Annotated in this window: 57 protein-coding genes (2 of these 57 only partly in view); 21 read left to right on the top strand and 36 right to left on the bottom strand. The window is 61.1% G+C overall.

Going from position 1 to position 56,458, the window contains the following annotated elements:
* Window positions 1-133, top strand: partial view of an HlyC/CorC family transporter gene (locus tag IEW63_RS01120; protein ID WP_188634763.1) — the 3' portion only. Its footprint begins 1,151 nt before the window's first position; 133 of the gene's 1,284 nt are visible here — the last part of the coding sequence; its start codon lies beyond the left edge, outside the window; the stop codon is at window positions 131-133.
* Between the two features lie 4 nt (window positions 134-137).
* Here the strand turns inward: IEW63_RS01120 and purT are convergent, their stop codons facing one another.
* From purT to IEW63_RS01100, 4 genes are read right to left on the bottom strand one after another with little or no spacing between them, the layout of a single operon-like run.
* Window positions 138-1,319, bottom strand: a complete 1,182-nt coding sequence (gene purT, locus IEW63_RS01115) for a formate-dependent phosphoribosylglycinamide formyltransferase (RefSeq protein ID WP_188634762.1) — start codon at window positions 1,317-1,319, stop codon at window positions 138-140.
* 2 nt (window positions 1,320-1,321) lie between these two features.
* The gene (locus IEW63_RS01110; RefSeq protein WP_188634761.1) at window positions 1,322-1,531 is read right to left on the bottom strand and encodes a DUF1289 domain-containing protein; all 210 of its coding nucleotides are present in this window, start codon (window positions 1,529-1,531) and stop codon (window positions 1,322-1,324) included.
* A complete protein-coding gene (locus IEW63_RS01105) occupies window positions 1,531-2,055 on the bottom strand; it encodes a gamma carbonic anhydrase family protein (protein ID WP_188634760.1) in 525 nt (174 codons plus the stop codon). Before IEW63_RS01105 ends, IEW63_RS01110 begins: the two co-directional genes overlap by 1 nt.
* A 20-nt stretch (window positions 2,056-2,075) precedes the next feature.
* Window positions 2,076-2,675: a CoA pyrophosphatase gene (locus tag IEW63_RS01100; protein WP_188635515.1), complete on the bottom strand. Its 600-nt coding sequence runs from the start codon at window positions 2,673-2,675 to the stop codon at window positions 2,076-2,078.
* A 173-nt stretch (window positions 2,676-2,848) separates the two neighbouring features.
* Here IEW63_RS01100 and IEW63_RS01095 point away from each other — a divergent pair, with 173 nt between their 5' ends.
* The 3 genes from IEW63_RS01095 to IEW63_RS01085 all read left to right on the top strand — a co-directional run bounded on the left by IEW63_RS01095 (window position 2,849) and on the right by IEW63_RS01085 (window position 4,993).
* Window positions 2,849-3,400 carry an NUDIX hydrolase gene (locus tag IEW63_RS01095; RefSeq protein ID WP_188634759.1) on the top strand — a complete coding sequence of 184 codons (552 nt, stop codon included), beginning with the start codon at window positions 2,849-2,851 and terminating at the stop codon, window positions 3,398-3,400.
* Window positions 3,400-3,885, top strand: a complete 486-nt coding sequence (locus IEW63_RS01090) for a L,D-transpeptidase family protein (protein ID WP_188634758.1) — start codon at window positions 3,400-3,402, stop codon at window positions 3,883-3,885. The genes IEW63_RS01095 and IEW63_RS01090 overlap by 1 nt, the downstream gene beginning before the upstream one ends.
* A gap of 103 nt (window positions 3,886-3,988) precedes the next feature.
* A complete protein-coding gene (locus IEW63_RS01085; RefSeq protein WP_188634757.1) occupies window positions 3,989-4,993 on the top strand; it encodes a cytochrome-c peroxidase in 1,005 nt (334 codons plus the stop codon).
* A 60-nt stretch (window positions 4,994-5,053) separates the two neighbouring features.
* Here IEW63_RS01085 and IEW63_RS01080 read toward each other — a convergent pair whose 3' ends face one another.
* From IEW63_RS01080 to IEW63_RS01060, 5 genes are all read right to left on the bottom strand, one after another.
* The gene (locus IEW63_RS01080; protein ID WP_188634756.1) at window positions 5,054-5,365 is read right to left on the bottom strand and encodes a YqfO family protein; all 312 of its coding nucleotides are present in this window, start codon (window positions 5,363-5,365) and stop codon (window positions 5,054-5,056) included.
* Window positions 5,366-5,429: 64 nt separating this feature from the next.
* On the bottom strand, window positions 5,430-7,457 hold the full coding sequence (locus IEW63_RS01075; protein WP_373288197.1) for a TonB-dependent receptor: 2,028 nt from the start codon (window positions 7,455-7,457) through the stop codon (window positions 5,430-5,432).
* 92 nt (window positions 7,458-7,549) lie between these two features.
* A complete protein-coding gene (locus IEW63_RS01070) occupies window positions 7,550-8,260 on the bottom strand; it encodes an ABC transporter ATP-binding protein (RefSeq protein WP_188634755.1) in 711 nt (236 codons plus the stop codon).
* Entirely contained in the window at window positions 8,253-9,479 is a 1,227-nt protein-coding gene (locus tag IEW63_RS01065) for an ABC transporter permease (protein ID WP_229710250.1), read from the bottom strand. The genes IEW63_RS01070 and IEW63_RS01065 overlap by 8 nt, the downstream gene beginning before the upstream one ends.
* A gap of 2 nt (window positions 9,480-9,481) precedes the next feature.
* Window positions 9,482-10,666: an efflux RND transporter periplasmic adaptor subunit gene (locus IEW63_RS01060; protein ID WP_229710249.1), complete on the bottom strand. Its 1,185-nt coding sequence runs from the start codon at window positions 10,664-10,666 to the stop codon at window positions 9,482-9,484.
* Window positions 10,667-10,895: 229 nt separating this feature from the next.
* Here IEW63_RS01060 and IEW63_RS01055 point away from each other — a divergent pair, with 229 nt between their 5' ends.
* Window positions 10,896-12,335: a trimethylamine monooxygenase gene (locus IEW63_RS01055; RefSeq protein WP_188635511.1), complete on the top strand. Its 1,440-nt coding sequence runs from the start codon at window positions 10,896-10,898 to the stop codon at window positions 12,333-12,335.
* An 80-nt stretch (window positions 12,336-12,415) separates the two neighbouring features.
* Here IEW63_RS01055 and IEW63_RS01050 read toward each other — a convergent pair whose 3' ends face one another.
* Entirely contained in the window at window positions 12,416-12,853 is a 438-nt protein-coding gene (locus IEW63_RS01050) for a VOC family protein (protein ID WP_188634754.1), read from the bottom strand.
* 137 nt (window positions 12,854-12,990) lie between these two features.
* Here IEW63_RS01050 and IEW63_RS01045 point away from each other — a divergent pair, with 137 nt between their 5' ends.
* A complete protein-coding gene (locus IEW63_RS01045) occupies window positions 12,991-13,575 on the top strand; it encodes a DUF488 domain-containing protein (RefSeq protein WP_188634753.1) in 585 nt (194 codons plus the stop codon).
* Here IEW63_RS01045 and IEW63_RS01040 read toward each other — a convergent pair.
* A complete protein-coding gene (locus IEW63_RS01040; protein ID WP_188634752.1) occupies window positions 13,526-14,215 on the bottom strand; it encodes a TetR/AcrR family transcriptional regulator in 690 nt (229 codons plus the stop codon). The genes IEW63_RS01045 and IEW63_RS01040 overlap by 50 nt on opposite strands.
* A 73-nt stretch (window positions 14,216-14,288) precedes the next feature.
* Here IEW63_RS01040 and IEW63_RS01035 point away from each other — a divergent pair, with 73 nt between their 5' ends.
* Window positions 14,289-15,392, top strand: coding sequence for a DUF2855 family protein (locus IEW63_RS01035; RefSeq protein ID WP_188634751.1), 1,104 nt, complete (start codon window positions 14,289-14,291; stop codon window positions 15,390-15,392).
* On the opposite strand, the gene IEW63_RS01030 is transcribed toward IEW63_RS01035, so the two are convergent.
* Complete coding sequence (locus tag IEW63_RS01030; protein WP_188634750.1) at window positions 15,355-16,134, bottom strand: pseudouridine synthase; 780 nt, start codon at window positions 16,132-16,134, stop codon at window positions 15,355-15,357. The genes IEW63_RS01035 and IEW63_RS01030 overlap by 38 nt on opposite strands.
* 51 nt (window positions 16,135-16,185) lie before the next feature.
* Window positions 16,186-16,584: a GFA family protein gene (locus IEW63_RS01025; protein WP_188634749.1), complete on the bottom strand. Its 399-nt coding sequence runs from the start codon at window positions 16,582-16,584 to the stop codon at window positions 16,186-16,188.
* Window positions 16,585-16,714: 130 nt separating this feature from the next.
* Between IEW63_RS01025 and IEW63_RS01020 the strand changes: the two genes are divergently transcribed.
* A complete protein-coding gene (locus IEW63_RS01020; RefSeq protein WP_188634748.1) occupies window positions 16,715-17,263 on the top strand; it encodes a glutathione peroxidase in 549 nt (182 codons plus the stop codon).
* 224 nt (window positions 17,264-17,487) lie between these two features.
* Window positions 17,488-19,023 carry a catalase gene (locus tag IEW63_RS01015; protein ID WP_188634747.1) on the top strand — a complete coding sequence of 512 codons (1,536 nt, stop codon included), beginning with the start codon at window positions 17,488-17,490 and terminating at the stop codon, window positions 19,021-19,023.
* Between the two features lie 18 nt (window positions 19,024-19,041).
* Here the strand turns inward: IEW63_RS01015 and IEW63_RS01010 are convergent, their stop codons facing one another.
* Entirely contained in the window at window positions 19,042-20,367 is a 1,326-nt protein-coding gene (locus IEW63_RS01010) for an MATE family efflux transporter (protein WP_188634746.1), read from the bottom strand.
* Window positions 20,368-20,573: 206 nt separating this feature from the next.
* On the opposite strand from IEW63_RS01010, the gene IEW63_RS01005 reads away from it, so the two are divergent.
* Window positions 20,574-21,536, top strand: a complete 963-nt coding sequence (locus tag IEW63_RS01005; RefSeq protein WP_188634745.1) for a hypothetical protein — start codon at window positions 20,574-20,576, stop codon at window positions 21,534-21,536.
* A gap of 53 nt (window positions 21,537-21,589) precedes the next feature.
* Here the strand turns inward: IEW63_RS01005 and IEW63_RS01000 are convergent, their stop codons facing one another.
* Window positions 21,590-23,062 carry an alpha/beta hydrolase family protein gene (locus IEW63_RS01000; protein ID WP_188634744.1) on the bottom strand — a complete coding sequence of 491 codons (1,473 nt, stop codon included), beginning with the start codon at window positions 23,060-23,062 and terminating at the stop codon, window positions 21,590-21,592.
* Window positions 23,063-23,272: 210 nt separating this feature from the next.
* Here IEW63_RS01000 and IEW63_RS00995 point away from each other — a divergent pair, with 210 nt between their 5' ends.
* Complete coding sequence (locus IEW63_RS00995; RefSeq protein ID WP_188634743.1) at window positions 23,273-24,199, top strand: 5'-nucleotidase; 927 nt, start codon at window positions 23,273-23,275, stop codon at window positions 24,197-24,199.
* A 356-nt stretch (window positions 24,200-24,555) separates the two neighbouring features.
* Here the strand turns inward: IEW63_RS00995 and IEW63_RS00990 are convergent, their stop codons facing one another.
* Window positions 24,556-25,557, bottom strand: coding sequence for an AraC family transcriptional regulator (locus tag IEW63_RS00990; RefSeq protein WP_229710248.1), 1,002 nt, complete (start codon window positions 25,555-25,557; stop codon window positions 24,556-24,558).
* Window positions 25,558-25,638: 81 nt separating this feature from the next.
* Between IEW63_RS00990 and IEW63_RS00985 the strand changes: the two genes are divergently transcribed.
* The 8 genes from IEW63_RS00985 to IEW63_RS00950 all read left to right on the top strand — a co-directional run bounded on the left by IEW63_RS00985 (window position 25,639) and on the right by IEW63_RS00950 (window position 33,926).
* The gene (locus IEW63_RS00985; protein WP_188634742.1) at window positions 25,639-26,976 is read left to right on the top strand and encodes a flavin-containing monooxygenase; all 1,338 of its coding nucleotides are present in this window, start codon (window positions 25,639-25,641) and stop codon (window positions 26,974-26,976) included.
* The gene (locus tag IEW63_RS00980) at window positions 26,973-27,914 is read left to right on the top strand and encodes a bile acid:sodium symporter family protein (protein ID WP_188634741.1); all 942 of its coding nucleotides are present in this window, start codon (window positions 26,973-26,975) and stop codon (window positions 27,912-27,914) included. Before IEW63_RS00985 ends, IEW63_RS00980 begins: the two co-directional genes overlap by 4 nt.
* Window positions 27,911-28,849: an SDR family oxidoreductase gene (locus IEW63_RS00975; RefSeq protein ID WP_188634740.1), complete on the top strand. Its 939-nt coding sequence runs from the start codon at window positions 27,911-27,913 to the stop codon at window positions 28,847-28,849. The genes IEW63_RS00980 and IEW63_RS00975 overlap by 4 nt, the downstream gene beginning before the upstream one ends.
* On the top strand, window positions 28,842-29,588 hold the full coding sequence (locus IEW63_RS00970; protein WP_188635509.1) for a TSUP family transporter: 747 nt from the start codon (window positions 28,842-28,844) through the stop codon (window positions 29,586-29,588). Before IEW63_RS00975 ends, IEW63_RS00970 begins: the two co-directional genes overlap by 8 nt.
* Before the next feature lie 99 nt (window positions 29,589-29,687).
* Complete coding sequence (locus IEW63_RS00965) at window positions 29,688-31,808, top strand: TonB-dependent siderophore receptor (protein ID WP_188634739.1); 2,121 nt, start codon at window positions 29,688-29,690, stop codon at window positions 31,806-31,808.
* Window positions 31,808-32,119: a DUF3649 domain-containing protein gene (locus IEW63_RS00960; protein WP_229710247.1), complete on the top strand. Its 312-nt coding sequence runs from the start codon at window positions 31,808-31,810 to the stop codon at window positions 32,117-32,119. The genes IEW63_RS00965 and IEW63_RS00960 overlap by 1 nt, the downstream gene beginning before the upstream one ends.
* Window positions 32,116-33,630, top strand: a complete 1,515-nt coding sequence (locus IEW63_RS00955; protein WP_188634738.1) for a PepSY-associated TM helix domain-containing protein — start codon at window positions 32,116-32,118, stop codon at window positions 33,628-33,630. Before IEW63_RS00960 ends, IEW63_RS00955 begins: the two co-directional genes overlap by 4 nt.
* Window positions 33,627-33,926, top strand: coding sequence for a DUF3325 domain-containing protein (locus IEW63_RS00950; RefSeq protein WP_188634737.1), 300 nt, complete (start codon window positions 33,627-33,629; stop codon window positions 33,924-33,926). Before IEW63_RS00955 ends, IEW63_RS00950 begins: the two co-directional genes overlap by 4 nt.
* Here IEW63_RS00950 and IEW63_RS00945 read toward each other — a convergent pair.
* From IEW63_RS00945 to IEW63_RS00925, 5 genes are all read right to left on the bottom strand, one after another.
* On the bottom strand, window positions 33,910-34,539 hold the full coding sequence (locus IEW63_RS00945; RefSeq protein ID WP_229710245.1) for a LysE family translocator: 630 nt from the start codon (window positions 34,537-34,539) through the stop codon (window positions 33,910-33,912). The genes IEW63_RS00950 and IEW63_RS00945 overlap by 17 nt on opposite strands.
* Window positions 34,540-34,567: 28 nt before the next feature.
* On the bottom strand, window positions 34,568-35,578 hold the full coding sequence (locus IEW63_RS00940) for a zinc-dependent alcohol dehydrogenase family protein (protein ID WP_188634736.1): 1,011 nt from the start codon (window positions 35,576-35,578) through the stop codon (window positions 34,568-34,570).
* A gap of 49 nt (window positions 35,579-35,627) precedes the next feature.
* Window positions 35,628-37,721, bottom strand: a complete 2,094-nt coding sequence (locus IEW63_RS00935) for a TonB-dependent receptor domain-containing protein (protein ID WP_188634735.1) — start codon at window positions 37,719-37,721, stop codon at window positions 35,628-35,630.
* 137 nt (window positions 37,722-37,858) lie between these two features.
* Window positions 37,859-39,169 carry a sensor histidine kinase gene (locus IEW63_RS00930; protein ID WP_188635506.1) on the bottom strand — a complete coding sequence of 437 codons (1,311 nt, stop codon included), beginning with the start codon at window positions 39,167-39,169 and terminating at the stop codon, window positions 37,859-37,861.
* A complete protein-coding gene (locus IEW63_RS00925) occupies window positions 39,166-39,876 on the bottom strand; it encodes a response regulator transcription factor (RefSeq protein ID WP_188634734.1) in 711 nt (236 codons plus the stop codon). The genes IEW63_RS00930 and IEW63_RS00925 overlap by 4 nt, the downstream gene beginning before the upstream one ends.
* Window positions 39,877-40,014: 138 nt before the next feature.
* Between IEW63_RS00925 and IEW63_RS00920 the strand changes: the two genes are divergently transcribed.
* Complete coding sequence (locus IEW63_RS00920; protein ID WP_188634733.1) at window positions 40,015-41,763, top strand: S8/S53 family peptidase; 1,749 nt, start codon at window positions 40,015-40,017, stop codon at window positions 41,761-41,763.
* On the opposite strand, the gene IEW63_RS00915 is transcribed toward IEW63_RS00920, so the two are convergent.
* From IEW63_RS00915 to IEW63_RS00855, 13 genes are all read right to left on the bottom strand, one after another.
* Window positions 41,738-42,178, bottom strand: a complete 441-nt coding sequence (locus tag IEW63_RS00915) for a DUF1810 domain-containing protein (RefSeq protein WP_188634732.1) — start codon at window positions 42,176-42,178, stop codon at window positions 41,738-41,740. The genes IEW63_RS00920 and IEW63_RS00915 overlap by 26 nt on opposite strands.
* Window positions 42,179-42,218: 40 nt before the next feature.
* Window positions 42,219-42,557 carry a tRNA-binding protein gene (locus tag IEW63_RS00910; protein ID WP_188634731.1) on the bottom strand — a complete coding sequence of 113 codons (339 nt, stop codon included), beginning with the start codon at window positions 42,555-42,557 and terminating at the stop codon, window positions 42,219-42,221.
* 16 nt (window positions 42,558-42,573) lie between these two features.
* Entirely contained in the window at window positions 42,574-42,903 is a 330-nt protein-coding gene (locus tag IEW63_RS00905; protein ID WP_272872560.1) for an SMR family transporter, read from the bottom strand.
* 13 nt (window positions 42,904-42,916) lie between these two features.
* Window positions 42,917-43,606: an aspartate/glutamate racemase family protein gene (locus tag IEW63_RS00900; protein WP_188634729.1), complete on the bottom strand. Its 690-nt coding sequence runs from the start codon at window positions 43,604-43,606 to the stop codon at window positions 42,917-42,919.
* 59 nt (window positions 43,607-43,665) lie between these two features.
* Entirely contained in the window at window positions 43,666-44,499 is an 834-nt protein-coding gene (locus IEW63_RS00895; protein WP_188634728.1) for a PhzF family phenazine biosynthesis protein, read from the bottom strand.
* Between the two features lie 171 nt (window positions 44,500-44,670).
* A complete protein-coding gene (locus IEW63_RS00890) occupies window positions 44,671-45,222 on the bottom strand; it encodes a Spy/CpxP family protein refolding chaperone (protein ID WP_188634727.1) in 552 nt (183 codons plus the stop codon).
* 95 nt (window positions 45,223-45,317) lie between these two features.
* Entirely contained in the window at window positions 45,318-45,839 is a 522-nt protein-coding gene (locus IEW63_RS00885; RefSeq protein WP_188634726.1) for a hypothetical protein, read from the bottom strand.
* Between the two features lie 110 nt (window positions 45,840-45,949).
* Window positions 45,950-46,474: a hypothetical protein gene (locus IEW63_RS00880; RefSeq protein ID WP_229710243.1), complete on the bottom strand. Its 525-nt coding sequence runs from the start codon at window positions 46,472-46,474 to the stop codon at window positions 45,950-45,952.
* The gene (locus IEW63_RS00875) at window positions 46,467-47,054 is read right to left on the bottom strand and encodes a hypothetical protein (RefSeq protein WP_188634725.1); all 588 of its coding nucleotides are present in this window, start codon (window positions 47,052-47,054) and stop codon (window positions 46,467-46,469) included. The genes IEW63_RS00880 and IEW63_RS00875 overlap by 8 nt, the downstream gene beginning before the upstream one ends.
* A gap of 31 nt (window positions 47,055-47,085) precedes the next feature.
* Window positions 47,086-47,673: a GNAT family N-acetyltransferase gene (locus tag IEW63_RS00870; protein WP_188634724.1), complete on the bottom strand. Its 588-nt coding sequence runs from the start codon at window positions 47,671-47,673 to the stop codon at window positions 47,086-47,088.
* A gap of 64 nt (window positions 47,674-47,737) precedes the next feature.
* The gene (locus IEW63_RS00865; protein WP_188634723.1) at window positions 47,738-48,727 is read right to left on the bottom strand and encodes a hypothetical protein; all 990 of its coding nucleotides are present in this window, start codon (window positions 48,725-48,727) and stop codon (window positions 47,738-47,740) included.
* Between the two features lie 103 nt (window positions 48,728-48,830).
* Window positions 48,831-49,328, bottom strand: coding sequence for a DUF3291 domain-containing protein (locus IEW63_RS00860; RefSeq protein ID WP_188634722.1), 498 nt, complete (start codon window positions 49,326-49,328; stop codon window positions 48,831-48,833).
* A 106-nt stretch (window positions 49,329-49,434) separates the two neighbouring features.
* Window positions 49,435-51,540, bottom strand: coding sequence for an ATP-binding protein (locus IEW63_RS00855; protein WP_188634721.1), 2,106 nt, complete (start codon window positions 51,538-51,540; stop codon window positions 49,435-49,437).
* Between the two features lie 248 nt (window positions 51,541-51,788).
* Here IEW63_RS00855 and IEW63_RS00850 point away from each other — a divergent pair, with 248 nt between their 5' ends.
* A complete protein-coding gene (locus IEW63_RS00850) occupies window positions 51,789-52,754 on the top strand; it encodes an integron integrase (protein ID WP_188634720.1) in 966 nt (321 codons plus the stop codon).
* A gap of 164 nt (window positions 52,755-52,918) precedes the next feature.
* On the opposite strand, the gene IEW63_RS00845 is transcribed toward IEW63_RS00850, so the two are convergent.
* Both IEW63_RS00845 and purL read right to left on the bottom strand, forming a co-directional pair.
* On the bottom strand, window positions 52,919-53,281 hold the full coding sequence (locus tag IEW63_RS00845; protein ID WP_188634719.1) for a hypothetical protein: 363 nt from the start codon (window positions 53,279-53,281) through the stop codon (window positions 52,919-52,921).
* Between the two features lie 239 nt (window positions 53,282-53,520).
* Window positions 53,521-56,458, bottom strand: partial view of a phosphoribosylformylglycinamidine synthase gene (gene purL / locus IEW63_RS00840; protein ID WP_188634718.1) — the 3' portion only. Its footprint extends 959 nt past the window's final position; only the last 2,938 of its 3,897 coding nucleotides appear in the window; its start codon lies beyond the right edge, outside the window; it ends in the stop codon at window positions 53,521-53,523.

Below are 56,458 nucleotides of genomic sequence, written 5' to 3'. Positions count from 1 at the left end.
CATTCCCGACACCAGCGTCGGTCTGACCATCGGCAACTACCGGATGGAAATCCTTCAGACCAAGGACAACATGATCAAGAGCGTCCGGCTGTGGCCGCGGGACGCCGCGCTTGCCAACGCGGCGCAGGACTGACGCCCTACAGCTCCACCTTTACCGCATGAGCGGCGCGGGTGGCACGGGCTCTAGCCAGATCAGTGTCCTCCGCCCGCGCCAGCGCCACGCCCATGCGTCGCAGGCCGTCCACCCCCGGCTTGCCGAACAGCCGCAGCTGGGTATCAGGCTCGCTCAGGGCCTGCTGCAGATTGCCGAAGCTCACTGCATCGGACTTCCCTTCAGCCAGAACCACCGCCGAGGCGGCGGGACCGAACTGGCGGATCTGCGGAATCGGCAAGCCGAGGACCGCCCGAGCATGCAGGGCGAACTCGGACAATTCCTGGGAGATCAGCGTCACCAGGCCGGTATCGTGCGGCCGCGGTGACACTTCGTTGAACCACACCTGATCACCTTTGACGAACAGCTCCACCCCGAATACACCACGTCCGCCCAGGGCATCGGTGATGCGGCGGGCAACGTCCTCGGCTGCGGCCAGGGCCCGCTCGCTCATCGCCTGCGGCTGCCAGGACTCACGGTAGTCGCCGGACTCCTGGCGATGACCGATGGGCGCACAGAAGCTGGTGCCGCCGCTGTGGCGCACGGTCAGCAGGGTGATTTCGTAGTCGAAATCAACAAAGCCTTCGACAATCACCCGACCCAGGCCCGCCCGGCCACCTGACTGGGCATATTCCCAGGCGGATTCGATATCCTCGTCGCTGCGCAGCAGGCTCTGGCCTTTGCCGGAGGAGCTCATTACCGGCTTGACCACGCAGGGCAGACCGATTTCACGCACCGCCGCCAGGTACTCCTCATGCCCTTCAGCAAAGCGATACGGCGAAGTCGGCAGCTGCAGCTCTTCACTGGCCAACCGGCGGATGCCTTCGCGGTCCATTGTCAGGCGCGCGGCGCGGGCGGTGGGAATGACCGTGAACCCCTCGCTTTCCAGCTCGACCAGCTCAGACGTGGCAATGGCTTCGATCTCAGGAACAATAAAAGCCGGCCGTTCCTGCTCGATCACCGTACGCAGCGCGGTGGGGTCAAGCATGTTGATGACGTGGCTGCGGTGGGCCACTTGCATCGCCGGTGCGTTGGCGTAGCGGTCCACGGCAATGACCTCGCAGCCCAGGCGCTGCAGTTCAATGGCGACCTCCTTGCCGAGTTCGCCGGAGCCAAGCAGCACCACGCGGGTCGCGTTTCCGGTCAGGGGCGTTCCGATACGGGGCATGATTATCCTTCCACTGTTGCGGTATTCATCCAGACGCCCTGCCGGCGGGCCCGGATCTCACACTGACGCAGGATCTCCCGGCGTCGCTCGTTGCTGGCGCGCCCCCACTCGGTAATCTCCGCGCCGCTGCGCTGACAGCCGATGCAGATATCAGCGTCGTCCAGGCTGCAGACGTGTACGCAGGGGGATTTCACCGGTGGCTGATCGCTCATCAGTCTTCCTGCGGCTGCAGATCACGCTGGTAGCGCTGGGCGTTATGTACATAGTGCGCCGCGCCGGCGGTGACCGCCTGCTGCTGTTGCGGCGTGAGTTCACGCACCACCTTGCCCGGCGAGCCCATTACCAGCGAACCGTCGGGAATCTCCTTGCCCTCGGGGATCAATGCATTGGCACCGATGATGCAATTACGGCCGATCCTGGCGCCGTTGAGCACTACCGCGTTGATCCCGATCAGACTGTTGTCGCCGACGGTGCAGCCGTGGAGCATGGCCTTGTGACCGACCGTGACGTTCTTGCCCAGGGTCAGCGGGGCGCCGGGGTCGGTGTGCATGATGGCGCCGTCCTGGACGTTGCTGTTCTCGCCGATCAGGATCAGCTCATTGTCGCCCCGCAGCACCGCGTTGAACCAGACGCTAGCATTCTTTTCCAGCCGCACCTTGCCGATCACCACTGCGCTGTCGGCAATCCAGCTGCCCTCGGCGGTTTCCACACGATCATCGCCCAATCTGTACTTCATTCTTGCTCCTGTTGTGCTGTTCAGCGGTTGTTGACGCTTTCCGAAGGGATATCCAGCGGAATGTGGGCGTCGAAGGCGACGTTCATCAGATCGACCAGGATCAGCGCGGTAAGCCCCCAGATCCGGTAACCCTCGTAGTTGTAGCTGGGTACGTACCAGCTGCGCCCTTCGTAGTCGATGCGATGGGTCATCTCCCGGTGATCCTCGAGGAAGTAGCTCACCGGCACCCGGAATACTTCCTGGATTTCGTCCTCATTGGGTCGCAGATCGAAGACATCCGGAACGATGCCGACGTAGGGGGTAACCTTGATGCCGAAGCGGGAGACCAGGGTTCCGAGCGGGCCGACCACTTCGACCAGGTCGGGCAGCAGGCCGATTTCCTCGTGAGCTTCACGCAGCGCCGTGTAGGCCAGATCCATATCCCCCGGGTCGCGACGCCCGCCGGGCAGCGCCACCTCTCCGGAATGGGTAGAGAGGTTGTTGGAACGCAGGGTGAGGATGATCTCCGGCCTGTCATTCACGCAGGTCACCGGCACCAGAACCCCCGCTTCGGCCAGTCCCGACGTATCCACCACGCGCGGCCGATACTCCGGGATCCGCGAGCGTACCTTGTCCAGCATGCAACCTACCTCGTCGTTTTTCACAATCATGGCATGATCACCATGCACCGGCCAGCCGGCCGGACCTGATGAATATACCATCATGCCCGCCGTCACGGCCCCGCTGCCCCTTTACCGCGAAGCCGTTGCACCGCAAGATACAGGCGAGCCAGCGCAACCAAGAGACAGGCGAGATGAAGTTCTGCAGTCACTGTGGCCAGGGTGTCACCGAGCACATCCCCCCCGGGGATACCCGCCCGCGATACATCTGCGACCACTGCCAGCATATCCATTATCAGAACCCGCGCATCGTGGCCGGCTGCCTGGTGACCGATCAGCGCTTCGTCCTGTTGTGTCGCCGCGCCATTGAGCCGCGCCACGGTTACTGGACGCTGCCTGCCGGGTTCATGGAGAACGGTGAGACCACCGAGCAGGCAGCACTGCGTGAAACCTGGGAAGAAGCCCGCGCCAGGGTCGCCGACCAGCAGCTGTACATGCTGTTCAACCTGCCCCACATCAATCAGGTGTACATGTTCTTCCGCGGTCAGCTGGTGGACGAGAGCTTTGCTCCCGGCGAAGAAAGCCTGGAGGTCGGCCTGTTCAGCGAAGCGGAAATCCCCTGGGATCAGCTGGCGTTTCCGACCATAGGCAAAACCCTGAAACAATATTTTCTCGATTACCGGCAGCAGCAGTTCCCTGTGCGCATGGCAGACATAACCCGCCCGTTGCGCGGCGGCCCGGCCTGATGGTCCGCTGCGTTCTCTTTCTGCTGGGCCTGTGTCTTGCCGGCACCCTCGCCGCGGCCCCCGCGGTCGAGCGGCTGCTGGTGCACAAGCAGGAGCGGCGGCTCGATGTCATCAGCGCCGGCGAGGTCATCCGCAGCTACCGCGTAGCGCTGGGCCGCGAGCCGGTGGGGCACAAGCAGCAACGCGGCGACAACCGCACCCCTGAAGGCATCTACCATATCGACTGGCGACACCGCAGCCCGAGGTACAACCTGAGCCTGCATCTTGACTATCCTAACCTCAAGGACCGCGCCGAGGCCTGGGAACGGGGGGTGGATCCGGGCGGGATGATCATGATCCACGGCACACCGGTCGATGAGGAATACCCCGAATGGTTCTTCCGCGGCCTGGACTGGACCAACGGCTGCATCGCCCTGGACAACGCCGACATGCAGGAGCTGTGGGATCTGGTACCGGATGGTACCCGGGTCGAAATCATACCTTGACCCAGATCAACACGGTTTCGCCACCACTTTGCGATAGTGATAGCCAATTAAAAGCATGGCGCAAGTTCATGCCTGATGAGATTACGCATTAAGGAGTCGCAACATGAAGAAACTGCTCTGTATCGCTGTTGCCGCGGGCATCGGTCTGAGCGCTCACGCGTTCGCCGATCGCCTGCAGACCGAGCTGATCAAGCCCATCGAGCCGGCGGTGATCACCGACCCAGAAAAGGTCGAGCTTGGCAAGAAGCTGTGGTTCGAGCCGCGGCTGTCGATGTCCGGTTTCATCTCCTGCAACTCCTGTCACAACCTCTCCACCGGTGGCAGCGACAACCTGCCGACCTCCATCGGTCACAACTGGGCGGAAGGCCCGATCAACTCTCCCACGGTGCTGAACTCCAGCCTGAACGTGGCGCAGTTCTGGGATGGCCGTGCAGCCAACCTGCAGGAGCAGGCCGGTGGCCCGATCGCCAACCCGCTGGAGATGGCATCCAGCCACGTGCTGGCGGTGGACGTGATCAACTCCATTCCGCAGTACCGGGAAGAGTTTGCCAAGGTCTACGGCACCTCCGAGGTGACCATCGAGAACATCACCGACGCCATCGCGGTGTTCGAGGAGACCCTGGTCACACCGAACTCACGCTTTGACCTGTGGCTCAAGGGTGACGATGATGCCATCACCGAACAGGAGCTGGCCGGCTACAACACCTTCAAGTCGATCGGCTGCGTGGCCTGCCACAACGGACCCAACGCCGGCGGCACGTCATTCCAGCGCATGGGCGTGGTCGAGCCCTACCAGACCACCAACCCGGCCGAGGGGCGTGTTGCGGTGACCGGCAAGGATGCGGACCGTTTCAACTTCAAGGTGCCGACCCTGCGTAACGTGGAGCTGACCTACCCCTACTTTCACGATGGTGCCTACTGGAAGCTGGAGGACGCGGTCGACGTCATGGCTCGCCTGCAGCTGGGGCGCGAGCTGAACGAAGAGGAGATCGACAACGTGGTCGCCTTCCTGAAGACCCTGACCGGGGAGCAGCCGGAAATCACGCTGCCGATTCTGCCGCCCTCCACCAACGATACACCGCGTCCGCAGCCGTTTGGCGCCAACTGAGCCACTGCACCAGGGCCGGGAGCGATCCCGGCCTTCGGCGCCTCCGGTATCACGCCCGTTTCAGAATTCCGCCAGCCGCAGCACGTCGTAGGCCGGTTCCTCATAGGGGTGGGCCGCTTTCAGCGCAGCCACGACATCCGCTATCAGCTCATCCTCACACACCAGTTCCACCCGGTATTCCGCCACGGTTTCCAATTCACCCGCCTTGCCGATAAAGGGGTCCGCGCCCGGTCCCGGCCGGAACTGCCCCTGCCCCAGCACCTGCCAGCAGCAATGCTCGTAGTCACCGATGCGCCCGCCACCGGCGGCGAACACCGCCTGCTTGACCGGCTCGAGATGGGATTCGGGAACAAAGAAACAGAGTTTGTACATGCAAAGGCTCCGGGTTGAACATCAGGGGATGAGTGTTGCAGCCCGGAGCGCTTTGCTCAATGGATCAGAAGCCCAGGCGTACGCCCACTGTCAGATTCCGCCCCGGCAGCAATACCTCATCCTTGATGAAGGAGGTGTGCTGGCGGGCCTTGTCATCCAGCAGATTGTCCGCCCGTGCGTACAGCAGGTAGTGCACCCCGCTCTGGCTGAACCCCTGGTAACTGAGGCCGGCCATGAGCATGGTGTAGGCACCGGTATCGGTTTCGTAGGCGGCGGTATCGCTTTGCCGGCGCACCCGGTAGCCTTCCAGCTGGGCATCAAGCTGGCCGGTCAGCTGCTGCTCCAGGCGCAGCCCGTAGCGGTCGGCCGGAATACGCGGCAGGTTGCCACCGCCATCCCGCAGCTTGCCGCGTACCGTATCGCCAAACAGCGTCACCCGCAGCCGCTCGGTCGCCTGTATCCCCAGGCTGCCTTCCAGCCCCTGCAATACCGCGTCCGCCTGCTGGTATTCGACCACGCGATAATCACCGCCGGGGTCGTAGCCCGCGTCAGCCGCAAAGATGAAGTCGTCCACCTGATTGCGGTAGGCGCTCAGTCTGTAGGTCAGCCGGCCGCTGAGCTTGCGCAATCCCAGTTCCAGGTTGTAGCCGGTCTCTTCCCCGAGGTCGGCATTGCCCAGCTCCACGGTACGCGTTGCCGCGTGGGGGCCCATGGCATACAGCTCCTCTGCGGTGGGCAGGCGCTGGGAGCGGGACAGGCTGGCGAACAGGGCGTGATCGCGCACCAAGCGCCAGGTAACGCCGGCCGAGACCGAGGTGCCCCGGTGGGAGGCATCGCGGCCACTGCGTTTCACATCGATGTTCTGCCATTCGTGGCGCAGGCCCCACTCGTAGCGCCAGTCGCCGCGCTCCAGCTCCTCCACCAGAAACAGCGCATGATTGGCGGTCAGGGTCGCCGGCACGTAGGCCTCTTCACCGAGGGCCGAGAAATCGCGCCGGGAAGTCTGCCCGCCGACCACGCCCCGCCAGCCCCCGATGGGGTTATGGGTAAGCTCCAGTCGCCCTTCGCTGCCCTGGTTCTCGAACCGGGTGCCGACCTCGCTGCCTTCGATCTCCCGGTGGCGGTAATCGGTATGGGCCACCCGCAGGCGCGCCCGCTCAAACCCGGCGAAGGGCTGGCGATATTCACCGCGCAGATCCCAGCGCTGCTGACGCATGTCGATATAGGCGGCATCGTGGTCGCCATGATCATGGTCATGGCCGTGGTCGTGACCATGCCCCCCGCAATGCCAGACAGGCCCATGGGTATGGCAATCGGCATGTTCATGGGCCAGCAGGCCGTACTCGCGGTTCTGCTCGCTGTAGGCGAGGCCAAGGTAACCCCGGTCACCTATCCAGCTCAGCCCCAGCCCGGCGGAGTCGGATTCGTTGAAGGCACCCGCCTGCTGCGAAGGGCTGCCGGGAATGTCGTAGGGGTCCGCGTCCAGCCGGCTGCCCTCCAGCCTCAGGGCAAACTGACCCGCACCGGCGGTCACCCCGAGGGCACCCGCACGCTCATCGGCCACCGTATTGCCACGCAGCTCCAGGTCAGTCTCGATGCCGCGCTCAGGCACATAGGTCGGCACGCGCCGATCGATCAGGTTGACCACCCCGCCGATAGCACCACCGCCGTACATCAGCGTGGCCGGCCCCTTGATCACCTCGATCCGCTCCAGCAATTGCATCTCGCCGGTAATGGCATGATCGGGACTGCTGGTGGAAGCATCCAGTACATCGGTGCCGTCGCTCAGCACCCTGACCCGGCTACCTTCCAGGCCACGAATCACCGGTCGGCCGACCCCGGGTCCGAAGCCGCTGGAGTGTATGCCCGGCAGACCCGCCAGGGTGTCGCCCAGGGTAGCCGACCGCCGCCGGGTCAGGTCCTCACCCTGCAGCACCGTGGTCGCCGAACTCAGATCACCTGCGCGGCTGGCCAGGGCCGATGCCTGAACCACCGTGTCGGGCAGCGCGGCCATGTCATCGGCCACCAGCGGCGGCGCCAGCAAGCCAGTCACCGCAACTGCTCCTGCTCCCAGAAACCCGTACTTCTTCATTGCTCCCTCCCCTTCGGCCAGTGGGCAAGCCGGTGCCGGCTCGCGGAGGAGCGAGATTAGTATTGTTATATTATAACAATCAAGTTTTTTCTTCAGGACGGAGCCGGTGCGCTCTTTTCGTCACTGACAATGCGCCCATCCACCAGCTGCACCGTTCGCGGGCAGCTGGCGGCCAGACGCGGATCGTGGGTAACCACCAGGATGGAGCAGCCGAACTGGTCGTTGATCCGCCGGAACAGCTCGAACACACCGTCGGCTGTCTTGCTGTCGAGGTTGCCGGTAGGCTCGTCCGCCAGCAGCAACGGTGGGCGAGTGATCAGTGCCCGGGCGATGGCCACCCGCTGCTGCTGGCCACCGGAGATCTCGGTGGGCTTCTTCGCCGCGAGGTTGTCGAGCCCGACCTCCCGCAGCAGGCCGTGCGCCAGCTCGACCGTCTCCGCCGAGGGCCGGCCATCACGGATGATCAGCGGCATGAGCACATTTTCCAGCACACTGAAGGCGGAAACGAGATGGTGAAACTGGAACACGAAGCCCAGCGCCTGGTTGCGCAGCCGCGTGCGGGTCTGGTCGTCGCTGTTGCGGGTGGGCTGCCCCTGCAGATAGAGTTCTCCGCTGCTCGGCACATCGAGCAGACCGATCAGGTTCAGCAGCGTGCTCTTGCCCGAGCCGGAAGGGCCAATCAACGCTGTCAGCTCACCGCGCCCCAGCCGCAGGTTGATATCCCGCAACACGGCACTCTCCAGCTGCGTCCCGGGGTTGAAGGTCTTGCCGATGGCATCGAGCCGCAGCACCTCATCAGACATAACGGATCGCCTCCGCCGGGTCGTAGCGCGCCGCACGTCGGGCCGGCACGGCGGCGGCCAGCACGCCGGCGAACATGGCGACCAGCACCGACCCTAGAATCAGTTCCGGCCCCACTGTCACCTGGAAGAGGCCCGGGCCGAACACATTGAACACCTGCACCAGTCCCCAGCCCACGGCACAGCCGATCGCCGAGCCGATCAGCCCGAGCAGCCCGCCCTGCAGCAGAAACACCCTGAGTATCTGCCCGCGCGGGCTGCCCATGGCGCGCAGGATGCCTATCTCACGGGTACGCTGCACCACGCTGACCGCCAGTACACTGGCGATGCCGAAGGCCACCGAGATACCGACAAACAGGCGGATCATCTCGGTAGTCATACTCTGGGATTTCAGGGCGTTGAGCAGCTGCCCGTTGGTCTGCATCCAGCTCTCGGCCTTGAGTCCGGTCAGGCGCTCGATGCGTCGCGCCAGCTGTTCCGCATCGAAAATCTCATCCACCCGCGTGTCGATCACCGTCACCCCGCCGGGCAGCGCCAGCAGCGTCTGCGCCTGCTTCAGGTCCAGATAGACATAGCGGGCATCCAGTTCGCGCACACCCAGCTCGAAGATACCCGCGATATCGATCACAGCCTCCCGTTCGGCGCCACCATCGAGCCGCAATTTATCGCCTACGCCCAGCCCCAGATCCCGTGCCAGTTCGCTGCCGATCACGCCGTCCCCGGCACCGACCCGGAACTCGCCGGCGACAAGGTCTTCGCTGATGGGAATGATGCGTTCATAGCGCACCGGGTCGATGCCGACCAGCGCCACCGACTCGCGGGCCACACCACTGAGCGCCAGCGCCGGCCCACTGACCACCGGCGAGACCGCCAGCAGGCGCGGATGTCGATCCAGCACGGCTACCACGTCCTGCCAGTTGCCGATCGAGCGCAGGCGCTGGGCACGCGGGTTTTCAAGGGTGAGGGAAACGGCGCCATCTGGCAGCGGCGCCAACCGGTTGAACTGGTCCGGGGTCAGCACCCGGATATGCGCCTGGGTGCCGAGGGTGCGCTCGACCACGTTGTCCTGCAGCCCGCTGATCAGCGCAGTGATGAACACGATGACTGCCGAGCCGACACTTATGCCCAGCAGGATCATCAAGGTCTGCAGACGGTTGTCGACCAGAAAACGCAGGGCGATCAGCCACTCGGTCCAGGCGCTGGCCCGCCACCGGCGCAGCATGCTCAGGCCTCGCCGGCGAGCATCGGCTCGATGCGCACCCGTACGCGCTGGCCTTCGGCAAGGTCGTCGGCGATGACCACATCCCCCTCGCTCAGGCCTTCGACGACTTCGGTCAGACCGGTGCCCCGCAGACCCAGGCGGACCGGCACCCGCTGTACCTGATTATCACTGCCCCAGCGCAGCACCTCGGCCTGTTCGCCACGGCGGTTGTGCAGCGCGTCATTGGGCAGCACCAGCGTCTGTTCGCGATGGCCGGTACGGATATCCGCCGAGACCGTCATGCCCTGGCGGAGGAAATCCGCCGGTTCGAGCAGCTCGAGATGGATGTCGATGGTCCCGCGACTGCTGTCGATGGCCGGCGCGATGAAACTCACCCTGGCCTGCAGCACCTGCTCCGGGTAGGCGTCGGCAATCACCAGTGCCGGCTGTCCCAGTCTGACCGGCCCCATGTCCTTTTCATCCAGCGGCACGATGATTTCCCGACTGTCGGTACGGGCAATCTGCAACAGCGCCTTGCCCGGCTGTACCAGATCACCGGGCTCGACATCACGCGTCTGTACCACACCATCTACCTGGGCGCGGATCCGGGTTTTCTCCAGCGCAGCGCGGGCGGCAGCCAGCTGCTGCCGAAGGATCTGTTCGTCACTGCCCCCGACGGCGGCCGCCCTGGCAGCGAGCTGCGCCCGCTCGTACCGGGTGCGGGCACTCACCTCGGCCTGACGGGCCTGCTCGCGCTGCTCTGCGGATACCAGCTGCCGGCGGAACAATTCGTCTCGCCGTTCACGCTCGCGGGTGGCCTGCTGCAGATCGGTTCGCGCCTCGCTCAAGGCCGCCTGTGCCTGCGGCCGCTGCAGCTGGACCAGCTGGTCCAGGGCCGCTTCCACCTCCCCCACACGGGCCTGCTGGTCCTCATCGCGTAACTCCAGCAGCAGATCCCCGGCTCGGACGCTGTCCCCCTCGCGCACATGGCGCGCCCGGATCACGCCAGTGATCTCACTTCCCACCTGCGCCAGCGACTGGCTGTCCACCTCACCACTGGCTACCACCCGCTGCACCAGCGGTCGCGCTTCCAGCCGGTACCCCGGCACCTGCGGACCAAGCCATTGTTGCCAGCCAAGCCAGCCGGCCAGCAAGAGCAGCGGTATCAGGATCAGCAGCCAGCGGGGCAGACGGTGGGAATCAGACAAGGAGACGAGTCCTTCGGGTAATGAAACGCGAGCAATCAATATATTACATCTGCCGGCAACCCGCCGCTCGGCGCCTGGATTAGATCTCAACCCGTCCTTGCTGTATGATTACACCTCTAATCATCTTTTCAACAAAGCCGACACCGTTCGGCTTGTCCTCGTGTTGCTGATTCATGCCGTCGTGTTCAAGCTCCGGCGGCAGATCAGCTATTTATAGTTAGACAAGGAAATATATATGAGAATAGCCATCATCGGCGCCGGCCCCAGTGGCCTGGCCCAGCTCCGCGCATTCCAGTCCGCCCAGCAGCTGGGCTGCGAGATCCCCGAACTGGTCTGTTACGAAAAGCAGTCCGACTGGGGTGGCTTGTGGCACTACACCTGGCGCACCGGCCTGGACGAGCACGGCGAGCCGGTCCACGGCAGCATGTACCGCTATCTCTGGTCCAACGGCCCCAAGGAGGGACTGGAGTTCGCCGATTACAGCTTCGATGACCACTTCGGCCGGCCGATCGGCTCCTACCCGCCGCGCGAGGTGCTCTGGGATTACATCAAGGGGCGCGTCGAAAAGGCCGACGTACGCAAATACATCCGCTTCAACTGCCCTGTGCGCCAGGTGACCTGGGATGAGCAGACCGGCAAGTTCAGCGTGACCTCACACGACCACAGCGCCGATGTGATCAGCACCGAAACATTCGATCACGTGATCGTTGCCTCCGGCCATTTCTCCACTCCCAATGTGCCGGAATTCGAGGGCTTCCAGACGTTCAACGGGCGCATCCTGCACGCGCATGACTTCCGCGACGCGCTGGAATTCAAGGACAAGGACGTGCTGCTGGTGGGCAGCAGCTACTCGGCCGAAGATATCGGTTCGCAGTGCTACAAATACGGTGCCCGCAACATCATCACCAGCTACCGCAGCCGGCCCATGGGTTTCGACTGGCCCAGCAACTGGGAGGAAAAACCATTACTGCTGAAAGTAGATGGCAACACCGCCTACTTCAAGGACGGCAGTTCCCGCCACGTTGACGCGATCATCCTGTGTACCGGTTATCAGCACCACTTTCCTTTCCTGGACGAATCATTACGACTGAAGACCGACAACCGGCTCTGGCCCCTGAACCTGTATCAGGGCGTCGTCTGGGAGAACAATCCGAAGATGTTCTATCTGGGTATGCAGGACCAGTGGTTCACCTTCAACATGTTCGACGCCCAGGCCTGGTTTGTCCGTGACGTGATACTGGGGCGCATCGCCCTGCCCGACCAGAGCGAGATGCGTCGGCACAGCCAGCAGTGGCGTGAACGGGAAGAAGCCCTGCAGGACGATGCGGACATGATCCAGTTCCAGGGCGATTATGTGCGCAGCCTGATCGAACAGACCGACTATCCCAGCTTCGACATCGACGGTGCGAAGCGGATCTTCCTCCAGTGGATCGCGCACAAGAAGGAGAACATCCTCACCTTCCGCGACAACATCTACCGCTCGGTCATCACCGGCAAGATGGCCAGCCCGCACCACACGCCGTGGCTGAAAGCGATGGACGACTCGCTGGAATCCTATCTGGCTACGCCTGAAAAGACGGAGCAGGAGCGCAGCCAGGTCAGCCAGCCGGGCCGAAGCGCGTCCGGCCCAACTCAGCAAGCCGCGAAGAAGACTGCGCAGGCGCTGTAAGCCGGCGACCTGTTTCCGGCCATGCCCGCCATGGCCGGAAACAGGCCTACGTGAAAGCAAACCGTGCTGTTTCTGCAGTGCTACTGGGTGAACCGGATGTGCACCGACGGAGCACTGCGGTCTGCTGCGCCATGGTATACCGCCTCGATATTGTTGCCGTCCGGATCAAGCACGAAGGCGGCGTAGTAACCCGGGTGATATGCCGACCGCAGTCCCGGCGCTCCGTTGTCCTTCCCACCGCTGGCCAGTGCTGCCTGGTAAAAGGCGTCCACCATCGCCTCGTCCTGCGCCTGGAAAGCCAGATGCTGGCGCCCCGTCACCTCCCCCAGCGCCGCCGGTGAATCCGTAGCCGAGATCACCAGCTCGTCAATCCAGAAGAACCCTTCGCCCTCTCCACCCACCGGTACGTTCAGTACCTGTGCCACCGCTTCGTAGAAGCGCCGTGCCGCTGCCAGATCCCGCACTACCAGCTGAACGTGATCGATCAGGCGTCCTCGGTGCAGCTCCATCGTTTCCATCGCCCACCTCCCCATCCTGCCCATGAAAGCAACCGGTAAAGCGTAGTTCGCAGCATGGCCTCAAGCCAGGCGAGCTGATCGGCTGCAAACCTTCCGGCCGGCAGCCTGTCCCTTATTGAGAACAGGAGGAAAGAATCATGGGTGCTGACACCATCTGGACCTTGGGCCACTCCACTCGCACGATTGACGAGTTCATCGCCCTGCTGCGGCATTACCGTATCGAGGCGATAGCGGATGTGCGCCGTTTTCCCGGCTCGCGCCGGCTGCCGCAGTTCGGTCAGGAGGCGCTGGCCGCCAGTCTCGAAGATGCAGGCATTGAATACAGGTTGATCAGGGAGCTGGGCGGTCGCCGCCGCCCGTCAGCCGACTCGCCCAATACTGCATGGCGTAACACCTCGTTCCGCGGCTATGCGGACCATACGGCCAGCCGGGAATTCGCCAGCGGTCTGGAGCGCCTGCGGGAATTGGCAACGAGAAAGCGGACCAGCATGATGTGCGCCGAGGTGCTCTGGTGGCGTTGCCACCGTTCGCTGATTTCCGATGTGCTGATGGTCAGTGGCACCCGGGTCCTGCACATACAGGACGAGAAACATATCGAGGAGCACCCCTACACCCGCCCGGCCCGTCTTCATCACGGGCAGCTGACCTACGATGCCACCCGCGGCGAGCCGCTCAACGCGAAGGAAAGGAGTCAGGGCGTTCAGCAGCAGATGGATCTGTAACCGGAGCTGCGCTGCCACCCAGCCGCGCCACACACAGCGCTTCCATTTCGGCGGCCCAGCTCTGCATCTGCCGATCGTCCAGGCGCAGCTGCATCGCATAGCGTCGGCCGCCCCACACCGCCAGATGCAGCGCCTCCACCAACCGATCATCGGCCGGTTGCGGCAGATCGGTGCACACGCCGAGTACCCGGCGCCACATTGCAAGCAATTCGGCATAGGCGCGCAGCTGGTATTTCTGCTCGGCAACCAGCGGCTCCAGCTCCATCATGTCCGGATGGAACCACGACAACTCGTCGCGCCGCACGCCACTGAGCAGCTCGATCAACAGATGGATGCGCTGTTGCCAGCTCAACGCCGGCGCCTGCACCACCTGAGCATCCACCGCCTCGACCAGTCGTTCGATGCAGTGCCGCACGTAGGCTGAATGCAACGCCTCCTTGCTGGGGAAATAGTCGTACAGGGTGCCTACCGCCACGCCCGCTTCCAGCGCGACCGCGCGGGTGGTCAGGCCGGCCCAGCCATCGCGCTGCCAAATCCGAACATAGGCGTCGAAAATGGCCTGTACGGTGAACCGCGCGCGGGCCTGAGTGGGCCGTTTCAGCGGTTTAGCGCGGCTTTCGGGGGTTGTCCTGTTGCTCATGGTTATCCGAACCCGGCCAGCGGCAGGCTGGCATACAGTCTGTATATCGCAAGATCACCTTACGGAGCCCGTCATGACCCAGATAAAGAGCCTGCAAACCGACAAGCGCGACCTCGCTCGCACCCGCATCGTTACCCAAACCCTGACCGAACTGCAACCCGGTCAGGCACTGCTGAAAATCAGCCGCCTGGCGCTGACCACCAACAACATCACGTACGCCGCCTTCGGCGACACTCCGCACCTGCGCTACTGGGATTTCTTCCCCACCGGCGATGCGGGCTGGGGTCACATGCCGGCCTGGGGCTTCGCCGAGATTGTCGAGACAACGGTCGAAGGTCTGGAGAAAGGCGAACGCTTCTACGGCTACTGGCCGATCGCGACCCACCTGGTGGTGGAGCCGGTGCGGGTGACCGAGCGCGGTTTCTACGATGGCACCGCCCATCGCCTGGAACTGACGTCTGCGTATAACCAGTATCAGCGCAACCGTACCGATGCCGCCTACCGGCCGGAAAACGAGGACTACCAGATGCTGCTGCGTCCGCTGTTCATCACCTCGTTCATGCTGGCCGATTACCTGGAAGACAACCGGTTCTTCGATGCCAAGCGCATCGTGGTCTCCAGCGCCTCCAGCAAGACCGCCTTCGGCACCCTGTTCTGCTTGCAGGACAAGGGCGTCGAGCTGGTGGGCCTGACCTCGGAGAGCAACCGCGGCTACGTGGAAGGCCTGGGCTGCTACGAGCGCACCGTGAGCTATGACGAGCTGGAGTCGCTGGACCCCTCGGTACCCACCCTGTACGTGGACTTTTCCGGTAACGCCGAGCTGCGCCAGCGCATTCACAGGCACTTTGACGGCACCCTGATGCACGACTGCTACGCCGGCTCGGCGCACAGCCAGGATCACATCAGCCAGCAGGATCTGGCACTGTCCGGCCCGCAACCCCAGGCCTACTTCGCCCCCAACCAGATCCGCAAGCGCAACGCCGACTGGGGCCCGGGCGAGGTGACCCGGCGCTTCAACGTGGCCCAGCTGAGCTTTATCGACCGTGTGCGCAACCCGGCCTCACCCTGGCTGCAGCTGCAGAGCCATCAGGGTCTGGAAAGCGGCCCGGCACTGGTCGAGACGCTGGTCAATGGCCGCATCAATCCCAGCGATGGGCATGTACTGATTCTCGACTGAGCCCGCCCCCCAGCAGCGGGGGCAGGTCGTCGAAGATCGACAGCACCTGCATGAAGCTCGGCTCCGGCAGGCATTGCAGCCGCAGTGCCTGCCCGGTGACCGGGTGCGCAAAGGCCAGCTCGGTGGCCGCCAGCATCAGCCGGCTGCAGCCGAAGCGCTCGGCGAAATATCTGTTGTGCTTCGTTCTGCCGTAGTTGGTATCGCCAATGATCGGGTGGCTGATGTGCTGCATGTGCCGACGCAACTGATGCTTGCGGCCGGTCTCGGGATGCAGCGCCATCAGGCCGTAACGGCTCTGCGGATAACCCTCCACCTCCACGGCAATCTCGCTGATCGCCAGCCGGCGATAGCAGGTCCGCGCCTCGCGCAGCGGCTGCTCCTCATCCTTCAGGCGCCGATCGCTGGCGTGCTCACGCAGGGCATGGTCTATCAACCCCTGTTCCGGCGCCCAGCCACGTACCACCGCCAGGTAGGCCTTGGCCACCTGGCCTGCCATCAGCGCCCGGCCGAACAGGCTGGCGGTCTCCGGGTTGCGGGCAAACAGCAGCACTCCCGAGGTGGGCCGATCAAGCCGATGACAGGGATAGACATGGGCGCCGCCGTTGAGCTGGCGGGCATACTGCAGGGCAAACTCGGTCTCATGGCGGTCGATCGGGCTGCGGTGCACCAGCAGGCCGGCAGGCTTGTGCACCGCCAGCAGCCAGTCGTCGCGGTAGATTTCAATCAGAGGATTGTCGGCCATGCCCGGCTCCCGAATGCGATGGGCGCCGAGCATAGCATGGCGCCTGAAAGCCTACTCCAGTTCAGCGAACTGCGGCAGGTCGTCGCTTATTTCGAACCAGGGCGCCTTGCTGGCGACAAACACATGTTTCTCCGGCAGCACACCGGGATCAGTATCCAGCGTTCCCAGCGGGAAGCCGTAGAATTCGGGCTGCCGATCGAACCGGGTAAACAGACTGGAGCTGCACACCGAGCAGAACGCCTTGTGCTCCCCGGGCGAGGACTCATAGAAACGGATCAGCTCCGCACCCTGCAGGGTCTTCCAGTCCGCGGAGCGGATCTTCGCACTGGTGCGAAACGCCGCCGCGTGCAGCTTGCGGCACATCGAACAGTGGCAGTTATAAACGTTTTTCAGCTCACCCTGGATCTCGTAGCGCACCCCCTGACACAGCCAGCTTCCCGACAGACTCATGGCCCTACCCTCCTGTTGTGGTTGCTCTGAGCTTAGTGCAGAAATATCCGGATGATCACGCCGGGGCTGCAGTGCAAAGCCGACTTCTGCTACCGTCACCACTCCACTTCTGCCAGATAACGAGAACAAGATGACGACGCTCTACGATATTCCCCTGACCCGAATCGATGGCACTGCCGGCAGCCTGGCCGATTACCGCGGCAAGGTGCTGCTGGTAGTCAACGTCGCCTCCAAGTGCGGCCTGACCCCACAATACGCGGCTCTGGAAGCGCTGTATCAGGCCAGACGCGAACAGGGTCTGGAGGTGCTCGGCTTTCCTGCCAACGACTTCAAGGGTCAGGAACCGGGCACGGAAGAGGAGATCCGCGACTTCTGCTCCACTACCTACGATGTGCATTTCCCGCTGTTCGCCAAGATTTCCGTGATCGGCGAGCAGCAGCACCCGCTGTACGCCCAGCTCACGGCGGAGCAGCCCGATGCGGTGGGTGATGGTCCCTTCCGCGAACGTCTGAAGGGCTATGGGGTCAATCCGGACAACCCCGCTGATGTGCTGTGGAACTTCGAGAAGTTCCTGGTCAGCCGCAGCGGCGAGGTGGTCGCCCGGTTCGCCCCTGACGTGACGGCTGATGATCCCCGTCTGGTACAGGCCATCGAAGCAGAGCTGGCCCGGACCGCCTGACGTACTGCCACACAGCTGCGCACCCGTGCCGCTCTCCCGGCCACGGGGCGCAGCCGCCGGCGCCGGCCGACGCTGACCCCGCCGTTTATCCCATCTCCTCTCCTGCAGCAATCGCCAAAAGCTATCGGCGACAGAGATTTTTTCAATTTATATCAGACACTTAGCTCTCTTACCCTTCTGCTGCGCCCGAGCCCGGGCTTGAAAACGATATTCAGGAGTTTGAGATGACGTACAACTTCCGCACGGCGACCGCCCACTGCCTGAGCGCAGCGGCCCTTGCCGGCACGCTGGCCCTGCCCGCCTACGCAGCAGACCTGACCCGCGATAACGGGGCACTGGTCGGCGACAACCAGAACTCCCAGACCGCCGGCGCCAACGGCCCGGTGCTGCTGCAGGATGTGCAGCTGATCCAGAAACTGCAGCGTTTCGACCGGGAACGCATTCCGGAGCGCGTAGTGCATGCCCGTGGTACCGGCGCCCATGGCGAATTCACCGCCACTGCCGACCTGTCTGACCTGACCATGGCCAGCCTGTTCCGTGAAGGCAAGACCACCCCGGTATTCGTGCGCTTCTCCACCGTGGTTCACGGCAACCACAGCCCGGAAACCCTGCGCGACCCGCGTGGTTTCGCCACCAAGTTCTACACCGAAGACGGCAACTGGGATCTGGTGGGCAACAACTTCCCGACCTTCTTCATCCGCGATGCGATCAAGTTCCCCGACATGGTCCACGCGTTCAAGCCTGACCCGGACAAGAACTACGGCACCGACCGCACCCTGTTCGACTTCTTCAGCCACGTGCCGGAAGCTACCCGCACGCTGACCCTGCTGTACTCCAACTACGGCACCCCGGCTACCTACCGCCACATGGACGGCAGCTCGGTGCATGCCTACAAGTTCGTCAACGAAGAAGGTGACTACAGCTACGTCAAGTTCAACTGGAAAACCCAGCAGGGCGTGAAGAACCTCGACCCCAGGGAAGCCGCTGAGATCCAGAGCACCGACTTCAACCACATGTCCCGCGACCTGATCGAGAGCATCAACAAGGGTGACTTCCCGAAATGGGATCTGTACATCCAGGTGATCGAGCCGGAAGATCTGGACAACTTCGACTACAACCCGCTGGACGCTACCAAGATCTGGCCTGACGTTCCCGAGCGCAAGGTCGGCACCATGGTGCTGAACCGCAACCCGGCCAACGTCTTCCAGGAAACCGAGCAGGTAGCCATGGCGCCGGCCAATACCATCCCCGGTATCGAGCCGTCCGAAGACCGCATGCTGCAGGGCCGCCTGTTCAGCTACGCCGACACCCAGATGTACCGCCTGGGCGCCAACCACCAGCACCTGCCGATCAACCAGGCCAAGGTGGCGGTGAACAACAACAACCAGGACGGTGCGATGAACACCGGCGCCCGCACCGGTGAGGTGAACTACGAGCCGAGCCGTCTGCAGCCGCGTCCGCAGCCTGAATCTGCCCGCTACAGCCAGCTCCCGGTGTCTGGCACTACCGTGCAGCAGCCGATCCACAAGCAGCAGAACTTCAAGCAGGCCGGTGATCTGTACCGCTCCTTCACCCGCAAGGAACAGCGCGACCTGATCAACAGCCTGGGCAAGGCTCTGGCCGGTGCCGAGGACGACTCCAAGCACCACATGCTGTCGTTCTTCTACAAGGCTGACGCCGACTACGGCAAGGGTCTGACCAAGGTAGCCAATGGCGACCTGGCCCGCGTACAGGCTCTGGCAGCACAGCTGGAAGACTGATCTCTGTCGGCTGCTCCGCTACCTGAATAGCGTTCTCGAACGCCATCCACCCCAGCGGTAGTAGCCATAGGAGAACCCGGCGCTGAGCATGAAGCTGAGGCCAATGCCCAGCGCCACCCCTGTCCCTCCATACAATGCCGTGGCGGCGTAGGCCAGCGGCACCCGCAGTATCCACAGCGAGATGATGTTCAGCGCCAACACCTGGAACATCGCTCCCGCCCCCCGCACTACACTGTTGAAGACGAAATTCAGCCCCAGAAAGGGGTAGAAGAAGGCAATGGTCCGCAGGTAACGCGTGCCGAAGTCGACACTCGCCGGATCCTGGATGAACAGCCTGATCAGCGGCTCCGCCCAGATGAACAACAGGCTCGCCAGGAACAGCATGATCGCCGTGTTATAGATCACACCAGCACGGGTAACCTGCACAACCCGGGCCCACTGCTGCGCACCGATATTCTGTCCCGCCATGGCGGTGATGGCCGTGCCCACCGCCACCGCCGGCAGCAGTATCAGGCTGTCCAGCCGCTGTGCCGCGCCGAACCCGGCCACCGCATCCGCGCCAAAACTGTTGACCAGCGACAGGATCACCGTGATGCCGGCCTGAATGACGACCATCTGCGCGCCCGAAGGAATCCCCAGCCGCAATATGGTCCGCACCTCCTCCCATTTCGGCAGCTGCAGGCGGAAGCCATGCCCCGGGTACTTGCGCGCCAGATGCACCAGGCTGTAGAGAAAGGCCCCGCCCTGGGCGGCGACAATGGCGAGCGCTGCACCGGCCACGCCCCAACCGAACCCACCGATGAACAGCGGCGACAGCAAAGTAATGAGTACCGTCGCCAGCACCACAAAATACAGCGGCGTACGGCTGTCACCGAAGGCCCGCAACACGGTGCTGACAAAGTTGTAGCCGAGCACCAGCAGCGTGCCCGCGAAGTTGATGCGCAGGTACACGCGGGCATCATCCATGATCTCCGCCGGGGTGTTCAGCAACCTCAGCAAGGCCTCCGCAAACAGGTAGCCTAGGGCACTGATGGTCAATGCCAGCAGGCCGAGAATGATGACAAATGCACTCAGGTAGGCGCGCAAGGCGCCCGGATCGTTGCGCCCGCGCAGTTGGGCAAAGACTGTCAGGGTTGCCTGGTTGACGCCCAGCACGAAGGCCAGCACCACCATCATCACGATGGTGCCGACGGTCACCGCGCCGAAGGCCTCGCTGCCCGACAGGTTGCCCACCCACAGGCCATTGATCAGCTGGATGGAGACCTGCAGCAGGCTGGTGACGACGATGGGCAGGGCAAACGTACCCAGCTGCCGGGCGATGGGACCTTCAGTGAAATTCTGCAAAAGACGACTCGACGCAACAGGATGTAACGACTGGATGATAGCAGCGCTGCCCCGTTCCGGCAGGCGGACAGTTTTCCGGCCCGCCTCCAGCAGTGCCTGAAGTCTGGAAATCGGCCCGCTCTGAACTAAGGTAAGAGATCAGGGCCCCGTTTGGCAGCGACGGTCCGAGGTTCATAACAACTCCATGTGCTACATGCGGAGGTACCATGCGCAGATCCGTTTTGCTCCTCGCCACACTTTCGGCATCGTCAGCCTTTGCCAGCCAGCAGGCGACCGACGCCGCCATGGCCCTGGCCGAGGCACATTATCCCGGACAGCTGGAGTTTCACTCCAGCGAGCAGCGCGGCGAGGCGCGGGAAGTTACGCTGGCAAAGAAGGATGACCCCTTCACCCTCATCCGCTTCGAGATGGACGCGGACCCGGCGAACTGCAAGACCGGCAGTGATTGCGAACAGCGCCTTCTGAACGCATACAGGGAGGGTACCGCAGCGGGAGTCAAGCTCGGGGCCGTCAACCAGGCGATGGAATCATGCAAGGTCCGCCCCCTGGCGGTGGAGGGAGAGCCCGGCATCACGCAGTTCCGGCTGGTGGTCGAGCGCGACCTGCACTCCGGCCAGGCCCAGCAGCAGCTGGATGAACTGACCGAGTGCCTGGCCGACTTCCGGAACGCTCTGCCGGAAGATGCCACCGCACAGCAGCGCAGCATTTCCCTGCGCATCCTCAACCCGGCGGCGGACACCACGGAGGATACCGGCCCCCTGACCTTTGAAACCCGGCTGCCTGAATCGCGCCGGGGCGAGGTCAGCTACCTGCTGGGAGCAGGCCCGCAGGATCGCACACTCACTACCGCCCTGCTGACCCTGGACCCTGCCTACCTGAACGCGGATGAACAGCGCAAGCGCTTCATCGAGGCCGCGCGCGGCGAGCTGAAGGACAAGGCGCATGTGCCGGACGACTCCATTCCCTGGTACAGCCAGCTGGACCCGCTCCAGCCCAGCATTCTCAACACCCACGTTCTGGCATGCAGCGAGTATGAGAGCGGTGAGCCCTGCCAGGCCGATATGGCGGTGCGTCTGCGTTATGACCTGAAGAGCGATACTGTTTCCGTCGAGGAAGTGGTGCGCGACGTGGTCAGCGAACAGGGTGTGGTCAAGCTGCCCAACCAGTGAATTCCACTGCAGACCCGGCACCCATCATGGGCGCCGGGCCGGCAGCTGGATAGTTACTCCGCGGTACAGGCCGGCATCAGAGCGCGGGTTACCGTTTGCGGAGGGCCGTTCACGGTGTAGGTACAGCCGAAGTCGGGATCGGCCATCACCGCCGGAGTCAGGAGGTCATCCCCGGCCGGCTTGGTGCCGTTCTGCTCCCACTGCAGCATGGCGTCCAGCGTGGTGACGAACTCAGCCAGTGAGAAGTCGCAGTGCCCCGGCGCCCGCACCGCACGCTGGACCAGATTGTCCCCCCAGCCGTTGGCCTCCATGCGCTGGCGATAGATCTGCTGCATGCTGATAGGCACGAACAGGTCGCCCAGGGTATGGATGGTCACCACCGGAATATCCGCGTACAGATCACCGTTCACCTTGGGAATCAGTCGAAGACCGTCGTCCCGCGGGCCGTTGGCGCCGGACACGCCGACGGCCTGGGCGATGCTGTTGTTGAAGGCCTGTTCGGCGGGTGACAGCGGTGCACCGGGGGCGGTTTCAAAGCGGTAGGTGATCTGGGTGGTATCCACCACCGAGTCGCTCAGAACGCCGTTGATGGTGCCATCATCCCCGGCCAGCCCCTGGAGCAAGCCCTGGAAACCGCCGAAGGACAGCGGATAGATCGGCCGCGGTCCGCCTGACAGGTTCTGCAGGGTGGCGAGGAAAGGCACCCCCGCCGGGGTCAGACCGTTTGCGTGGGGATTTGCCTCGTAATCCGCCCACAGGGTATCCCGGGCGATCTCCAGTTTCTCGGCTGCTTCCTCGGGAGTCAGCGGGAAGCTGTCGGCCGGGGTGCCGGCAAAGGCGTAGAGCGACAGACTGTAGGCAGTGAAGTAATCAAACAGCGCGGTGTCGCCCATTACGCCGCACATCGGTGCCGCCCCCGCATAGGGAACGAAATTGTTGGCGGTCTGCTGGGTTTCCCGCTCGATGGCAGCGCCCGCCACATGGCCACCCATGGACACCCCGGTGATGTAATAGTGGGTGGGCTCGTCCAGCGGACGGCCGTTCTCGGCGGCGATGTCATTGAAGGCCAGCGCCAGGGCGTTGGTGTCCTCTACCCCGGCCCGCACATCGTAGAAGTTGGTACTGTAGGACGAGGCTGCCCAGGCATAGCCGTTGTCCAGCAGGTATTCGCGCATCGGCGGGCTGTCAACGGTCAGCTCGGGGCCATCACCTCGGTAGCCGTGGGCGTACATGACCAGCATGCCGTTCCAGTTCTCGGGCACTTCCACACGATAACCGGCGCCATCCAGCACACCGTGCCAGCGGCTCGAGTTCGCATGGGTGGCATTGAGGGCGTCAAAAGGCAACTTCTCCGTCTGCACGACGAAGAAACCATCTCTTATACGCTGCTGTTGCTCGGTGAGGGGTTCAGAGGGTGAGGGTGCCGGGGACTTGCTGCTGCCACCTCCGCCGCCGCTCAGACAGCCGCCGAGGGCAACGGCCCCGACCACGAGACCCAGATAGGCCGTTTTCCTTATTCCACGCATTATTATTCTCCTGACGGCAAGGCGAATTATTTTTATGATGCCGTACTGCTACGTGAGCCCTGCCGGTGCAAGTAAAGCGTGGAAATCCCGGCTGAACAAGCCAAACCTGTTCACCCGGATGAGTGATGCGCCAGCACGAGTCACCATTGCCCGGGGCTTTCGAAAAGTGCCACCATACCGGACCCGCAATACGGCCGGAGAACATCCTGCATGTCCTACCCGATCGAGCAGAAGCTCGTCATTGCCATCGCCTCCAGCGCCCTGTTCGACCTCAGCGAATCCGACCGGGTATTCCGCGAGCAGGGGGAAAAGGCCTACCGCGATTACCAGCAGGAGCACCTTGAGGTGCCGCTGGAAAAGGGCGTGGCCTTCCCCTTCGTCCGGCGCTTTCTCAGCATCAACCACAACTTTCCCGAGCAGCGCCCGGTAGAGGTAGTGCTGCTGTCGCGCAATTCGGCGATCACCGGCAAACGGGTGTTCAACTCGATAGCACACCACGGCCTGGACATCAGCCGCGCAGCCTTTCTCGAAGGCAAGTCGCCCTATGCCTACATCCCCGCCTTCAATGCCTCGCTGTTTCTCAGTGCCAATGAGCGGGACGTGCTGGAAGCCATCGATTACGATCACCCGGCCGGCACTGTGCTGCCCAGCAAGGTGGTGGATGATGTGGATGACGTGGAGTTGCGGATTGCCTTCGACTTTGACGGGGTCATCGCCGACGATGCCTCGGAGCGGGTCTACAAGAGCGGTTCGCTGGCAGATTTCGTCAGCCATGAAACCGCCCTGTCGCACATCCCCCATGAGGCGGGACCGCTGGCAGACCTGTTTCTCAAGATCTCGCACCTGCAACGGCTGGAAGACCAGGCAGTGGAAGCCGACCCGGGCTACCAGCGCGTGCTGCGCACGGCGATCGTCACCGCGCGCAACGCGCCGTCACATGAACGGGTCATCACCACACTTGAACACTGGGGAGTGAACGCCAACGAGGTGTTCTTTCTCGGCGGCATGAGGAAGGATCGGATACTCAGCGTGCTCAAGCCGCACATGTTCTTTGACGACCAGCGCTCGCACCTGGAGTCCGAAGCCGGTGACATACCCATGGTGCACATCCCCTTCGGCGTAGCCAACCGCAGCTGAAACCCCACAGGAACCCCAGGCTCCACGCCCCCCCGGGAAGGTCGAGTTCCACCTCGACCCAACGCGCCAGCCGCAACCCACATGGCCGGGATGGAACCCGGCCCTCCAGGAATGCCGCCAGAACCCACGCCCGAGATGCCGGCCCCCCACCCGGGAAGGTCGAGTTCCACCTCGACCCGACGCACCAGCCGCAACCCGCTTGGCCGGGATGGAACCCGGCCCTCCAGGAATGCCGCCAGAACCCACGCCCGAGATGCCGCCCCCCACCCGGGAAGGTCGAGTTCCATCTCGACCCAGCGGCCTCGCAGCACCCCACATGGCCGGTGGATGGAACCCGGCCCTCCAGGATTGCTCCTTCAGCTCTGTGAGCGCCGGGCCCGGTAGCTGGCGGGTGTCACTCCCTGCCAGCGGCGGAAGGCCCGGGTGAAGGCGCCTTCGTCGGAGAACCCCAGCTGCTCGGCGATGTCCGCCAGCCGACCTTCCCTTGCCAGCAGATCGCAGGCCAGGGTCTGCAATACGCTGTCCCGCAGGCTGCGGAAGGTCAGTCCCTCCTCCGCCAGGCGGCGATGCAGATGGCGGCCGCTGAGCTGCAGGTGTTCGGCGATGCGCTCCTTGCCCCAGCGTGGCTGCTCCCGGATCAGTTTCTCCACCTGGGCACACAGGCTGTGATGGCCGACCTCGGCCAGGGTTTGGTCGGCCAGCTGCCGCAAATGATCACGCAGGGCGCTGTTGGCCTGTATCTGCGGCAGTGCCAGCTGGTCGACGCTGAAGCCCAGACGGTTGCCCGTTGACGAGAACTGCACCGCGCAGCCCGCCAGTTCTGCGTATCGCGCAGGGTCCGCCAGCGGCGCGTGGGTCAGCCAGATGCCCGAAGGCTGAAAGCGTCCGCCGGTGGCCCAGCGGGTGATATTGAGAAGGCTGCCCAGCGCCGCCTCGACCCGCTCGGCCTGACGCACCTGAAAGCGCGGCCGGTAATCGATGAACACCTGGCCCACCTCCCGCTGCATGTGGAACTCGCCCCCGTCGCTGATCACCGGTGCGTATTCGACCAGCTCCTCCAGCGCCTCGCCCAGGGTATCGCAGGTCACCAGCAGCATGCCCAGGCTGTCCAGATGGCCAACCTGAATCTCCAGTCCCAGTCGCAACCCCACCAGCGGATCGCCGCTGGCCTGGCAGAAGCTCTCCCACAGCTCGTCCTGCCAGGCTATCGGCACCCGCTGCAGGCCTTCCAGGCGCGCGCCCAACCCGGCAGGCAGCGATATGCCCAGACGCTCGGCCATCTGCACGATCGCCTGGCTGTAACGTGGGGTAACGCTGTGCTGGTTGCTGTCCTGCATGGCCTGTTTTGCCGGCTCCATGTCTCGTTCGGTGCGATACAGCCACCGCGCGGTGGCTTAGAATCGGCATCATAACAACAAAGACATCAGGACGATCACGCCATGTACGCCATCATCGGCGCCGGTCCCATGGGGCTGGCCAGCGCACGCAATCTGCAGAAACTCGGTATTCCCTTCATCGGCTTCGAGCTGCACAGCGATGTCGGCGGGCTGTGGGACATCGACAATCCGCACAGCACCATGTACGACAGCGCCCACCTCATCTCATCCAGACGCATGACCGAGTTTGCCGAGTTTCCGATGGCAGACAGCGTGGCGCCCTACCCCCATCACAGCGAAATGCGCGAGTATTTCCGCGACTATGCCGATCACTTCGGCCTGCGCCCGCATTACGAATTCAGTACCCGGGTAACCGAAGTACGTCCCGACGGGGACGGCTGGCTGATCACCACCGAGCGTGACGGCCACACACTGGAGCGCCGCTTCGACGGCGTGCTGATCGCCAACGGTACGCTGCACAAACCCAACCGGCCGGAGCTGCCGGGCAACTTCGCCGGTGAGGTGATGCACTCCGCGGACTATCGCAGCCCGGAGGTATTCCGCGGCAAACGGGTACTGCTGGTCGGCTGCGGCAACTCCGGTGCGGATATCGCCGTGGACGCGGTGCACCATGCCGCCAGCATCGATATCAGCCTGCGTCGCGGCTATTACTTCCTGCCCAAGTTCGTCAGGGGCCGGCCGATCGATACCCTCGGTGGCAAACTCAGACTGCCGCGCCCGCTCAAGCAGCGGCTCGACGCTGCCATGATCCGCATGATCATCGGCCGCCCCTCGGATTACGGCCTGCCCGATCCGGATTACCGCATGTACGAGTCACACCCGGTGGTCAATTCGCTGATACTGCATCATCTGGGTCACGGCGACATCACTCCGCGCCGCGATCTGAGCGGCATCGATGGCCGGACCGTGCACTTCAGCGACGGCCAATCAGCCGAGTACGACCTGATCCTGCTGGCCACCGGTTACCAGCTGGACTACCCCTTCATCGACCGGTGGCACCTGAACTGGCCCGCTGGCGAGGACGCCCCGCAGCTGTACCTGAATGCCTTCCACCCCGACCATGACAATCTGTTCATGATGGGCATGCTGGAAGCAACCGGGCTGGGATGGGAGGGCCGCAACCAGCAGGCACGGCTGGTTGCGCTGTATATCCAGCACCTGCGCGACGGCGGCAGGAGCAGCGCCATGGCCCGTTTCGACCAGCTGCGCCGTGAGCAGGCGGGCCGCACGCTGGACGGGGGCTACCGCTACATCAAGCTGGCCCGCATGGCCTATTACGTGAACAAGGAGGCCTACCTGCAGCGCCTGCAGCAGCACATAACCGAACTCGAACGTGACCTCCCGGCCGCCACCGGCCCGGCTCTGGCAGTCTCCCCATGAGCGGCGCAGCATCCCTGCAGTTCGATACCGCCAGCCTGATCCTGCTCAACATCATCATGGCCGGCATGATCTTCGGCGTCTCGCTGTCGCTGCGGCTGGAGGACTTCAGGCGGATCATCCGCTGGCCATTGGCCCCCATGGTCGGCCTGTTCGCGCAGTTCGTACTGCTGCCGGCCGGTACCTGCCTGGCCACCTGGCTGCTGCGGATCGATCCCGAACTGGCACTGGGCATGATTCTGGTCGCGGCCTGCCCCGGCGGCAGCTTCTCCAATGTCATGACCTGGATGGCCCGTGGCAATCTGGCAATGTCAGTCAGCATGACGGCGGCATCCAGCCTGGCCGCCACGGTGCTGACGCCCCTGAACTTCGCGCTCTATGGCTGGCTGAACCCGTACACCCGCGACTACCTGGTGCAGATCAGTCTCGAGCCCGGCAGCGTGCTGGGCCTGGTCGTGCTGGTGCTGGCGCTGCCGATGTTCATCGGCATGTTCACCGGGCGCCGCTTCCCGGGGCTGGTCACTCGCAGCGAGAAACCGCTGCGGGTCATCTCCCTGGTGGTGTTCATCGGCTTCGTGGCGATTGCCTTCAGCAAGAACATCGACCTGTTTCTCGAACGCTTCCACAGCTTCTTCTGGCTGGTGGTGGGGCAGAATTTCATGGCACTGCTGCTCGGCTACGGCATGGCCCGGCTCTGCCGGCTGGCTGAAAGCGACCGGCGCGCTGTGACAATGGAGGTGGGCATTCAGAACTCCGGCCTGGGGCTGGTGATTCTGTTCACCTTCTTCCCGGATGCCGGCGGCATGCTGCTGATAACCGCCTTCTGGGGCGTCTGGCATCTGGTCAGTGGCCTGACCCTGGCGCAATTCTGGGCGCGGCGGCCACTGCCTGCGGACGATCCATCCCTGCTTTCAGCCAATGGAAAGGAGCAGTATTCATGACCCAGCGCATCCTGATCACCGGTGCAGCCGGCTATATCGGTCACCAGCTCGGCAACCGGCTGGCCAGCGACCTGTACGTCATCGGCACCGACCTGCGCAGCCGTGATGACGTGCGCTTTCCGATCCACCAGATGGATATCCGCGATCCGGCGCTGGCCGACCTGCTGCAGCGCGAGTCCATTACCCATGTGGTCCATCTGGCCTCCGTGCTGCAGGCCTCGGCCGACCGGCGGCGCGACTACGATATCGACGTCAATGGCACCCGCAACGTGCTGGAATGTTGCCTGAGCGCCGGTGTACAGCACCTGACCGTGACCAGCTCCGGCGCCGCCTACGGTTACCATCCGGACAACCCCGACTGGATCGATGAACGGGACCCCTTGCGTGGCAACCCCGAGTTCGCCTATTCCGACCACAAGCGGCAGGTGGAGGAGATGCTGGCGCGCTACCGCCAGACCTATCAGGAACTGCAGCAGCTGATCTTCCGCCCCGGCACCGTGCTCGGTGCCGATACCCGCAACCAGATCACCGATCTGTTCATGGCGCCGCGCATCCTGGCACTCAAGGGCAGCGACTCACCCTTCGTGTTCATCTGGGATCAGGACGTCATCGGCGCCATGGAAATGGGCCTGCGCCGCAGCAAGACCGGCATCTACAACATGGCCGGGGATGGCGCGCTGAGCATGGCGGAGATCGCCGCCCGGCTGAACAAGCCGCTGCGTCGGCTGCCGGTATGGCTGGTCCGACTGGGCCTGCAACTGGCCCAGTGGCGCGGCCGGCCAACCAGCCCGGCGCAGGTGAAATTTCTCCAGTACCGGCCGGTGCTGAGCAACCGCCGGCTGAAGGAGGAGTTCGGCTATCAATTGCAGAAGACCTCGGCCCAGACCTTCGACTTCTTTGCCGAGCGCAACGGATTGATAAACCGTGATGGTTGACCCCTGGCTGCTTATCGGCCTGTTCGTCCTGCTGGCCTACACCGTGGAGGCTGCCACCGGCTTCGGCAGCCTGGTGATTGCCCTGTCGCTTGGCGCATTGCTGTTGCCGGTGCCCGAGCTGCTGCCGGTACTGGTGCCGCTCAATGTGCTGATGAGCGGCTTTCTGGCCTGGCGCAGTCGCCGGCATATCGATACCGGATTGCTGCTGAAAATCATCCTGCCGCTGATGCTGGTCGGTACGCTGGCAGGCTTTCTGCTGCAGGGCTGGCTGCCGGCCAGCCTGCTGAAGCTGCTGCTGGGGCTATTGATCATCTGGTTCGCCCTGCGCGAGCTCTGGCGTATCCACAGCGGCACCGCAGGCAACGCCCACCCCGCCTGGCTGAACCGGGTTCTGATTCTGGGCGCGGGCCTCACCCATGGCCTGTTCGCCTCCGGCGGTCCGCTGCTGGTCTATGCCCTGGCCGGCAGCTCGCTCGACAAGAGCCGGTTGCGCGCCACCCTGCTCTGCGTCTGGTTTTCGCTCAACGCCGGGCTCAGCCTGCTGTTCCTGCTTGACGGCCGGTTGCTGCCCGCGCTGCCGCAGCTGGCGCTCTTCCTGCCGCTGCTGCTGGTGGGTGCGCTGGTGGGGGAATATCTGCATCACCGGGTCGATGAACAGCGTTTTCGCCAATGGGTCTACAGCGTTCTGGTGGTAACCGGCACGCTGCTGATAGCCCAGACGTCGTCAACGTTACTCTGAAAATGTGCCCCGCCGGCGCTGGGCGAAAGTTGCAACAATATATTGCAAAGGATAATTGTTCGCATCAGCATTCCCGAAAAAAACAACGGGACCACTGCAATGCCGAGCACCTTCCGCGTCAACCGCCCCCTGCTCGCCCTCTGCGTCAGCATGGCGGGCTATCTTCATGCATCGCCTCTTGCCGCCCAGGCGCCTGCCCTGGAACTGCCCGATGAGGTGATCATCGCCAGTGAACAGGAATCGGCAGACGGACCGGTACAGGGTTACGTTGCCACCCGTTCGGCCACCGCCACCAAGACCGATACGGCCATCACCGAAACACCCCGCGCGATCAGCGTTGTCACCGCTGATCGGATCCGCGACCAGGGCGCGCAGACGGTGCAGGATACGTTGCGTTATGTCTCCGGCGTGCGCAGTGAGGCCTATGGTCTGGATACGCGCACGGATTCCCAGCTTATCCGCGGCAGCCTGCCGGCAACTTTCCTTGACGGCCTGCAGCAGAGCTTCGGTTATTACACCAACTCCCGCTCCGACCCCTTCACCCTTGAGCGCATCGACGTGCTCAAGGGCCCCGCTTCCATGCTGTACGGGCAGAGCCCGGTGGGCGGACTGGTGAACCTGGTCAGCAAGCGCCCGCGCAATCAGCAGCAGACCGAACTGCAGCTGCAGTACGGCACCTTCGACCGCAAACAGGTAGCCATCGACAGCACCGGACCGCTGACCCGGGACGGCAACTGGCTGTACCGCATCGTTGCGATCGCCCGGGACAGCGGCACCCAGGTGGATCATGTCGACGATGATCGGCTGGTGCTGATGCCGTCCGTCACCTGGCAGCCCCACGACAGGCTTGAATGGACCCTGCTGGCCAATTTCCAGCGTGATGAAGGCGCCCCCACCTCGCAGTTTCTGCCCATTGTCGGCACGCTGCTGCCCGCCCCGAATGGCCGCTTCGATACCGACCTGTTCGTCGGCGAGCCCGGCTTCGACGAGTACGAGGCCGAGCAGCTGGCACTCACCTCCCTACTCGACTGGCAGCTGAACGACACCTGGACCCTGCACCAGCGGCTGCGCTATCAGGAAAGTGACGTCAGCTATCAGCAGATCTATGGCTGGCCGCCCCAACTGGCAGCGGATGACCGCACCCTCAGCCGCATCTATTACCTGTCCCACCCCGAGGTGGATGTGTGGACGGCGGACCAGAACGCCCAGGCCCTGTTCGATACCGGTGTGCTGCAGCACCAGTTGCTGCTGGGCGTCGACTATCAGCATGCGGTCACCCGCCGGGATCAGGCCAGCGGTCTGGCCACCCCGCTGGACCTGTACAATCCCGTCTACGGCAGCTTTGATCCGTCAATCATCGACCCGAGCGCGGACCCGGAGCAGACCGTCGACCAGCGCGGCCTGTATGTGCAGGACCAGATCCGCTATCAGCGCTGGCTGCTGACCCTGGGCCTGCGCAGGGACTGGGCGGACAACCGCACCGATGGCGGCGTCCGCCAGAAAGACTATGCCACCACCGGCCACGCGGGCCTGACCTATCTGTTCGATAACGGCCTGGCGCCCTACATCAGCTACAGCGAATCCTTCCAGCCGGTGATCGGTCTCAACCCGGTCACCACGGAGCCGTACCGGCCGATGGAGGGCGAGCAATGGGAGCTGGGCATCAAGTATCAGCCACCCAACAGCCGTAGCCTGTATACCGCCGCGATATATGATCTGCGCGAGCAGAACCGCCAGATGCCCGACCCGGATAACCCGATCAACACCCTGCAATCCGGCGAGACCCGCGCCCGCGGCCTGGAGCTGGAGGCAATGGCCGAGCTGACGCCGCGCTGGGATCTGATTGCCAACTACAGCTACACCGACACCGAAGTGCTGGAAGGCTCGCCGGATACCCGCGGCCACCGGCTGGCCAGCGTGCCGGAGCACATGGCCTCGCTGTGGAGTCAGCATCGCATCGAGCTGTTCGGCATACCCGGCTTCAGTGTCGGCGCCGGGGTGCGCTATGTCGGCGCCAGCTGGGACGGGGAGGACAACCTGAAAACCCCGTCGACCACCCTCTACGATGCCATGTTCAGCTACAGCCGGGATAACTGGACCGCCGCGCTCAACGCCACCAACCTGGAAGATGAGAGCTACTACACCACCTGCCTGGCGCGGGGCGACTGCTTCATCGGCAACCGCCGGACGGTCACCGGCACCTTGAGCGTGAATTTCTGATGGCCACGACGATCCTTCGGCGTATGGCGGGCTCCCGGTCGGCGGGCGTGGTCAGTCGCGGCCTGGCCGCGCTTCTCGGCGGCTACGCCCTGGCCTTCGGCGCCACCGCCTTTCTCGCCGCCCATCTTCCGTTGGCCCGGCCGGACCGGGTCATCACCGCCAGCCTGCTGTGCTTTGCCGTCTGGGTAGCCGCCGCGTTCTACGCCTTCGCTGCGCGCAGCGCCACCCGCGCCTGGCTGTGGCTGATCATCCCTGCTGTCATTTTCTGCCTGGGCGCCTGGCTCCCCGGCGACTGGAGAATGCGCCCATGACCCTGCGCCAGAGCATGGCCGGCCTGCATACCTGGGGTGGATTGCTGCCCAGCTGGCTGCTGTTCGTGATCATCTTCACCGGTACCGTCGCCTGCTTCGACAAGGAGCTGGAACACTGGATGCGCCCGCCGCTGCATGAGCCCGGCCGGGAGGCGGTCATGGGCGCTGATGACATCAGCCGCTGGGTCAGCACGCATATCAGCGCCCCGTTGCATGCCTACTGGATACACGGGCCCACCGACCGGGCGCCCTACTGGCATCTGGGCTGGGAGGAGGATGGCTCGGGCAAGCGCGGCAAGGTCATGTTCAACCCCGCCTCCGGTCAGCCCCTGCCCGAGACCCTGGGCGGCGAGTTCTTCTTCACCCTGCATTACAACCTGCATGCGGGGCAGATCGGCATGTACATCGTCGGCCTGACCGGCATGTTCATGCTGGTGGCTCTTGTCAGCGGCACCATCATTCACCGGCGCATCTTCAAGGATTTCTTCACCCTGCGGCCCCATGCCAGCGGCCAGCGGGCCTGGCTGGACGCGCACAACCTGTTCGGCGTGGTCGGCCTGCCGTTCCACCTGGTTCTGGCCTATACCGGCGTGGCGGTATTCGTCGCATCCTACATGCCCGCGGGCGCGCTGGTAGCCTATGACGGCGACCCGCTGGCGTTCTATACCGAGGCCCAGGGTGGCTTTCACCGTAACGAGATGGACCAGCCTGCGGGCACACCGGTATCCATTGACGGGCTGGTGACCGAGGCCGGTAATCACTGGCAGACCGGCGACATCGGCTGGATCGTCGTCGAGCATCCCGAGGATGCCTCTTCCGTGGTCAGCATCCGCCGTCTCGACCCATCGCGCATCGGATCGCCCCAGGACACCCTGAGCTATGACGCCTTCACCGGTGAACTGCTGAACGAGCAACAGGCGCCCGCCGCCTACCGTGCCTATATCTGGATGATCGGTCTGCACATGGCGCAATTCGGAGGGCAGCTGGTGCGCATCCTTTACGGGCTGCTCGGGCTGGCGGGCTGCATGATGCTGGTTGCCGGCAACAACGTGTGGCTGCGCAAACGCGCCAGCAACCCCTCGCCCGGCATGGCGCTGGTGCGCGCCCTCAATACCTCTGTGTTCTTCGGCCTGCCGATCGCCTCCGTCGCCCTGCTCTGGGCCAACCGGCTGATACCCGCCGATCTGCCCGCCCGGGCCAGTGTGGAAGCCGGTTGCTTCATCGCTGCCTGGCTGGCGATCGCGCTGGTGGCACTGGTTACCCGTCATGCTCGGCCTGCGCAGACGCGCGTGCTGACCGGCGTGCTGGGCCTGCTGGCGCTGGGCCTGCCGGTGGTGAACTATTTCACCACCAGCCACGGCCATCTTCTGATGACGCCCCGCCACGCGCCAACGCTGGCGGCGGTGGATCTGGTGCTGCTGGCCATGGGCATCATCTGTGTATGGCGCGCCGGCAAGGGCCGCTCCGCAGCCGTGAGCCCGCTACCCACTTCCTCACAGGAGCCCGCATGATGAACGTCCTCGCCATCCTTCTGGCGGCCAGCGGCATGGCCGCCCTGGCCCTGGCCATGTCCCGCCACCATCGTGACCTGTTTGGCATCAACCCACCTGCCAACCGCCGCCTGGCATTGCGGCTGGCAGCCGGCGGACTGCTGACCCTTAACGGGATTATCAACATCTTGCTGCATGGGATGGGTATCGGGCTGGTACTCGCCATGACGGAGATCATGGCCGCGGGAGTGCTGGTGGGGCTTGCCCTCGGCTGGGCGATGGCGCGGCGCAGCGCGCGGGTTAGCGCTGCGTCGTAGCCAGCCGCAGCGCCAGGCCGACAAATACCGCACCGGCCAGGCGGTTGATCCACAGCTGAATGCGCTGCGACCTGAGCAGCCAGCCGCGAAGCTGGCCCGCCGCAACGGCCACCGCGCCGAATACCAAAAGGGTGGCGAGGATGAACAGGCCCCCCAGCAGCACGATCTGCAACGCCACCGGTCCACGGGCCGGGTCGGCGAACTGCGGCAGGAAGGCCAGGAAGAAGATCGATACCTTGGGGTTGGTGATGTTCATGATGATGCCCCGGCGGTACAGCGCCAGCCGACCCGGGGCGCCCACCGACTGCGCTGACAGACTCGCCGGCGGAGCGCGGAATGCACCCCAGGCCAGATACAGCAGATAGGCTGCTCCCACCAGCTTCAGCGCCGAGAAGGCCAGCTCTGACGACTGGAACAGCGCCGCTGCGCCGAAGGCCACCGCCAGACTGTGGACAATCAATCCGGTGCACAGCCCCAGCGTCACCATCAGCCCGGCGCTGCGACCGTGCAGGGTCGACTGGGTCAGCACGAAGATATTGTCCGGGCCGGGCGCCAACCCGAGCAGGACGGAGGCCAGAAAGAAGGCCAGCACAATGTCAGGAGTCAGCACCATTTACCTCGGCTACCGGGTCAGTTACCTGTCAGATATCCAGCACGATCTTGCCGAAGTGCTGGCCGGACTCCTGATGGCGGAAGGCATCCACTATCGCATCCAGGTTGAAGTGACGATCGATGACCGGACGCATGCCGTTGGTATCGATGGCCCGCACCATATCCTGCTGCTGCCGGCGGCTACCCACCAGCACCGCCTGCAGCCGCAGCTGCTTGGCCAGCGCAGGCACCAGCGGCAACTCGCCGCTCACACCACTGAGAATGCCGATGACCGCAATATGAGCGCCGGGCCGCGCCGCCGCCATGGACTGCTCAAGGGTCGCAGGGCCCCCCACATCGATGACGCAATCCACACCGCCGTTACCTGCCAGGCCGCGGGCAGTTTCACCCCACTGAGGGTCCTTGCGGTAGTTGATCAGATGTTCCGCGCCCAGTTCGCGCAGACGTTCCAGCTTTGCATCGCTGGACGAGATGGCAATCACCCGCGCGCCAAGCATCCGGGCGAACTGCACGGCAAAGATCGATACCCCGCCGGTGCCCTGCACCAGAACCGTATCGCCAGCCTTGACCTGGGCATCTTCAACCAATGCGCGCCAGGCGGTAAGCCCGGCCGTGGTCAGCGTAGCCGCTTCGGCATGGCTCCAGCCCGCAGGGGCGTGGGTGAACCAGGTCGCCGGCGCGGTCACCGCCTCGCGGGCATAACCGTCGATGCCATCACCCGGCACCCGGGCAAACCCTTCCACGTTGATCCGGCCATCGAGCCAGTCCGGGAAGAAGGTGCTCACCACCGAGTCGCCGACCTTGAACTCGGTCACCCCCGGGCCGACTGCCGTGACTTCCCCGGCACCATCGGCCATCGGAATGCGCTGCTCTGCCGGCCCCCAGACGCCGCTGACCACCACATAGTCGTGATAGTTGAGCGAGCTGGCGCGCAGCCGCACGCTGATCTCACCCGCTGCAGGAGCGGCATGCTCGGAAGTGCCGATGGTTACCTTGTCGAAGCCGCCACCGGGCTGCAAGAAGACCGTCTTGTTGGTCATATCTCCCTCCTCAAGACTGAATTGATGCAGCCATGTTACCTGAACCGACTCAGAAGCTCTTGGTCAGCCCCACGATGATGCGCCTGCCATCCAGGTTGTAGGCATAGTCACCGTCGGTGGTCACCTTCTTGTTGGTCAGGTTGTAGATCCCGGCCTTGAAGGCCCAGCTGTCTGCAGGGCGGTATACCATCCCGGCGTCGGCGAAGGTATAGGACGGGTACTTGATTCCGTTGGTGCTGGAGCCACTGGTGCCGGTCTGCCAGCGGCCCGAGGTCTCGCCACGGTAGTTGACCTGGGTCCACAGGTTGATCTGCGGCGTCACTTCCCAGTCCAGCGAGGCGTTGAACATGTGCCGGGCCACGTCGTTCAGCGGCTCACCCTTGTACTCCCCGGACTTCTGTTCGGTATCGGTGAAGGTGTAGCTGTGGCGATAGGTCAGGTTGTCGAGGATATCGTAGTCCATGGTGAACTCGATACCGCGCAGCTCGGCCTTGTCGACGTTCTCGTAGGAGGTATAGCCGTACTGGTGGGCCGGGTAGACCTTGCCGTTGTAGACGCAGTCCGGCGCGCCGGCGGGCACACCGTCAGGATAGTTGGGGCATACCCGCCCTGTCCGGTTGATCTTGTCTTCGTAGTCGGTCACGTAGGCGGTCACCGAGCCGGCCAGCCCCAGGTCGAAGTTCTCGTAGTGGATGCCGATCTCGCGGTTCAGGCTGGTCTCGGGAATCAGCTCCGGGTTGCCGATGATCACGCCCCCGCGGGAGGTGGAACCGAAATCGGTGGCCGCCGAGCGCAGCTCCGGCGCCCTGTAGCCGGAGGTCACGCCACCCTTGAGGGTGAAGTTGTCGTTCATGTGCCAGACGGCATAGAGCTTGGGGCTGAATTCGCCGCCGAACACCTGATTGTCATCGTAGCGGCCACTGAGGGTCAGGATCAGGTTGTCGGTCAGGCTCCAGTTGTCTTCCAGGAAGATGGAATTCTGGTAGCGGTCCATCTCGACCACGGCGGTGGGATCAACTATCGGCTCGCGCAGACCATTACTGCCATGTTCGAGATTCTCGTACTTGTGGGTCAGCCCGGCGGTCATGGTATGCGACCCCATAAACCAGGTGGCCTGGGTATTGGCGGTGACCACGTCGAACTCGATACCCTTGCCGGTATCGGCATTGAGCGTGGTGCGGTTTTCCGAGCGGTCGTAGTTGATGTAGGAATTGGTGAAGACGCTGCCGAATTCGCCTTCGTGGGTCAGGAAGTAGTTCTTCTTCACCGAGTTGTTGTAGGTGGGGTCGGCATCCTCCGCGATGCTGCGCCCCGGATGCTTCCAGCGCTCCTGCTGGGTATAGGTATGGCCCAGGGTAAAGGTGTTCTGCTCGTTCAGATTCCAGGCCAGCTTGCCGCCACCGCCCTGACGCTGGTACTCGGGATCGGTAGCCGCACTGTCGCTCTGGCCGAGGAAGTTGCTCTCGTCCTGCTTGTAGTAGTTGCCGTTGAGCTGCAGACCCAGCACGTCCTTGATCAGTGGCATGTTCACCACCGCACTGCCCTGATAGCCCCGCTCGTTGAGTTTGTTGCCGCTGCCTGGCATGGCGTATTCGGCGGTGATGCTGCCGCTGAACTGGTCAGTGACCTTCTTGGTGATGATGTTGATCACACCGCCCATGGCGTCAGAGCCATATAATGCCGAGGCTGGCCCACGGATGACCTCGATGCGCTCGATGGATTCGATGGGCGGCAGGAAGTTGATCGGCGTGCCGGCCTGGGAGCCCCGCTCACTGAAGGCGTCATTACCCTGAACCGGGCGGCCATCAATCAGAAACAGCGTATAGGCGGCGGTCATGCCGCGCAGCATGATGGACTGCTCAACGCCGCCCCCGGCAATCTGCACACCGGCCACGTTCTTCAACGCATCCGTCACATCGGTGTAGGACTTCTTCTTCAGCTCCTCGGCGGAAATCACCGTGATCGCCGCCGGCGCGTCACGCAGGTTCTGCTCGAAGCCGGAGGCTGTCACCACTGTCTGCCCCAGGTTCAGCGCCTCCTCCGCCACCGCTGAACAGGCCAGTGAAGCCAGGGTAACGGCCAGCAGGGTCTTGCCCATCGGTGGCTGTGACAACGAAAAGGACGGACGGATACGACGCGACATGAAACTCTCCAAGCAAGACGGACTATCCCTGGCTCACGCGGATTCCCAGCAGCAAGCCAAACCGACGCAAATGATAAACATTGCTATTTGAGAGTAAATGCAATTTACAATCTATACACTTGCAGCCGCAGATTCAGTCACAGTCCCGGGCGCAGGTTCTCCGCCCAGAGCTCGCCACCCTGCAGGCGCAGCATGCTGCGGGCGATGGACAGTCCCAGACCGAAGCCGTCTCCCCCGGGGCGGGCGGCATTGAGGCGGGTAAAGGGCTCGAGGATGCGTGACAGATCCTCTTCGGCAACCCCCGGACCCTGGTCATCGATCCACAGATGCCAGTGGCCACCGCAGCGGCGGCCACCGAGCCGCACCACGCCGTCCTCCGGGCAGTGGCGAACGGCGTTGCGCAGGATGTTCTCCATCGCCTGGGCCAGCCCGTTGAGGTGCCCCAGCACCAGGCAATCCCCCGGCAGGTCGCAGGGCAGACGCTCGGGCTGCCAGCCGGTCTCGAAACAGACATTTTCCCGGATAACATCCCACAGACCGGGCACATCGACCGGCTCCAGCGGCAGGCTGGGCCGTTCGGTATCCAGCCAGGCCAGTTCAAGGCTGTCGCCGATGAGCCGTTCCATCAGGTCCACTTCCTTCTCCAGCCGCCGGGTCAGCGGCGTCGGCTCGTCAGCCTGCTCTGCGGCCACCCGCAGGCGACACAGGGGTGTGCGCAGCTCGTGGGACATATCGCGCAGCAGCTGCCGCTGAAAGGACAGCGCCCCTTCCAGGCGCTCTGCCATCTGGTTGAAGGCGCGGGCGAGTTCACCCAGCTCGTCCTTGCGTCCGGCGATGGCGCCCGGCACCCGTGCACCCAGCGCGCCACTGCTGAGGGCAACGGATTGCCGGCGCAGCATTTCCAGCGGAGATATGAGCAGGCGGTACAGCAGGATACACAGCAGCAATGCCAGACAGGCGGGCACGACCCGCTGCAGCAACGCCTCCCATATCAGCAGATGACGGCGGGGATTCAATCGTTCCGGCAATGCCATTACCAGACTGGCCTGACCGGAGCGGAAGGGAATCTCGAACAGCGGAGTACCGTCCCGTCGGCCGATGCGTGCATCCAGCTGCCGCACGAATCGCATGCGCTGGTGCTCGACCCGCTGCAGCGGGCGTACGGTCAGCGGCCGGTGGTCAGCATCCACCACCCGCGCCCACACCTGTTCGCGCTTCTGCAGCTCATCAAGGTAACGCGCTATGCCTGCAGTGCCTTCTTTCAGCCAGGCCGCTTCCGCCTCTCTGGCGTAGCCGCGCAGCAGCTCCTGAGTGGGCTCCGGCAGATAGGACACCGAGCGCAGCAGCAGACGGCTGAGGTCCACATGCAGGGTTGCCAGCAACAACCCGAACAGGGCCAGCAGCCCGAGCAGCTTCCAGAACAGCGACCCCTTGCCGGGCAATGTCATGGAGCCACGCAGACGAGCGTATAACCATGGCCCCATACCGTCTCCAGGCGCATTCCCGTGCAGCCGATGGCCTGCAGCTTGCGGCGGATATGGCTGACATGCATGTCCAGCGCGCGGTCATGCCGGGAGTAGCCACGACGAAGCGCCTGCTGATAGAGAAAGGGTTTGCTCAGCACCTGGTCGTGGTGCTGCCACAGCAGCTCCAGCACCCGATACTCGCTGGCGGTCAACCCTGCAGACCGCCCAGCCCAGCGAACGTCCGCAGCGAATTCGTCAAACTCCAGCTCGCCCTCACAGGTCACCCGCTGGAGAACCTGCCGCTCATAGGCGACACGGCGGAGAATGGCTTCCACCCGTACGCCCAGCTCCGCCACGCTGAAGGGCTTGGGCAGATAATCATCGGCTCCCCGACTGAACCCGGCGATGCGGTTCTGCTCACCGCCCAGCGCCGACATCAGCAGCACCGGCACCCGGCTGCGACGGCGCAGCTGCTGCAGTACCTGCAATCCGTCCAGCCCGGAAAGCAGAATGTCCATCAATACCAGATCGTAGTCATCCCGCTCGGCCAGACGCAGGCCCTCGCAGCCGTCATGGCTGAGGGTAACCGCATGACCGGCCTTCTCCAGAAAAGACCGGACATGACCGGCAAGCACGAGGTCATCTTCTACAACGAGGATACGGGCAACAGGGGAGGTTTCAGCGTACATGGCCGCAAGGTCTTAAGCTAAACGAGAAGCATTCTAACGAAATATTCTGAAACGAACAGCACCGCTGCGGTCAGAAAAGATTAACGCAGTGGTCGGCTCTCTCCTCCGCCGGCCTGTTAACCTCGTTCAGGAACGCTTATGTACCGCTCAATCACCATCCTCCCCGCTCTGCTGACCCTCACGCTCGCTACATTCACCAGCGCATCGGCCGACTCGCTGCGCATCAGCCACCTGCAACGTTGCGGCAATCTGCTGGATCCGAACACACTGCACTACTGCCTTGATGTGAACAGCTCAGGCAAAACGCCGCAGGTTCTGTTCAATGGCGAGGCGCTGCCGGCACCATCCATCCTGCAGACCGAGCGTGGTCTGCAGCTGCGCCTCGATGTTGATCAACCAAGCGGACCGCTCTGGCTTGAGCTGGACGGTGAACAGAGCAACCCGGTGTGGCTGAGCACCCGCCGCAGTCATGTCATCGCCGCAACGGAGGAAGAAGTCGCCACCAACCAGGACGGCCTGACCACCTGGGTGAACCTGATCAGTCTGATCATCGAAGAGCAACATGACGGCTTGCAGGAAGCCCAGCGGCTTGCCGAGAAATATGGCGCCGAGGTGGTGGGGGCCATCCCCCCATTGAATACCTACCAGCTGCGCCTGCCGGCGAGGCATCTGGAACAGCGGGACGCGCTGGTGTTGCGCCTTGGCAACGAGGTCAGCGTGGACGCGGTGGTGATAGAGGAATCGTCACCGGAGGAAGCGGCCGAGCGGGACAAGCCCGCCAAGCCGGAGGATGCCGGCAGGGAATGGGCCGCCAACCGGCTGCTGGATGCGGTGGTGTACTACCAGCGCCGGCTGGGCGACGGGGACATCCCCCTGCAGCCGGTGCGCATCGGCGTGATCGAACGTGACGTGGACTTCGACTCACCGGACTTTGCCGACTACCTGGGCAACTGCCGTCGCGACAGTCAGCGCACCTGCGTCTACGCACGGGATGCCGAAAGCCCAAGCGGCCATGGCAGCACCGTCACCGGGGTGCTTGCCGCCAACCGGGAAGATCCGGGCAGCAGCGGCTTTCTCCGGGCGCTGGATGATGCAGGGCCGGGGTTTGATGTCATTGTCGAGCGCGGCTCGGATGGAGGCATCACCGCCAATGTCGCCGCCTCGGTCAACCTGGTAGAGGATGGCGCCCGCATCATCAACTGGAGCTGGGGCCTGCATCGTATTGGCACGATGGATGTGAACGGCGACCCGGTGGATTCGCTGGTGCGATCGGGCGTTGCCATGAGCGGCTACGAGGAACTGCTCGAAGAATTCTTTCTCTGGCTGCGTGCAGAGCACCCGGACGTGGTGGTGGTGAACTCGGCCGGCAACGGCGCGGCCCATTCCGGGCGTGACGAGTACCGCCTGCCCTCCTCCTTTGTCACCGATCAGCTGTTTGTGGTCGGCGGCCATCAACGCAGCAAGGGCAAAACCGAGGTGGAGAACCCCGGCTACGCGGTGAGACGCAAGACGTCCAACGTGGACATGCGGGTCGACATCACCGCCTCGGCCTGCGTGGAGGGCGCATCCAGCAAACGGGGTGAGCCCGGAGAAGCGCACTGTGGCACCTCCTATTCCACCCCGCTGGTGGCAGGCGTCATCGCTGCCATGCTCTCGATCAACCCCGAACTGGAACCGGAGCAGATACGCATGCTGCTGCGCCGCAGCGCCATGACCATCGGCCCTGAACAGGACTTCGAGGCGCCGGATGGCGACGACCTCACCGCTCCGATTCTGCCGTCCGAGCGAAATAACCAGATCAATGATCCGGACGTCGGCCATTCGGCAAGGCTGGACATGTACCGGGCGCTGGATCTGACGGTCAAGAGTCGGGGTCGGGTGCGTTGAGCAATTCCAGTGTGCGCGGATCGGCTTCCCCGCGGAAGAACCGCTCCAGCGCCTGGATAAAGCGTGGTTCGGCCGGGTCCGCCAGTGCAAACAGCGTCATGCTGGAGCGGAACTTGAGCGCATCCAGCTCACCGAGAACCGCACTGGCACTCGCCCGCTGCGCCAATAAGGCAGTGGTCGCCTCACGCAGCCGCTGTCCCAACAGCGGATGTGCCAGATAAGCCCGTGCCTCCTCAAGACCTGTCAGGCTGTATCGACGCGAGGTGGCACTCATGCCGAGCCCGGCCACTTGCGGAAAGATGAACCAGATCCAGTGGCTGCGTTTGCGGCCGGCACGCAGTTCCTGCAATGCCGTGTCATAAACGCCCCGCTGGGCCTGCACGAAGCGCTCAAGATCGAATGGGTCACTGACCATACCGCATGCCCTCCCGGTTCGAATGGATAATCAGCCGCCGCTACAACAACCGGGTGCCGAGGGGTACCGGCCTGTCAGGCACGCAAAGCGCAACGTCGCCATTTTCATCATGAAACCCCGTTACCAGGCACTCCGACATCAGCGGCCCGATTTGTTTTGCCGGGAAGTTCACCACCGCCACCACCAGCCGGCCTATCAGTTCCTCGGGCTGATAAAGCGCGGCGATCTGAGCACTGGACTTCTTCACCCCCAGCTCCTCACCGAAGTCCACATGCAGGACATAGGCAGGCTTGCGTGCCTCCTTGAAAACCGACGCACTGACAATACGGCCGACCCGCAGCTCGACCTTTAGAAAGTCATCGAATGAAATCGTTTTCATCAGCCCTCTTCAGCGGCTAGTGAGCCGCCGCCTTGGAAAATACGTTGAGGATCACAACTCCCGCGATGATCAGCCCGATGCCCAATACCCCCGGCACATCGAGCCGCTGACCGAAAATCAGCCAGGCGATGATCGCAATGAGAACAGTGCCCACCCCTGACCAGATAGCATAGGCAATGCCCACCGGAATGGTGCGCAACGTCAGCGACAGCATGAAGAACGCCACACCATACCCGATGACCACGGCCACCGACGGCCATAAACGAGTGAACCCCTCGCTGGGCTTCAGAAACGACGTAGCTATCACCTCTGCCGTAATGGCGAGGGCCAGGTAAAACCAATTCAAGAAAACCTCCGGATTAGTCCAGAGCAGCCTCAACCACCTGCTCGACATGAATCACCGCTGTATCGTACAGCCGAACCGGCGTGTCTGACTGCTGGATGAGCAGGCCAATCTCGGTACAACCCAGAATTACACCCTGCGCGCCGCTGTCGGCAAGCGACGCGACTATCTCAAGGTAAGCGGCTCTGGACTCGTCCCTGACCTCGCCGCGGCACAGTTCGTCATAAATCACCCGGTGAACACGCTCCCGTTGCGTGGCATCCGGGACCAGCACCTGAATTCCTCGGGCCTCGAGCCGCTCCCGGTAGAAGTTCTGCTCCATGGTGAAGCTGGTACCCAGCAACCCTACGCATGTCACCCCGTCGGCCTGAAGCACCCCGGCCGTGGCATCCGCGATATGCAGCAACGGAATGTTTACGCTCTGCTCTATCTCGGCTGCAACCTTGTGCATGGTATTGGTACAGAGAACCAGAAACTCCGCGCCCGCCGCCTCGACCGATCGCGCCGCTTCCGAAAGTATCCGTGCAGTGGCAGCCCAGTCACCCTGGTGCTGCAGCGCCTCGATCTCCGCGAAATCCACGCTGTAGAGAACGAGCCGTGCCGAGTGAAGGCCACCGAGGCGCTGCTTCACCCCCTGATTAATCAGGCGGTAATAGGTCTGGGTCGATTCCCAGCTCATTCCGCCGATCAAACCTGCTGTTTTCACGGTCACCTCCGCTGGTACGGTTTATGGCTGCCTCAAGCCCGCCTCGATCCGGAGCCCACTCAGAGCGTTATGGTCCCCTCGATTACATCCACCACCTCGCCACCGACCCATATGCCCTCCCCGTCCTGATGCAGATAGACGCGTCCGGCGCGTTGCATGGCTGTCCCCTGGGAGGCGACATAAGGTGACGCGACCAGCCCCGCACCTATCATCCACTGCGCCAGGCTGGCGTTCAGGCTCCCCGTCACCGGGTCCTCGGCGCCCTCCCCACCCATGAATGCCCGCACCTCCACCGCCGTATCGCTGCCCTTGGGACTGGCGCCGACCACGCCGACAAAGTAAGGAGCCAGCGCAGGCCAGTCGGGCTGCAGCGCCAGTACACGCTCAGCGGACGGCAGCACCAACGCGCACCAGCCCGGGCCATTGTCCACCCACTGGTGATGCAGCACCTCTTCTGGCGCTATGCCAAGGGCCCCGGTAATCCGGGCCAGATCGCCCGCCTCCAGCGGCCCCGTGCGGCACAGCGGAGGCGCAGCAAACTCGTATCGCTGACCAGCCTGGCGGACAGTCACCAGCCCCACGGCGCACTGCTGCACCACGCGGCCAGCCTGCCGAGGTCGCCCACCGGCACGCAACCAGGCATGGCATGAGCCCAGGGTCGGATGCCCGGCGAACGGCAGCTCCCCGCTGGGAGTAAAGATGCGCACCCAGTAGTCCGCCTCCGGCTCCGTCGGCCTGAGCAGGAAAACCGTCTCCGACAGATTCGTCCAGCGCGCCAACGCCGCCATCTGATCATCCGTCATGCCATCGGCATCATGCACCACCGCCAGCGGATTACCGCCAAGCGGATCAGTGGAAAATACATTCACTTGGGAAAATGCATGGCTGGACATGAGAGCTCTCCTGCGAGGGAGTCGAGAGGTCGATGGGAAGTGGCACAGCTGAGGATTATTGTCCGCCCGGTCTCCCTGCGCAAAGAAATGTGCTGATGAGCACAAGAAGGCGTTTAGTCATGGCATGACGCCGCAATCACGCGCTTGTCGTGTGCCTTGCTTTGTCAGCTTCTATCTTCCGTGATGATGCTTGTGATGGTTTTCGTGTCCGTCACGGCTGTAGCCTCTCAAAACCATGTACTTGGATATCTGTTGATCATTAAGAATTTCTGTCTGCTGTAAATGCGCACGGAGGTGGACTACGCGTAGCCGAGACTGAGCATCGCCAATGTTTTTAACGAGTTCCGACAAGGACGATTCGTCTATCTTCTTGCTTCCGAATGCCTGATCGAGCGCACGTTCAGCTGCCACAAGATCAGCACCCAAGGCTTTGGCCGCAGTTTCCATCTGAGCAAAAACGATTTCCGTCTCTTGCCGTTGAGTGGCTGTGAGCGAAAGCTCATCGCCGAGCTCAAGCACATGCGCGGGACCGGGGTACCCGTTTAATTCTGCGGCTTTGCCGTAACCCATGCCTTTCCCAGCCAATAGGCCGTCAATCTCTGATTTTGACAGGGCTTTAATTTCACGAGATTCTTCGCCGGCATAGAGAGAGTTTTCAGAAGCTAAAGCTAGTCCTGCCATAGACAGTGCCGTTACGAACAACGCCGTCATCCCGATATTCATATGGTATCCATTGCTCTATTCCCAAAAAAGCTAACGCCGCCATAACCTGTGGCGCGCTTTCTGCACCATCAGATTGATGGCTTTGTTACGCTTTTTTAAAGCTGATATTGCTTACCCCAGATTCGGATTGTGAATGCACTTTCTTCAGGGACGTTAAAATTGAACATTTGCTTGACTGCTGCTTGTTCTGGCACCGTAATATCAAAAGGGTTGTTGTTATGACGCGACAAACCAGTCGCATAGCCATCCTTGTCAACTACAATAATGGCGTTTTTGTCTTTTAAGTTGATAACTCTGACAGGTCTATATCCACTATTCTTAAATCCAAGTTCCACATTGACGGATTTTTCTCCGTCTGCGGTTTTACTTAGAATGCTCACTTCCAAGAATTGCTCAAGCTCATTTTGATTTGACACAATTATTGCGCCGTCACCACTTTCTCCAGTTTTTCTCCCCTCAGTGACTCCATCTGAAACTCCACTCAAAACCTCTTTTCCAAATTTTACTACGCTTGAAACTACGGATTTAGCCGATTCAGCGACTCCGCTTTTTTCTTCTTTATCTTGCGCCAAGGCAAATATCGGCACCAAAACTAGAACTAGAAATATATTTTTCACTGCATACCTCTATGCATGATTATGGTTTATAAGCGTAACGACAAGCTGTGGGGCGGCTGGAGCGAAGCGTAAGCCGTCCCAGCCGCGACAGCGGCGACAAGAGCGCCTGGTTATGCATTTTCGACCTCAATGAACCACTTTGGCTGCATGGCGTCGAAATCCTGACGGATATTGGATGGCAGGTAACTAGCCGAATCCAGCACAAATGGTTCACCTCCCACGCGCTTGAATACAACCCAGTGCCAGAAGTCCTTGCCTTCTTCCTGATGGTGCTTGATAGACAACAATGCCAGATTGGGCAATGCCTCCCAAGATTCAAATGGGGCTTCATCAGCGGAGGTTTTGACACCTGCACTCGACAACATACGCCGGACATACTGTGTATCTGACCACAGCGATTTGTCCGAAGCATGGATGCCCATAGCATTGGCTACGGCCTTCATCTCTGAGTACGTCTTGCCCAGAATGTTGGCAACCGACGCGATTCCGCATCCCGTGGTTTCTTCCTGAACTACTGGCTCGAGCACTGACTCCCCCTTTAATGCATAACGCCCCGCTAAACGGCGAGCGTTAGCGAGTCCGGTGGAGGCCACGCTTTTTGTGGCCGGAGCGTATTTAAGCGGCTTGTTATGCATTGGTTTTAAGCTGATTCTCTATATAGACGTCCATTTTTTCAGGAAGTAATTGGTCGTTGATTCTTAGGACTGCACGCAATAAATTTTCTCTAATGGCAGAGCGAGGCTTCTTGTCACCGGCGCAATCTATTGCCTCCACAACATCACATAGTATTCCCTCAAGCTCTTTGCAAAGCTCTTGATTGGCAGACACTTCATAGATTACATCATCGATTACGTGGTGTTGAGTTTGTTTGTTTTTAGGCGAGCATGGGCAAATACAATTTCTTGGCCCTTGATACATTTGGCCACCATTCCAGACAAATTTTTCGTCTCGATAAGAAATTTCCAAACCATAGTTGTTTGAGACAGGATACTCTAAGTGTTTGGGGTTAGGGCAGTCGCAATGCCGTGTAACAACATATAATCCGAAGCTCCGAGCTACCCCAAGATATTTTTTATAAAGCTCTTCTAATTTTCTCTTTGTTACGTAATTTGGCGTAGTGTCATCCCAGAATAGACTCCAACCTGAATTTTCTACACCTGTGACGACTTCTAATATTTCAGATCTCAAAGATGCGTAGTATTCAAATATTTTCATAGTTCATCCTGCGAGATGCATAACGCCGCAATCACGCGCTTGTCGCGTGCATTGCCTGGTTATGCTGTGCTGGATGGTCACTTACCAGTCGTCCATACATTGCCGAGTCAGAGACGATACCGTTGACTTCCCAACGCTGCCTTAGCAGACCCTCTCGGGAAAATCCTAGCTTCTCTAGCGCTTTCGCGGAGGACTGGTTATCTGGATCGATTTCTGCTTCAATTCGCCGAAGCCCCAATGAATTGAATCCGTACCGAATTAATGCCTCTCCCGCCTCGCGAATGTAACCCTTCCCCCAAAAAGAACGGCTCAAACCAAAGCCGATCTCGGCACGTTTGGATTCTTTGTCGTAGCTAAACAACATACATTTTCCAGCCAATTCGCCTGTAGGCTTCAGATACACGCCAAGTATTAGCGACTCTTGACGCCGCATCGAATCATTACTTTCATTAATGAAGTCAATAGCATCCTGAATTGTTGTCCAAGGCGCAGTATTCCAATACCGCATAACCTCAGGATCAGAAAAAATCTCCAGTAGGCTATCCGAGTCATCAATTGCTAAAGGCTTCAATGTTAATCGTTCTGTTTCAATGACAGGAAAAAATAACTCTTTGGGCATTCAACCCTCCATTTCTACGCATAACGCCTAAAGCACGGGCGCAGCTTTGCTGCGTCCTGTGGCTTTATTTGTTAGGCCTTTCACGAATCTTATTAATGACATCATTGTTAATGATATTTGCGTAAGCATTTTCAATGTATTTGTGTCGATTCTCATCTTCGATATCCGGCTTGTATGACTCAATTAAAGTGCACATTTCATTTACACCTTTAATTCCACGATCATTAATTACGCCACCATACTCATCAGAATCATTGAAAACAGCGTATTCAAGCACCCCCAGAAAGTACTCGATAGTCACCTCTGAGAAGCTTCTTTCATGGCCGGTCCAATGTTGATTGTGCACCTGGCGTAGGTTATCTAGGTAGTCTGATTTTGAGCGCTCTAGATAATTTATAACTTCACTAGTATATGAAACTATGAAATCGCGAGGATAATAAACTGAGAATTCTGGTTTCTTAGCATGGCCCATAAGCTCTTTTTTTGCCACATAATCCTCACAATACAGCGCTTCAGCAATTAGCTGGACACGATGAAACTCTTCAGGGACTGACCGATATGCTCTGCACGCGTATGTTAGAAGCTGTTCATGCAAATTTCTCCTTAGAGATACATGCTCCTTCATGTATAACTCTCTAATTTGGCCTACAGATGTAAATGGCGTGTAAGCCATACGTCTGTATACATATAATTCATTATCGTTCTTTCTCGGTTTTGCTCGCAGGAAAAAGCGGCCTGCCTCTTCCCAGTAGGACTTTACAAAATCGTCATCTTCCTGTTTCTCCCTATCTATTATTCTTTCCCATATCGATTTTCTGTTCTTTACCCATTGTTTATCATCTAACCTCCAAAGGTGAACAGTAGGTGAGAATTTTTCGAGATACTTTTCGTAAGCCTCATTCTGATATTTCTTCTGAAGATCCTTTGGGTCTCCTGTTATTATTTCATTAAATTCATCTACAAGCTTTTCATTATATTTCTTCTTGAGATTACCTGGCTCTCCGTTTAGCAAATCGAGAAAATCATTTGCTATCTCGTCAGATATTTTTGACATATTTATACCTCACTATGGACTGATGCCTAACGCCAACAATAAGCGGCGGCCCGACAGGGGCGTCCGGTGGAGGCCGCAGGCCGGAACGAACTTAATTGATTTGTTAAGTGGCTGGACATTCACCACCCCAGGTATCAGTTGACACACCAGCTAGTTCGCTGGGAGCCGGGAACGCTTTCTTGAATGTGAAAGCCTTCACAGTTGGGCCATGCTCTCGCAGAATGTTCAGCTTTTCCGCCGCCTCTTCGATTGACGGAATGTGACCGGCAGGGACCCACCAAAGCACCATATATGCCTGTCCCATTTTCTGAAACCACTCTTTCTTGCGTCGCATGATCTCAACGTGGGCAGACCGATAAACGTAATTATGCAAAGCCTCGACTGAATCCCAGAGGGAGAGATTCACGATTTTATCGGAGCCAAAATCGTCAATGCTGGTAGCATCACCGTCTTCGGTTTGTAGCCGCCAAACAAAACCAGGGGAGTCTTCTGCCAACGCATTGATCCGGTCGAGATTCGCGACAAAATCCGAAAGCTGCGGCGAATCTATGGGTGCCAACAGCGTGGCAATGTTGAGTTGCGCAATATGATACTTACTCACAGTTTCCTCCCTGAAAACACTTAACGCCCGCAACAGCGGAAAATTGGGAGCGCAGCGAGTAACTTTTCCGACTGCTTGCGCTTGTTATAAGCCAACTGCACTGACACTAGGCTTTATTTTGGTCAAATGGAATCTCTACAACGACCGGCCTTTCAGATTTAACTATCTTGCCAAAAACAACCGCTTGAAGCTTCTTGAGGTTTGGAACCATTTCAGCACAACTTGAACCAAACACATTCTTGAGGAAGCTAATACTTGTATCGTCATAACATGCAAAACTGACAATTGAATTACACTGTGTTAGCACTGTCTTACTCACATTAGCTGTCCTTTGCGCTAAAACTAGCAGCCCGACATTATACTTCCTTCCCTGCAGAGCAATTTGTGCAATTTTGGCAACCAACCCCTTTGAAGCGAAGTCAGACACACCCATTGTTGCTGATTCCGGCATTATTGTATGTGCCTCTTCAACAGCAACTAGCACTTTTTTAGAATCGTCACCAAAACTCTCTTTGGAAATATTTAATAAGCAGGACATATATATTTCAGTGATAAATATGGATGCTTGCGAGTTTGATATCTCGGGCAATTGAATCAATCCCAATCTGCTATCAGCATCTTCCATAAATGCTCTAAGCTGCGTATCTACATCAGCTCGTAGCTGATCACTAAATACCTTTAAAGCCTTTTTCTCATTCCCTGCACCGTATTGCCCAGTTTCCACTTCAAAAAGCTTTTGACTTAAATCTATTGATGTTTGCTCTTGGATCGAGAGATCTTTTGGATTCAAGTCGGCTAGGCGCCCTTTATATTGCGAGGTAAGGTCAATGCATATTACTTTGATACCGTTAGATACTGAATGCCTTATCAAATCAAATGCAAACTCTGTTTTGCCTGAACCTGTTACCCCTAAAACCGCTGTATGAAAGTTGAAATTTCCTACAAAATCACCAACAACAGGAATATTTGATTTAGGAAGTTTTCCAAACTGAAAATCGTTGGGGTCTTGGACTTCGCCATTAAGATCATCATTTTCATTGATGAGAGAGAAAACAGGCGAATTCATATTTGGAAGCCAATCAAACTTCTTGAACTCTCCATTTTCTAAAGTTCCAAGCTGAGCCGCGTAAGCTATTTGATAACCATGCTTGTCACCATCTAAATTCTCTTCAATCGTTGTGCCAGCTGAAACCTGATAGTAAACCTTCGCACTACCGACCTTGCACCAAATAAGCATTCCATCTGCACAATAATTATCTGATTTCACCTCAAGCCTGATTCGTCCAATTGATGAGTCTTCAGCAACGAAGCCAATCAATCTAGATTGAGTAGTTTCACCCAAAAGAGTCATGACAGAATCATGGTTTAGTTCCTCTTCGGGCTCATAAATATGTCCATCAGCAAGTCCTTTTTTTGAATCTTCAACAGCTCCTAAAAGCATCGCCGTTCCAATTCTTCGCTCGTCATTAAGATGCGAATATAGTGGCAACACCCATTGCTGGCTTTTATCAACTCGCTGATAGATTAACGGCTTACCTTCTTCCCAATCAGTGCTTTGATTTATCGCAAATCTTAAGATCCCTGGATTATCAAGTCTCAGCAATTTACCTATCGGCAGGATTGTTTTTTGAGAGCTAAAACTGATCGAGGATAGCAATTGAGGAAGCTTAAGTGGCCATATAGCCATGAATACCCCCCAAAATACTATGAGATAAACAGCCAATTCAGACTGAATGGAGTAGAAAGAATAAACTCCAAACAAAAAGACTATTGAAAAAATAAGCCTAGACCGACCAAGAACAATTGCAGATCTGTAAAGGCGGCTATTTACAATCGATGCGATATCACCAGAGATCCTCCCGCCGGATGTTGCAACACAGACCGTTGATATTAGAAAAACAACGAGGCAATAAGAAAACACCACCCACCATGCTAGCGGTGGCGATACATGGTACACACCAAACATTGTTATTCCGGCCATTAGCGAATTAATCATGGAATCAGCTGGTTTTGTAAAAAAGTGCTCCAAGATAGCGGAGCCAAGCACAATCAAAAGCAAGGCGTTTTGGAAAATCAATGAATACTTGGAGTCTTGCGGAAGGGGTGAGCCTGTAAATTTCCAGGAGATAAGCAATGCACAGAGCAACCCAACTAGCATAATAAACACACGAATCATTGGCTTGGTGTGATTATCACTTATTTTTAAATCCATCCTTTCTTCTTCCTTCTACGGGGTGCTACAGGACTGCTCTTGGCTTATAACAGTGATTAGACCGCATGCGGCACTAATGCATAAGAATGACTGCGGTATAACTCCGGATAGCCGGGATTACCCACCATATTAAATTCCTTAAAAATCAGCAACTTACCCATAACCACCTCTATTCCTTTTGTACTCGCTTGACTTCGTCATTCTGCACATCTATTACTACTGTATAAAAATACAGCAATGGACGACACATGGACAGCCTAGCTCCTAAGCTTCGCCTGAGGGAGCAGTTTCGCTCGGTGATGCGCTTGAATCACTACAGCATCCGCACGAAGAAAAGCTATTGGTATTGGATCCGCTATTTCATCCGCTTCCACGGCATGCGCCACCCTCTTGAGCTGGGAACGTCTGATGTGAATGCGTTTCTCAGCTGGCTGGCCACTGATCGGCAGGTTGCGGCTGCGACCCAGAATCTCGCATTGAATGCCATCGTATTTCTGTATGCCCGCGTCCTTGAGCAGCCTCTAGGCGAGATCGGTGACGTGGTCAGGGTCAAGCGACCACCGAGGTTGCCGACGGTACTTACCCACCAGGAGGCCATGTCTATCATTGAGCACCTAGGCCAACCGTACCGCTTACTGACTTCTCTTATGTACGGTGCGGGGCTGCGGGTAGTTGAGTCATCCCGTCTACGCGTCAAGGATATCGACTTCCGAAATCAAACGATCATAGTCAGGGACGGCAAAGGCGGAAAAGATAGAACCACTTTGCTGCCCGCCCCCTTGATAACCCCTCTTAAGCATCAGATAGAGCAGATTGAGGCTGCATGGCGCTCACAGGAGGAAATGTACAAGGTGCCTGTGTCTCTCCCTTTCGCGTTGCGACGTAAATATCCACGCGCTTCTGTTTCGCTGGCTTGGCAGTGGCTTTTCCCTTCAAGCGGGATCTGTCTTGACGAAGATGGTCGGAGCGTTCGCCATCATGTGCATGTCAGCACCATTCAGCGGGCCGTCAAACAGGCAGTGCGCGGTACGGGCATCGAAAAGCCTGTCGGATGCCATACGTTCCGGCACACCTTTGCCACCGAGTTGCTACGCCGAGGTAGTGATATTCGTACGGTACAAACCTTGTTGGGCCATGCGGATGTCCGTACTACGCAGATTTACACTCATGTGCTTGGTCAGGGCTTTGCTGGTGTGCAGAGCCCACTGGGTTAACCATTACAGGTGTTCAGGCACGCTACCGCCCTACCTCGCGCATTCAGGCATATGCGGTAATTATTCTGGAGGGAATTGAAGGCTGTCCGGTGCCTTGGAGGAGAGTGTCTGCATTCCCTGCGTGGCATTAACCATAATGCAGGCATCTAGCCATTTCAATGTAATTAGGGGCAGTTAGTGATTTCGTAGCCTGTGCCCTGCTCTTCGTTGATCAGGTTGTTGGCTTCTTCGTAACCGAGGTCTTTGGCGTTTTGTATATCGCTGGCGTTTATTTCGTGCAGGTGGATGCCGAGGGTTGGGGCGCCGCAGACGGTCATTATGGATATGCCGGTTTGGGTGGCGCAGTGGGAGCTGCGGACTTCAATGCCGGCGGTGGTTAGCTGGTTGGTGCTGTTGGCCAGGGTGGAGGTGGCGGGTTCGCATTGTTTGTTGCCGTCGGGTTTGTAGATGTGGGTGGTGGTTTGGGTGGTGCAGGCGGTGGTGGTCGCGGTGAGGAGGATGAGGGCGGTCAGGGTTGTTGTTTTCATGGGGGTGGTGGTTCCTGGGGTCGGGTGCTTGGGGGATAGATTAGCGGTTGTTTGAGGTTCTTTCCCCCTCTCCCCCGGCCCATTACTCGCCCCTATGGGGCTCGCCCTTCGGGCCAGCCTGCGGCTGTTCTGCGCTGCGCTTGTCCCGCAAGGGGAGAGGGGGGCAGGATGTGCGCTCGGTGGATAGCGCATACAAAAATCCCGGCGCTGGGCCGGGATTTTTTTGGGCGGGTGGGTTGTTAGCCTACCCAGACCCTTGCGTTGCGGAACATGCGCATCCAGGCGCCGTCTTCGCTCCAGTCGTCCGGGTGCCAGGAGTTCTGGACAGTGCGGAAGACGCGTTCCGGGTGGGGCATCATGATGGTGACGCGGCCGTCGCGGTTGGTGAGGCCGGTGATGCCGCGGGGGGAGCCGTTGGGGTTGGCGGGGTAGCGGTCGGTCATGCGGCCGTGGTTGTCGACGAAGCGCAGGGCGACGCTGCTGCTGGCTTCGCAGGCGTCGACGGCGGCGCTGTTGGCGAACTCGGCGTAGCCTTCGCCGTGGGCGATGGCGATCGGCATGCGTGAGCCGACCATGCCGCTGAGGAAGATCGACGGCGAGGGCTGTACTTCGACCATAGCCACCCGTGCTTCGAACTGCTCGGAGCGGTTGCGTACGAAGCGTGGCCAGTGCTCGCTGCCGGGGATCAGTTCGCGCAGGTTGGACAGCATCTGGCAACCATTGCACACACCCAGGGTGAAGGTGTCCGGACGGTTGAAGAAGTCGGTAAAGGCCTGGCGCGCCTGTTCGTTGAACAGGATCGACTTGGCCCAGCCTTCGCCGGCGCCCAGTACGTCACCGTAGGAGAAGCCGCCACAGGCGACCAGTCCGCGGAAGTCCGCCAGGTCGACGCGACCGCTGAGGATGTCGCTCATGTGTACGTCGATGGCGGTGAAGCCGGCGCGGGTGAAGGCAGCCGCCATCTCGACCTGGCCGTTGACGCCCTGCTCGCGCAGGATGGCGACCGCCGGGCGCATGCCGGTGTTGATGTAGGGCGCGGCGACGTCTTCGTTGATGTCGTAGCTGAGCAGCGCCTGCAGGCCGGGGTTCTTGTCGTCGGCCAGCCGCTCGTGTTCTTCGTCAGCGCACTGGGCGTTGTCGCGCAGGCGCTGGATCTGCCAGCTGGTTTCACTCCAGGCCTGTTGCCAGGCAGCACGGGTGCCGCTGAGTACGGCTTCGCCCGCGTAATAAAAGTCCAGTTGCTGTTCGGCTTTCGGCTGGCCGATCACCGCGCTGCAATCGCCCAGGCCGGCGGCACTGAGTTGACTGAGGACCGCTTCGGTGTCGCTCTGGCGCACCTGGATGACCGCGCCGAGCTCTTCGTTGAACAGCGCCGGGGCCAGTTCGCTGGTGGCATCGGCCAGTACGTCGAGGTTGATGTCCACACCGCAGTGGCCGGCAAAGGCCATTTCCGCGATGGTGGCCAGCAGGCCGCCGTCGGAACGGTCGTGGTAGGCCAGCAGCTGGTCGTCCTGGTTCAGGCCCTGGATCACCGCGAAGAAGGCCTTGAGGTCTTCGGCGTCGTCCAGATCGGGGGCCTGCTGGCCGATGCGGTTGTATACCTGCGCCAGCGCAGAGCCGCCGAGGCGGTTCTGGCCGCGGCCCAGGTCGATCAGGATCAGGTCGGTGTCGCCCTGGTCGATGCGCAGTTGCGGGGTCAGGGTGCGGCGTACGTCCTGTACCGGCGCAAAGCCGGTGACAATCAGGGACAGCGGCGAGGTGACGCTCTTGTCCTGACCGTTGTCGTTCCAGCGGGTCTGCATGGACATGGAGTCCTTGCCCACCGGCACGGTAATGCCCAGCTCGGGGCACAGTTCCATGCCCACGGCCTTGACGGTGTCGTACAGGCGGGCGTCTTCGCCCGGGTGGCCGGCGGCGGCCATCCAGTTGGCGGACAGGCGGATATCGGACAGCTTGTCGATGCGCGCGGCAGCCAGGTTGGTGACAGTCTCGGCAACAGCCATGCGACCGGAGGCCGGGGCATCCAGCAGGGCCAGCGGGGTGCGTTCGCCCATGGCCATGGCTTCGCCGGTGTGTACGTCGAAGCTGGTGGCGGTCACGGCGCAGTCGGCGACCGGCACCTGCCAGGGGCCGACCATCTGGTCGCGGGCGACCAGGCCGGTGATGCTGCGGTCACCGATGGTGATCAGGAAGTTCTTGCTGGCCACGGCCGGCAGGCGCAGCACGCGCATTGCGGCCTCTTCCAGCTCTACGCTGGCGGCGTCGAACTCGTCGCCCTGCTCGGCTTCGCGGGTGACGCTGCGGTGCATGCGCGGCGGCTTGCCCAGCAGTACCGCCAGCGGCATGTCCACCGGCTGGTTGTCGAAGTGGCTGTCGTTGAGGATCAGCAGCTGTTCTTCAGTGGCCTCACCGACCACGGCGAAGGGGCAACGCTCGCGCTCGCAGATTTCCTTGAAGCGCTCGAAGTCGGCGTTAGGCACCGCCATGACGTAGCGTTCCTGGGATTCGTTGGACCAGATCTCCAGCGGGCTCATGCCCGGCTCGTCATTGGGGATGTTGCGCAGCTCGAAGCGGCCACCACGGCCACCGTCGTTGACCAGTTCGGGGAAGGCGTTGGACAGCCCGCCCGCGCCCACGTCGTGGATAAAGGCGATGGGGTTCTTCTCGCCCAGCTGCCAGCAGCGGTCGATGACCTCCTGGCAGCGGCGCTCCATTTCCGGGTTCTCGCGCTGCACGGAGGCAAAGTCCAGGTCCTCGGCACTGCTGCCGGTGGCCATGGAGGACGCGGCACCGCCGCCCAGACCGATCAGCATGGCCGGGCCGCCGAGCACGATCAGCTTGGCACCCACCGGGATCTCGGCCTTCTCGACGTGCTCGGCGCGGATGTTACCCAGGCCGCCGGCGATCATGATCGGCTTGTGGTAGCCGCGGATTTCCGGGCCACGGGGCGAGGGGACGGTCTGCTCGAAGGTACGGAAGTAACCGGTCAGTGCGGGACGGCCGAATTCGTTGTTGAACGCGGCGCCGCCGAGCGGGCCGTCGATCATGATCTGCAGCGGGGTGACGATGCGTCCCGGCTTGCCGTTGTCCTCTTCCCAGGGCTGCTCGAAGCCGGGGATGCGCAGGTTGGAGACGGTGAAGCCGGTCAGGCCCGCCTTGGGCTTGCCGCCGCGGCCG

Origin of the sequence: Halopseudomonas pertucinogena, from assembly GCF_014646575.1 — a bacterium.
Classification (GTDB): Bacteria; Pseudomonadota; Gammaproteobacteria; order Pseudomonadales; family Pseudomonadaceae; genus Halopseudomonas; species Halopseudomonas pertucinogena.
This window is presented reverse-complemented; position numbering and strand designations above follow the sequence as displayed.

Coding starts and splice junctions, on each gene's coding strand:
- IEW63_RS00940 (WP_188634736.1), bottom strand. CDS start 35,578: ATGACCAACAAGACGGTCTTCTTGCAGCCCGGTGGCGGCTTCGACAAG.
- IEW63_RS00980 (WP_188634741.1), top strand. CDS start 26,973: ATGAGCGGCGCAGCATCCCTGCAGTTCGATACCGCCAGCCTGATCCTG.
- IEW63_RS00895 (WP_188634728.1), bottom strand. CDS start 44,499: ATGTCCAGCCATGCATTTTCCCAAGTGAATGTATTTTCCACTGATCCG.
- purT (WP_188634762.1), bottom strand. CDS start 1,319: ATGCCCCGTATCGGAACGCCCCTGACCGGAAACGCGACCCGCGTGGTG.
- IEW63_RS00870 (WP_188634724.1), bottom strand. CDS start 47,673: ATGCCCAAAGAGTTATTTTTTCCTGTCATTGAAACAGAACGATTAACA.
- IEW63_RS00985 (WP_188634742.1), top strand. CDS start 25,639: ATGTACGCCATCATCGGCGCCGGTCCCATGGGGCTGGCCAGCGCACGC.
- IEW63_RS00965 (WP_188634739.1), top strand. CDS start 29,688: ATGCCGAGCACCTTCCGCGTCAACCGCCCCCTGCTCGCCCTCTGCGTC.
- IEW63_RS00960 (WP_229710247.1), top strand. CDS start 31,808: ATGGCCACGACGATCCTTCGGCGTATGGCGGGCTCCCGGTCGGCGGGC.
- IEW63_RS01000 (WP_188634744.1), bottom strand. CDS start 23,062: ATGCGTGGAATAAGGAAAACGGCCTATCTGGGTCTCGTGGTCGGGGCC.
- IEW63_RS00950 (WP_188634737.1), top strand. CDS start 33,627: ATGATGAACGTCCTCGCCATCCTTCTGGCGGCCAGCGGCATGGCCGCC.
- IEW63_RS01050 (WP_188634754.1), bottom strand. CDS start 12,853: ATGGAAACGATGGAGCTGCACCGAGGACGCCTGATCGATCACGTTCAG.
- IEW63_RS00920 (WP_188634733.1), top strand. CDS start 40,015: ATGTACCGCTCAATCACCATCCTCCCCGCTCTGCTGACCCTCACGCTC.
- IEW63_RS01105 (WP_188634760.1), bottom strand. CDS start 2,055: ATGAAGTACAGATTGGGCGATGATCGTGTGGAAACCGCCGAGGGCAGC.
- IEW63_RS01065 (WP_229710250.1), bottom strand. CDS start 9,479: ATGCTGCGCCGGTGGCGGGCCAGCGCCTGGACCGAGTGGCTGATCGCC.
- IEW63_RS00925 (WP_188634734.1), bottom strand. CDS start 39,876: ATGTACGCTGAAACCTCCCCTGTTGCCCGTATCCTCGTTGTAGAAGAT.
- IEW63_RS01100 (WP_188635515.1), bottom strand. CDS start 2,675: ATGCTGGACAAGGTACGCTCGCGGATCCCGGAGTATCGGCCGCGCGTG.
- IEW63_RS00880 (WP_229710243.1), bottom strand. CDS start 46,474: ATGCATAACAAGCCGCTTAAATACGCTCCGGCCACAAAAAGCGTGGCC.
- IEW63_RS00850 (WP_188634720.1), top strand. CDS start 51,789: ATGGACAGCCTAGCTCCTAAGCTTCGCCTGAGGGAGCAGTTTCGCTCG.
- IEW63_RS00875 (WP_188634725.1), bottom strand. CDS start 47,054: ATGAAAATATTTGAATACTACGCATCTTTGAGATCTGAAATATTAGAA.
- IEW63_RS01110 (WP_188634761.1), bottom strand. CDS start 1,531: ATGAGCGATCAGCCACCGGTGAAATCCCCCTGCGTACACGTCTGCAGC.
- IEW63_RS00990 (WP_229710248.1), bottom strand. CDS start 25,557: ATGGAGCCGGCAAAACAGGCCATGCAGGACAGCAACCAGCACAGCGTT.
- IEW63_RS01075 (WP_373288197.1), bottom strand. CDS start 7,457: ATGAAGAAGTACGGGTTTCTGGGAGCAGGAGCAGTTGCGGTGACTGGC.
- IEW63_RS00975 (WP_188634740.1), top strand. CDS start 27,911: ATGACCCAGCGCATCCTGATCACCGGTGCAGCCGGCTATATCGGTCAC.
- IEW63_RS00970 (WP_188635509.1), top strand. CDS start 28,842: ATGGTTGACCCCTGGCTGCTTATCGGCCTGTTCGTCCTGCTGGCCTAC.
- IEW63_RS00945 (WP_229710245.1), bottom strand. CDS start 34,539: ATGGTGCTGACTCCTGACATTGTGCTGGCCTTCTTTCTGGCCTCCGTC.
- IEW63_RS00890 (WP_188634727.1), bottom strand. CDS start 45,222: ATGAATATCGGGATGACGGCGTTGTTCGTAACGGCACTGTCTATGGCA.
- IEW63_RS00930 (WP_188635506.1), bottom strand. CDS start 39,169: ATGACATTGCCCGGCAAGGGGTCGCTGTTCTGGAAGCTGCTCGGGCTG.
- IEW63_RS00845 (WP_188634719.1), bottom strand. CDS start 53,281: ATGAAAACAACAACCCTGACCGCCCTCATCCTCCTCACCGCGACCACC.
- IEW63_RS00955 (WP_188634738.1), top strand. CDS start 32,116: ATGACCCTGCGCCAGAGCATGGCCGGCCTGCATACCTGGGGTGGATTG.
- IEW63_RS00995 (WP_188634743.1), top strand. CDS start 23,273: ATGTCCTACCCGATCGAGCAGAAGCTCGTCATTGCCATCGCCTCCAGC.
- IEW63_RS01025 (WP_188634749.1), bottom strand. CDS start 16,584: ATGAGTCTGTCGGGAAGCTGGCTGTGTCAGGGGGTGCGCTACGAGATC.
- IEW63_RS00910 (WP_188634731.1), bottom strand. CDS start 42,557: ATGAAAACGATTTCATTCGATGACTTTCTAAAGGTCGAGCTGCGGGTC.
- IEW63_RS01095 (WP_188634759.1), top strand. CDS start 2,849: ATGAAGTTCTGCAGTCACTGTGGCCAGGGTGTCACCGAGCACATCCCC.
- IEW63_RS01045 (WP_188634753.1), top strand. CDS start 12,991: ATGGGTGCTGACACCATCTGGACCTTGGGCCACTCCACTCGCACGATT.
- IEW63_RS01020 (WP_188634748.1), top strand. CDS start 16,715: ATGACGACGCTCTACGATATTCCCCTGACCCGAATCGATGGCACTGCC.
- IEW63_RS01085 (WP_188634757.1), top strand. CDS start 3,989: ATGAAGAAACTGCTCTGTATCGCTGTTGCCGCGGGCATCGGTCTGAGC.
- IEW63_RS00865 (WP_188634723.1), bottom strand. CDS start 48,727: ATGTCAAAAATATCTGACGAGATAGCAAATGATTTTCTCGATTTGCTA.
- IEW63_RS01015 (WP_188634747.1), top strand. CDS start 17,488: ATGACGTACAACTTCCGCACGGCGACCGCCCACTGCCTGAGCGCAGCG.
- IEW63_RS00915 (WP_188634732.1), bottom strand. CDS start 42,178: ATGGTCAGTGACCCATTCGATCTTGAGCGCTTCGTGCAGGCCCAGCGG.
- IEW63_RS01005 (WP_188634745.1), top strand. CDS start 20,574: ATGCGCAGATCCGTTTTGCTCCTCGCCACACTTTCGGCATCGTCAGCC.
- IEW63_RS01070 (WP_188634755.1), bottom strand. CDS start 8,260: ATGTCTGATGAGGTGCTGCGGCTCGATGCCATCGGCAAGACCTTCAAC.
- IEW63_RS01030 (WP_188634750.1), bottom strand. CDS start 16,134: ATGGCCGACAATCCTCTGATTGAAATCTACCGCGACGACTGGCTGCTG.
- IEW63_RS01090 (WP_188634758.1), top strand. CDS start 3,400: ATGGTCCGCTGCGTTCTCTTTCTGCTGGGCCTGTGTCTTGCCGGCACC.
- IEW63_RS01035 (WP_188634751.1), top strand. CDS start 14,289: ATGACCCAGATAAAGAGCCTGCAAACCGACAAGCGCGACCTCGCTCGC.
- IEW63_RS01080 (WP_188634756.1), bottom strand. CDS start 5,365: ATGTACAAACTCTGTTTCTTTGTTCCCGAATCCCATCTCGAGCCGGTC.
- IEW63_RS00855 (WP_188634721.1), bottom strand. CDS start 51,540: ATGGATTTAAAAATAAGTGATAATCACACCAAGCCAATGATTCGTGTG.
- IEW63_RS00935 (WP_188634735.1), bottom strand. CDS start 37,721: ATGTCGCGTCGTATCCGTCCGTCCTTTTCGTTGTCACAGCCACCGATG.
- IEW63_RS01040 (WP_188634752.1), bottom strand. CDS start 14,215: ATGAGCAACAGGACAACCCCCGAAAGCCGCGCTAAACCGCTGAAACGG.